Genomic DNA, 57,671 nt, shown 5'->3' with positions numbered 1-57,671 from the left:
ACTCAAAACGGGGAAATTAATTATTGCTTGTTTTGAAATGCTTCTGGCTGCCCAACAAAATGTAGCTGAACAGATAAAAACTGCGCTTTTGAGTTATGCACAGCATATTGGACTCGTTTTCCAAATGCAAGATGACTATCTGGATTGTTACGCTCCTTCGCAATTCCTAGGCAAAGGCCGCTCTTCTGATGTTGCTAATCAAAAAAATACTTTCGCAAACTTAATGAGTAAAGAGCGATTAGAATACGAAATTAAATTTAATTACCAAATCGCTCTTGATGCACTAAGTGTATTTGGGGATAAGGCATTGAACTTAATAGAGCTAACAAAACAATTGCAGGCAAGAAGTCAGATAACGACATTCAAATCCGTATCATAAAAGGGTGTACGTTGGTGCTGAGCACAGCGAAGCCCAACAAACCCTCACCGAGGCTTAACCAATTTTGAAAGGGGTACAAAAGTCTCGACTCCTGAATCGGTATTCCGCTGCTCCCCTTTCCAAGCATGGCCATAAACCACCTCATAACTCAGAGGAAACTTACCTGTAACCAGACGCATTAACGAATAATTCGTTTTAAATTCTTGCCAAGCCCTTTTACCAGTCAAACCTTGATTTCTCTGTGGATTAATATTTTTTACACCTTGCGCCTTGAGTGAACGAACTAATTGATCCAAGCTATCGTAATGAACAGACAAATTCTCCATGTCCACTACAGGCTCCACAAATCTCTCACTCAATAAGCAATCACCCACATCATGCATGTCCAGGAACTCATTGACATGAGCGTGTTCATTGACACCAGACCAAGCCTTCTTGAGTTCTATAAAAGTATCAGGTCCCAAGGTAGTAAACATAAAACAGCCATTAACTGTCATTACTCGATTGATTTCACGAAAAACAGCCTTTAAGGAACTCCCCCAGTGAACGGCTTGATTAGCAAAAACCAAATCAAATAAACCAGAGGGAAGAGGCATTTTAACCATGTCTGCAGCAAGTAATGACCATTTGCGTCGCCAACTCATCTTAGTCTTGGCTTTTTTCAACATCGGCAGGGAGAGATCCAAAGCAACCACTTGCGCTTTAGGGTAAGCATTTTTTAACGCTCTGGAAAAGCCGCCTGGCCCACATCCTAAATCAAGAATATACCGGGGATTTAGATTGATGTATTGCAAGCGTTCTAACAAACGATTACCAATCTCTTGCTGCACTTTAGCAGCGATTTCATAATCATCCACTGACTTACTAAAAGCCTTGCTTATTTCAAGATTAGTGGTCATGATCACTGCCAAGGAAAAGGAACATAGAATCCAACGATCGTGCTTAAAAAAATCAAGAGTATAACACAGAATTTGCGTCTGCCTTCAATATGCATCCTTTGTAATCAAATTTATAAAAGCAACTTGGCTCTATGTGAGGAGTGCATCAAACTTCTCAAGAAACTCGGCCCTAAATGCCCCTGCTGTGCCCACCCACTTCCGGATGACATAGGACTCTGCGGTTTGTGCATTCAACAAAAACCCCATTTTGACAAAGTCTATATTGACTATGAATATACTGAACCTTTACGAGGTCTATTGCATCAATTCAAATACACGAATGCTCTTTATCTTGCTGGTTTTTTCAGTCAATTGATGTTTAATTCGGTCAATAAGGCGACAATAATGCCACAATGCATAATTCCAGTGCCCATGCACCCAGAACGTTTAAAATCAAGAGGATTTAATCAAGCCGTTGTTCTAAGTAAGCTATTAGCGAAACGCCTCCGAATACCATACAATCTCAACTGTTGTAAAAAAATCAAAAACACCTCTGCGCAAGCAAGCCTAAGTCAAAAGGAGAGGCTGAAGAATTTGAAATCCGCATTTAGCGCTGCATCGCTAGAACATCAGCATGTCCTCATTGTGGATGATTTATTAACCACGGGTAGTACTGCGAATGAGATTGCTTTTCTCTTAAAGCAAAATGGGGTTCAGCGAGTTGATGTTTGCTGCCCTGCACGAGCTGTAAAAGACGGGTTTAACCATTCACTCTAATTTAGCAAGAACCAATCCGAGCCGCGACCGTAAGAGGGTGGAGCAGTTGGTGGTGTATACCAATACTACGTGCACTATCAAAAGTTCCGCTACCTTACGCCCGAGGAATCGACTCAAATTAGAGTGCCCCAACTAATCTCTACTCTAATGGTCAGTATGCGTAGATCCGGCGCCTCGCCGAATGGCGCTGCCTTAAGCATCGTCATTTGTGAAAGCGGATAGTTCCGTATCCGCTTGCTGACGCGCGCGGCTCGGTTCATTCCCTGCTGTGACTAGGATTTGATTCAGACAGCAAAGAAGAAACCGAGCCGCGCGCGTCAGCAAGCGGACTAATGCGGGCCGTATAGAAGAACCAAATGACATAGCTTTAGGCAGCGCCATTCGGCGAAGCACCCGACCTTGGGTATAAATGCCCCTTTTAAAAAATGAGTCGATTCCTAGGCTCTTACGGTCGTGGCTCGGACTGATCTTGAGCAACGGCCTCAGCTCAGATTGATATCGAGCTATTGAGGTGAATAGTTACAGACGGGCAAAATTTAGCCAGCAAAATATCGCTGCAAGTCATTCATTAATAATTGAACCAATAGTACACAAAATACAATGATCATCAATCGATGCAGTAATACTTCCCAAGCAATGGATATCGGTTTTTTGCGTATTTTTTCAATGACAGCAAATACAATATGTCCACCATCCAATCCAGGAAACGGAAACAAATTAACGAGAGCAACCGCTAAACTTAAAGTAGCAATAAAAAATAAGAAGACTACTGATCCTTGAGATAAGGACGTAACGGAAGCTGTGAATATCCCTAACGGTCCAAGCAACATTGAAAATGGAATAACGCCAGTCAATAACTGTTTAAAAACCATGATAAAAAAACAGATGAAATGCAAAATAGTCTTGTTGGTTTGGTGAATCGCTTCTTTTAAACTGGGACATTTTATCGTTATTTTGGGGGATTTTAAATCGGGCGATATCCCTAAACTAGTCAGCAAGTTCCCCCCTTTTACACCAAACTTCACTTGACTGAGATCAAGAATAAGATCTCTAGGTTGTAACGTGGTCTTCGCAACTTGAATTTTTACTTGTGGGTTCCCCCAATAAATAATCAATTGCATACCTACATCCTGCCAGGAAGAGATAGAGAAGCCCTCAATAGAAGTGAATCGATCACCCATCTCAATTCCTGCATGAGCAGCAACACTGTCTGACTTTACGGTCTGAATTTGAGGGATTTTACTCTCAATGCCTATGTAAAAAACGACGACGAAAGCAATCCACGCGGTAATCATATTTGCAAAAGCACCTGCACATAGAATTATCACTCGATTCCAGATGGGTTTTTTATCAAAACAGGAAGGAAAATCCTTAGGCTTCACTTCAGTAGCCCTGGAATTTAACAATTGAACATATCCACCGAACGGCCACATTCTCCAAGACCAATCACAGCCGCTACTTGTTTTCCACTGTATTAATGGCTTACCAAAACCAATTGAAATGCTGCTTATGCGCACATGAAAAATACGTGCTGCGAGAGCATGTCCTAATTCATGAATTCCTATGACTAGAATTAAAGTGAGTATTATGGCTAGAATTGCCATAACCATAACGAACTCCTCAGATGCAAATGGTGGATTATTTATTGGTATTATCAATCACTAATTGCAATAAGGGAATCCCTTTTTTTCCATCTAATTCGTATCCCTGACGATACACTTCAAATATTCGGTAGGCTTCGTTGGTTTCACTGTCCACTAGCTCCACTTCTTCCCCTTGTTTATCCAACAAGGTTACGGTTAAGTGTATTTCTGAATACCCTTCAATCTGATAGCGCTCTTTGAACAATTTGAGTACACGTTGAATGCTCTCAGCAGCTTCATCTCCACTGTGTTGACCTTGCAAGATAATGTCCATAGGCGCTCCTATTGGGATTTAAAACATGCTGCAATCAGCCTCTACTTACGTTGACGGCAAATGTTAAAAGTACTTTAATTATTGATTCGGTTGATTCCTTCTTCAATATTGAGATCTTGTAGGAGTCAATGGAGAAACCCAAAAGGGTTTTGAAAATACAAATAAACCATTCTATGAAGCCCTCCAAACGTCTCCTAAGTATCACAGGTCTTTCTGATTCACCCCTCGCGAATACAAGATCGATTCTCTATAAATAAATTATAGTTGCTGGTTCATTTTATGAGTAATGCTTGTCATTAATTTTTGATATTGAGGTACAGAAAAAAACAGGGCTTACGAAAAACCCCAAGATCGAGGCAAAAGAACTTTTTAATGAGGGAGTTTAGATGGACTAAATGACCGAATTAAAAAGTTCTTTTAACAAAGAGATTGGGTTTTTCGTAAGCCCTGAAAAACATAAGTATGATGCAGGCAAAGCATTAATCAATGGTTGTGATATTTCCAAATAATGAAAACAATGGTTACGGGACTATAGAACCTAGCCGGAACTGTAAGGGAGCTGAATCCGCTTGCTTGCGCGCGCGGCTAGGATTTGATTTGTGTCAACTGAACAGAGTGAGGGATAAATTCCAGAAAGATCAAGCTATTTCACTACAAATTTCAACTCTAATCGTTTACAATGGCCTTTAATAATGAACAATGAATCGATCTAACTCTATGGTATTTGTTGCTTGTGGTCTCAACCATAAAACAGCCCCTATCGACGTGCGTGAGAAAGTCGCTATACCAGAAGCGGTGCAAGACTCCCTTTTAACGAGTCTTATGGACTTGCCCCATGTCAATGAAGCTGCGATTTTGTCCACATGCAACCGAACAGAAATTTACTGTGATACCCAGGAACCTCAAGCCATTGCAAACTGGCTTGCCCAAGAGCACCAAGTGTCAGAACATCTTTTGTCACAATCGCTATATCTTTATGAAGGTCATGAGGGTGTAAAGCATACGTTACGGGTTGCTAGCGGCTTGGATTCCATGATGATAGGAGAACCACAAATACTTGGTCAAATGAAACAGGCATACCAACATGCCTGTCGTCTAGGTGCAGTAAAAACTGAACTAAGACCCGTCTTTGAATACGTATTCCGTGCTTCAAAACGCATCAGAACACGCAGTGGAATTGGCACTAATCCAGTCTCAATCGCTTATGCGGCCGTACAACTTATCGGGCAATTTTTTAGTGATTATCAATCTCTGCGCGTATTTCTGATAGGCTCAGGAGAAACTGCTTCGCTCGTAGCTAAATATTTGCATCAGCAAGGGGTTCGTGAGTTTATGGTGGCAAGTCGAACACTTGAAAACGCCCAACAACTCGCCGATGTCTTTAAAGGACAAACCCTTTCAATAGGTGATATACCCCAGTATCTTCCTTCGGCGGATGTGGTTATCTCAGCAACTGCCTGCCCATTGCCTTTCATTAATAAGAGTTTGGTGGAGCATGCTTTAAAACAACGCAATCAGTCACCTATGTTTTTATTGGATTTGGCGGTTCCGCGTGATATCGAAGAAAACGTTGGCGAAATACAAAATGTCCAGCTGTATAATGTTGACCATTTGCAAACCATGATTGAGAAAGGCATGGATGAAAGACGCAATGCTGCTTTACAAGCTGAACAATTAATTGATAGTGAATTAAATAATTACATACGCTGGCACCGCTCATTGCGCGCAAAAGAAACCATCTGCGATTTCAGGAGCCAGATGCAGCTTCTTGCACAAGCAGAAATTCGAAAAACCATGAACCAAATCGACAAGGGACACAACCTACATCAAGCTCTTATTGAATACAGCGAACGTCTGATCAATAAATTAACTCATGCCCCAACTGTTGGCTTAAGACAAATGGCATGGGATGGACAGGAAGAGTTGCTTGAAGTAGCTCAATACCTCTTTAACACTAGCCCAATTAAACTCAACCATGAAGAAATCTCTTGAATTAAAATTAGAACAAATGCATGAGCGCTATCAGGAAGTAGGTCGACTACTCTCCGAGCCGTCCGTTATCGCAGATCAGAATCAGTTTAAATCCTTGTCTAAAGAATACGCGCAATTAGAGCCTGTAGCCCAATGCTATGAAGAGTACCTTAACGCCAAAGAAAATCTGCGAAGCTTGGAGGAGCTTATCCAAGGTAATGACAAGGAATTAGCAAGCATGGCGCAAGAAGAGCTTCAGGACGCTCAAAAGCAAATTGAAGAATTGGATGAAACACTGCAGTGGCATCTAATTCCCAAAGATCCCGATGATGAACGCAATATCTATTTGGAAGTTAGAGCAGGTACTGGTGGCGATGAGGCAGCTATTTTTGCGGGTGACTTGTATCGCATGTACAGTAGATATGCTGAAAACCAAGGTTGGCAAATTGAATTAATCAGTGCAAGTCATGGTGAACATGGTGGTTATAAAGAAATTATTGCGAAGATAAGTGGTAATGCGGTGTATTCCCAATTGAAATTTGAGTCTGGGGCTCATAGAGTACAAAGAGTACCTGAGACTGAATCCCAAGGTCGAGTGCATACTTCCGCCTGTACAGTAGCGATCATGCCAGAGGTAGATGAAATTGACGAGATACAAATTAACCCTGATGATTTACGTGTAGATACTTATCGATCTTCAGGAGCCGGTGGACAGCATGTTAACAAAACTGATTCTGCAATCCGTATCACGCATATTCCAACTGGGGTTGTTGTAGAATGCCAGGATGAGCGTTCTCAACACAAAAACAGGGCCAAAGCAATGTCCCTGCTTAAAAGTCGATTATTAAATGCCGAACAAACCAAGCAAAAGCAAGAGCAAGCACAAACACGAAAATCACTTGTCGGTACAGGAGATCGCTCTGAGAGAATTCGTACCTATAATTTCCCCCAAGGTCGGTTGACTGATCATCGCATCAACTTAACCATTTATCAGTTGACTGATGTTATGGAAGGAAATTTATCCTTAGTGATTGACTCTCTGAAACGCGAATACCATGCTGAGCTTCTTGCTGAACTAGGACGACATGACTGATATACAACAGGCTCTGAAGCAAGCAACTGCTCGGTTAAATACAGTCCATGAAAGCGCACGCTTAGAATCTGAATTATTACTGGCTTATGTCTTAAAAAAAAAGCGTACCCATCTTTACACCTACCCTGAGCAAGAACTTAAACAAGAAGAGCTGGAATTATTCTTTAACTTGCTTGAAAAACGCTTGCTAGGCGAACCCATTGCTTACTTAATTCAAGAAAAGGAATTTTGGTCTCTACCCTTCAAAGTAACTCCTGACACGCTAATACCGAGGCCTGAAACAGAGCTATTGGTAGAACTAGCTCTCAAGCTTATACCCAACCGTGATAAAACCACTTTGCTCGACCTAGGAACAGGGAGTGGAGCTATCGCCATATCCATAGCGAAGGAAAGACCAAATTGGATCATCCACGCTTGCGACAGCAGCAAAAAAGCCCTTAACATCGCCATTGAAAATGCAAAGTCTCTAAGTGTAGAAAACATTCATTTTTTCCATTCAAATTGGTTTAGCGAGTTACCACAACTACAGTACCATGCGATCCTTTCGAATCCCCCATACATTGCTCAAGATGACGTGCATCTCAAACAAGGCGATGTACGATTTGAACCAATATGCGCTTTAGTGAGTGGCAAAGACGGCTTGAGTGATTTACAATACTTACTTAATGAGGGTTTAAACTATTTGCTTCCCAATGGGCTAATGTTAGTTGAGCATGGATTTGAACAAAAAGATAAATTAAGCGCTATACTTAACGGATTAGGATATTTAAACACTCATTGTTGGCAAGATCTTCAGGGACATGATAGGGTAAGTGGAGGTTGGTATCCTAGCTAAAAACAGATATACTACCAAGTTCTTTGCTTATGAACTTGAAGTTATGCATAAGTTTCTGGAAAGACGGAGACTAGAATGAAAGGACAAATACAAGATACAACCAATGAGAGATTACACAACGTGAAAAACGACGCATTAGGAAGCATGGGAATTGCACCTTATCAGGAAGCTGAGGGTGAAGAATATATGAATGAAAAGCAGCTGGCTCATATTGAAAAAATATTGCTGGCATGGCGTCAATCGCTAATGGAAGAGGTAGACAGAACTGTAACACACATGAAAGACGAAGCAGCTAACTTCCCAGATCCTTCTGACAGAGCAAGTCAAGAAGAAGAGTTTAGCATTGAATTACGCACAAGAGATCGTGAACGCAAACTGATTAAAAAAATCGAAGACGCATTAGAGCGACTAAGAAATGAAGATTTCGGCTATTGCGAAGCATGCGGAATTGAAATTGGTTTGAAACGTCTTGAAGCCAGACCTACTGCTACTTTATGCATTGACTGCAAAACCTTGTCAGAAATTAAAGAACGTCAAAATCAGGGATCATAGTACCCACATTTCTTTAAATAGATTTCAATAGGGTCAACTGGCCCTATTTGACTACAGTAAGTAATTAAGTTAAGCACCTCATGATGTATTCTGACTACCGTTATCAACTCAACTCACGAACAGAGGGTTTTAAAAAAAATTGGTTATTTCTTCCTGGTGGCCCTGGACTTGGATCAGACTATCTAATTGAGTTTTGCGATCAGCTCCAATTGCCTGGAAATAAAATTATCGCTGATTTCCCAAAGGATGGAAGAAACTGCGAGGGAAAACTCAATTTCTCATTTTGGGCCAAGGGATTAATTCAGTTACTGCAAACATTGCATAAACCAATTTTAGTAACCCATAGTTTCTCTGGAATGTTCGCTCTGAGTTTACCTGAGATTGAACCTTGTCTAAGTGGTTTGGTACTCATGAACACAACGAGCACAAACAGTTTTTTTCAACACGTTAATGCGATGAAGGACAAGCATAATTTGCCTGACTTAGTTCCTCCAGCTACTGAATACCATCTAAAACCTTCGAATGAAACCTATAAACTGTTTTGGGAAACCTATAAGTATTATTGCTTTACTCCAGAAGAAATGAATTTAGGGGAGAAAATGATGGATTCTTTTGCATTTAATAATGAATCCTATCATTATGCCATTGAAAATTTTTATCCTAATTATCACTGTAAATGGCACCCAAGCACCTTACCTACCCTGATCATTACCAGCGAAAAGGATTACATCTGCCCACCCCATATCTTTGAGCAAGACAAGCATTTTCAAGGAAAGAACGTTATGCATAAAATAATAAGGAATGCTGGGCATTGTCCATGGATTAAGTACCCAGATAAAGTGCAAGAGTGCTTTAATGAATTCTCTTCTCAGTTTTCGACCTGAGATCAAAATCGCATTAGCTTTGAGCCTTCAGTTGGTTTTCAACCACCTGTAGATGTCTCAACAAAGAACCCTTATTGCTTTCAAGGAATCTGCTAGCATTATTGACCATTCTCTGTTTAAACGCTTGATCGCTATGTAATTTAATCACAGCATCTCTAAATTGCTCTATTTTTTCAACCAGAAGAAATGCTTCAGCTGATTCAAGATCTCGACATATGGTTTTAAAATTATGCACTTGATTTCCACTAATGACTGGAACATTCATTGCAATTGGTTCTAGCACATTATGCCCCCCTACAGGTACAAGGCTCCCACCAACGAAGGCGATATCGCTAATTTGATAGAGACCTAAGAGCTCCCCCAAACAATCCAAAACGACTATTTCATTCTCAGGTGAAAGCGTGTTTAAATCACTACGTAACCCTGTTTTAAAACCCGCTTGTAAACAAAGCTGATAAACAGTCTGAAAGCGCTCAGGATGACGAGGAGCAATCAGTAATACCATATTGGGAATCGCCTCTTGTAAACGTTTCATTTGAGATAAAATCAATGACTCTTCATTATCATGAGTGCTTGCTGCAATCACTACTAGTCTATCACTACCCCAATGATTTTTAAGTTCAATAAACTTCTTGCTGTCTACTAAATGAAGTTGTAAATCAAACTTGATATTGCCTAACACATGAACTGAATCGGTGTTTGCACCCAGTGCTATAAATCGCTTGGCATCATCGTCACTTTGCGCCAGTATGCCAGAAAACTCTTGAAGAACAGGTTTAAATAAGCTCTTAAATGTCATATACCCTTTTAAGGAACGCTCTGAAAGCCGAGCATTGGCCAGAAGAACTGGAACCTTGGACACATGAGCCTGATGAATGATATTGGGCCAAAGTTCTGTTTCCATGATCACAAGCACCTTTGGCTGCATTTTTTTATAAAAACGCTTAACCACATCAGGTAAATCATAAGGGACATAAGTATGCAACACTTTATCGCCAAAACGAGTTTTTACTCTCTCTGAACCAGTTGGAGTCATCGTTGTAATGAGTACAGACCATTTCTTTGCTAACATCTCATCGATTAAAGGGGTTGCTGCAATTACTTCTCCTAAAGACACTGCATGCACCCAAACGTCGACAGGGCCATGACTCTTTAGACCTAGTGCAAAACGTTCATGAATTCGCTGCTTATAGGCTGGCAAAGCTCTGGATTTTCGCCATAAACGAAATAATAGATATGGGGACAATAAATACATTAAGACCGTGTAAATTATTCGCATAATTAGAAGACATGTAAAAAAATGAGATTATACCTGAAAATGCTATTATCAAGATACTTTAAAATGCTAGGATTTTGGCGATATGTTACACTTCTAATAGATGGCTTAATTTAAATATCTAACTTATGAACTTAAGAGACTTATTTATACTCACTACTTGGTGGGGAAAAATTCTGGGGGCATTTTTTGGCTACCTTTCTGCTGGTCCAGTCGGGGCGATGTTTGGTCTGTTGGTTGGAAATTTTTTTGATAGAGGACTAGTAAGCCTTTATAACAATCCTCATTGGATTTATCTTTCAGAAAAACGCAAAATAGTGCAAAAAGCTTTTTTTGAAACGACTTTTTTAGTCATGGGTTATGTGGCAAAGTCAGATGGGCGAGTGTCTGCTGAAGAAATTAAGATGGCGAAGCTGCTCATGACTGAAATGCGACTCTCTAAAGAACAAAAGGAACTTGCCAAACAATTATTTAGTGAAGGAAAGACCTCTCAATTTAACTTAACTAGCTCGCTAATCAAGCTTAAAACTTTATGCAGAGACAACCGAGAGCTATTAAAGCTATTTATAGATATTCAGTATCGTGCGGCTCAAATTGATGGTTTAAATCAACAAAAAATTAACGCGCTGAATAATATACTCTCTGATTTAGGTTTTGCCCCACTGAATAAACAATATCGATTTTATGAGGATTTTGGACGCTCTACCTATCAATACCAGCAGCAATCCAATCAACAAAGAAGTCATAATACTTCGTCAAACACGAATTCAAACACGGGTAGGAATAACAATTACAATTACAATCGTGAACCTCCTTTAAACGCTTTAGCTCAAGCCTATGCAATTCTTGAAGTCAATCAACAGGCTACCAAGCAAGAAGTGAGGAAAGCCTATCGACGCTTATTAAGTCAAAATCACCCTGATAAATTGATTGCTCAAGGGCTTCCTGATGAAATGATAAAACTAGCTAACGATAAAACCCATCAAATTGTAAAAGCCTATCAATTGATCTCAGAAAGCAAGGGTTGGTGATAGATATAGGATTCTGCTTCACTTTTTGCTTCAACATTGAGTTTTTTAGTTAGTCCTACTGGTTCAACGTAAGAAACTAAAATCGGAGGTGGTTGAGGAATAAATTCGGGAAGTTTTGCCATCCAACCATGAACGAATGCCAAAAGCAATTGCTGGCTGTACTGATAATCATGTTGGGCACCAGGCATTTCTATCATCAAATAATTAGGTGCTTTAATTTCAGCTTCCCTATTAGCTCTTTGTTGTAAAACGACGTCGTAGTCAAATTGGCCAGCAATATCAAACACTGGAAATCGTAAATGGATTGGCTTATCGAATTTGCTTTTCAAATCATAAGCCGATAAAAACACTATTCCATTGACTAATTTCGCTTGTGGTTTGTTAAAATAATCCAAAGTGACATTCAACTGATCGCCGTAATGAACAATGACAATTCGCTTGTTGTTTTCTTGTCTTAGCGCACTGATGGCATTAGGCAACTGATCAATCCAGGAAATCGATTTATCCTCTTTGCAGTTAAGTAAAGCGACTGACCAACCGTTCTGAGCTAATTGTTTTGCTAAGCTAGCAAGAAGAATAGACCAATGAGCCTGCTCCCCACCACGAATGATGATAACCCCCCCATAATTCAGTAGCTTAGAGGACCAAAACGGCAATGATAAGTCAGATTGATTGACTTTGATGTTCATCGTTTCTGCAAAAAGAGAAGAACTCATTAGATAAAATAAGATAAACAGTTTAAGTAATGAGTTCATGTATCCCTACGGTGTTGACTAATTAACTCTCTGAAAAATCAATTCCTGCAGCATCTAACAACACTTTTGCTTTGTCTGCCAAAATCTTATGTGCAAGAGCTGTTGGATGCACTAAATCAAAGAAAAGATACCCATCACAAGCATCGCCTCTATTCAAAGGTTTTGCACTGGCAACCATTTGTAAAATGGATGGCTGCTTTCTGTCATCAATCATTAAATCAGCACAAGTTCCAGTGGTGTTATTAAATCCATACTCTGATGCATGTTCCAATACTTCTGAAAACATGGAGCCCATGTCAAAGTAAAGCCACTCAACTCCAGGATTCGTTTGCTTCAAGTTCTCCATTGTTTTAGCCAATTCAGCGTTATGGTGACTGGAAAAATAAGTCATACTATCAATTGAGCCAAATTCTATAGCCGCTGGAGTTTTACCTAGATCAGGTAAATTAAGAACCAATATGTGTTTTGCACCCTTGTCAACTAGTCGTTGAATACTCTCTGTTATTCCCTTATTGACAAGGCTTAGGGTTTCTTCGACTTCCTCAGGAAGTCCTAAATAATTATTGGCACCTATCCATATTACGTAGAGGCTATCAGGATCTGACTTGTCTTGATGGGTTAAGAAATAGGCGTTCAATTGCCTTCTTAGGGTAAAAAAGACCTCATCATCTTCTACATTCATTGAAACACCAGCACCCCCAACAGCATAATCAAGAAGATGTTCCTCGGGGTTATTTGGAAAATAGGAAGAAATCAAGCGTTCAATCCATACGGGTCCATTGGTAAAGCGACCTTCAAAGTATGGAGGAGATTGAGGAAGTTGATGTTTCATGTATTCATACAAATTCCCATTATCAGACAAGCTGTCACCAAATACGACCATATTATGTAGAGGTGTAGCACCAACAATCCCTGCAAATATAAAAGCACCTAACGTTACCAATAGTTTCATGAATGCCCTTAAGTGATTAAGTTAATTTAAACTTTCCCTTATCGATTATATTATATCTGCTATATCTCGCCAAGAATTATCATTTACCCAGCTTATTCAAGATACATATTGATCTAAATATTAAACCCAATTATATTAGTCCTGCGGACAATTCCCTCGTTTGGGCCCTATAGCCTCGATTTTAGAATGGTCAAAAGACCTTGATTTTTGCGAGTATTCATGATGAAGAAATTAGAAAGAGAATTCTTAATTAACTCCTTAATGCATTTAGAAACAATCCTCTCAATTAACGATGAACTTAATTTTGCAATCAAACATATTGCATCAGGAAATCAGGATGATCCAAGGTATCAAATCAACTCTAAAATCACTGATGCTGATAAATGGCTAGATAGGGACAAGCTTAAATTTACTGCTGCTATATCTGAAGCAGTAGTTCGTACCTCAAAGTATTTATTTACTGATGTTGCAGAAGAAATAAAAGAACTCAATAGTGCTCAAACAATGTTATTCGACATATACGTGCCAAGACTCACAGCAAACACCGATGAAAGAGATAGATTAACCTCCGTGAGACAAAATGGTGAAACAATTAGAGCTGAGTTAATGAAAGAGTTAAGAGACGAGGTAAAAGAGGAAGTTCCCTACACCAGTACCTTTGATAATAAGTTTACTCTATTCTCCTTTGTTACCGCTTCAGTTTTGGTTATCGGTACTACTGTTATCCAAGCTTTGAGACAATAAGAAATAAATGAATGCCACGTGCTACACGTGGCGACTCTCTTTATTGATTGAATCGATTTGAAGAATGAATCTCCTCTAAAGCTTCTTGCATTTCCTCTTGAATAGCTTTTTTAAAACGACCAAGCGCTTTTTGGCTAAATTTACGGTCTTTATCTAATTTGCTAGTGGGATAATCATTGCCGTCTTGTTTACGATCTAAATGGACGTCTTCCTTCGGTTTAGACCAAAATGTTGAGCCATGAGTATTTTTGTTTTTTTGCACAATACACCTTCCTTTTTTTGCAAGTATTATAAAAAGAGAACAATGAAGTTAATTACACCTTATCTACTTAAGTGCCATAAAATAATCTATTAATCAATATTCGTCAATTCGCTTAATTAAAGATCACTAGCTGATTAGAGTTAAATTCAATTGACGCCCACAAACCCAAGCTTTCATCAAGTCCTTCATGACTTCTTTGGGCATGCCTTTCGGTAAGCGAACGGTTGAATGGTCTTCATGAATTTTAAGACCTGTGATGAAACGACTCTGTAAGCCTGCTTCATTGGCAATCGCACCTACAATATTTCCAGGTTTAACGCCATGAACTCTGCCAACATCCAAGCGAAACAAATCTTGATCATGTGCATCTGTAGGAAGCTTTTGCTTACTGTCGGTTGATTTTTTTCTGTCCTTTGAGAAGCTCTTTTTATCCTCTGAGAAGCGCATTCGTTTATCGGAATTTCGATCCTGCTTACGCTCTCGATTATCATCGTGACGTGATGAACGAGAAGAGGTTTTTGCTAAGTTTAACTCTTTTTTCCAAGGCGCATCTTTGTGCAATAACAAAGCTAGTGCAGCTGCAACGTCTACCCCAGAAACCTCATGCTCTTTAATATACTCTTCGACAATTCGCTTATAAGAAAAAAGATGTTCATGTTCCAAACGTGCACTGATGCTGTTCATAAATCGTTTCTGACGAGCCAATTGAATAGTGTGATCATTAGGAACTTGGATTTTTTCAATGCGTTGTCGAGTATGGCGCTCAATACTAGAAATTAAGCGAGACTCTTTAGGAGTAACAAACAGAACAGTTACTCCAGAACGCCCGGCCCTACCTGTTCGGCCAATTCGATGCACATAAGTTTCATTATCATGAGGCATGTCGTAATTGATGACATGGGTCACTCTCTCAACATCTAAGCCACGGGCAGCAACATCGGTTGCTACTAAGACATCAATTGCTCCTTGCTTAAATTGAGCAATAATTCTTTCCCGCAGGGATTGGGTAATGTCACCATGAATCGCCATTGCCCTTAAGCCTTGTTCTTGTAAAAAATTAGCGACTTCTTCTGTACTGCTCTTTGTGCGAACAAATACAATTACCCCTTGATAGTCTTCTACTTCTAATACACGAACCAATGCATCTAATTTTTGATGGCCTGCGGCAAACAAGAAACGTTGTTCAACGCTCTTCACAGTTGCTGTTTCCATGCGGATTTCAATAGAGGCGGGACTGTTCAAATAAGTGTTAGCAATTTCGCGAATTCGGTATGGCATGGTCGCTGAAAACAAGGCCATTTGCTTTTGCTCAGGCAATTTTTCCAAGATTGTTTCTACGTCTTCTATAAATCCCATGCGTAACATTTCGTCTGCTTCATCAAGAATGAAGGTACGTAGATTATTTAGTTGCAAGCTTCCTTTATCGATATGATCAAGTATCCTTCCAGGAGTTCCAACAACAATTTGTGCTCCACTGCGTAATTGCTTTAATTGGCGGCCATACTCTTGTCCACCACACAATACAGCGATGGTTACACCAGGCTGATAGCGACTAAGTAATTCAAATTGTTCAGCAACCTGAATTGCTAGCTCCCTAGTCGGCGCTAAAATTAAAGCTTGTGTACCTCTTAATTCAACTGACAAATTTTGTAAAATGGGCAAAGCAAAAGCAGCGGTTTTACCAGTACCAGTTTGAGCAAGAGCAATTGCATCTCTTCCCTGCAACATTAAGGGGATAGTTTGAGCTTGAATAGGGGAAGGGGTAGTAAACTTCATATCCTCTAGAGCTTTATTTAAAGCATCTGATAGGTGAAATGCTTCGAAGTTTGTTATAGATTGATTCATACATGTCCTGATATAGTAAAACGCAAATGCAATAGTGTAATACAAAAAATGCTCATTATAATAACAAAATAATCAGGTTTATGCACGATATTTCTAGAGAATGAGCTCGAATAATTATTCCTTATCCCGGAGGAGAGGATGTGGCATAGTGGCGATTAGTCTTGGAACGGACCCCAGTGGGGCCCGTTCCCGTTCTTTTCAAAGAAAGCAAAATTATGTCGATCCTAAAGCAGTAAGGAAGCGGGTAATTCCCCATCCCGTTCATACAATCAAAGCCAACTTCTCATTTAAAATCGAAAATGTTGCAGGCAATTGCCCTGCATTTTCGCCATCTGACTCAATCAGGATAGGTCCTGTTTCCAAAGGTTCTACGGTAACCATTTTGGCTTGAACGTAATGAACTTTGTCATCTAAGACATGACTACCAGAATAAATCTTATGTAGTTTTAAGATCGCTCTAACCTTAGATAGATTACTAAACAACACCACATCAAAAAGCCCATCATCAATTATTGCCATAGGCGCAACATGCATTCGTCCCCCAAAAAACTGCCCGCTACAAACCGCTAACAGCAGTAAAGAGGTCTCAAATGAGGGATTATCATCAATTTGAACTCGAACCTTTGCGGAACGATAAGTCAGTAAACCTAATATTGAGTGAGTTAAGTAATTGAGAGTACCGCCCAGTTTTTTTAACCACTTACTTGTTAATGTCCTTGATACAACGTATCCCGATAAACCACAACTGGCTATATTTATAAAATAACGGGGGGAGCACGCCTCTGAAGAAATTTTACCTATGTCACACGGTACTGATTGGTTATGACTCAAACGATCGAGGAACTCAGTAATTTTTTGCTGGGGAAATTGCCGAATAAAATCCCCCCCACAACCAGCATTAAAAAATGCAATCTTTAAATTGGGATTTTTAATTTTATCGTCCTGAATGATCCCATTCAGCACATGGTTTAAGGTACCATCACCCCCTATAATTAAAAGATAATCGGGGTTTCCTTCTAATAATCCAGCAGTCATTAACTCCAAGTCATTAACTCTGTTAGACATTCTATAGGTAACATTAGAAAATACAGCGTTAAGTCCTGGCTCTAAAACTCGCCAAACCTTTTTACCGCGCCCACCACCAGCTATAGGATTAATCACTACAGCGATACTGGTCATACTAAAGCTGCCAACCTGCATGCTTGATCAATTGCATGACGCGCATCCAGCTCTAACGCTTTAAATGAACCTCCGATCAAATGCACGGTTTTTCCAGCCGATTTCAAGGGTTCATACAGATCTTTCAATTCGTTTTGACCTGCGCAAATCACCACGGTATCCACTTCTAGAATCTGTGGCTTATCATCAAGCAAAATGTGTAAACCATGATCATCAATACGTTCATAGCTCACTCCTGAAATCATTTTAACCTTTTTATGCTTTAAGCTAGAACGATGTATCCATCCTGTTGTTTTGCCAAGACGTTTTCCCATCTTTTCTTTTTTTCGTTGCAACAAGTAGACTTCTCTGGGACTTGAGGTAACTTGTGGGGCTATTAGACCACCACGGTTATGTCCCGTTAAATCAATTCCCCATTCCTTATAGAATTGGTCTTTTGAAACAGTATGCTCATGGGTTAAAAACTCGGCCACATCAAATCCAATTCCTCCTGCTCCAATGATTGCTACCTTGTTACCGACTGGTTTCTTGCCATTAATGACATCGATGTAACTCACCACTTTCTCATGATCAATTCCGGGAATATCTGGATTACGTGGTTTGATTCCACTTGCTAGAATGATTTCATCAAAATCCTGCAATAGCTCAGAATTCGCTTCTGTATTTAAACGCACATCGACTTTAAACTTCTTTAATTGGTAATCAAAATAATTAAGCGTATGTTGAAAGTCCTCTTTTCCTGGAATTTTTTTTGCTAAATTAAACTGACCACCAATTTTATCGGACTTTTCAAAAAGAGTAACTTGATGGCCTCTTTCTGATGCAGTCACTGCAAAAGCTAAACCAGCAGGACCTGATCCTACTACCGCTAAAGACTTAGGCTGATGAGTCGTTTCATAAACCAACTCAGTTTCATTGCAAGCTCTTGGGTTCACCAAACAGGAGGCTGACTTATTAACGAAAATACGATCAAGACAAGCTTGATTACAAGCGATACAAACATTAATGGCCTTACTCTCCCCTATTCTAGCTTTTTCAACGAAATGTGAGTCCGCCAAGAAAGGTCTTGCCATGGATATCATGTCTGCAACACCCGACTCTAGAATTTCATTCGCCAATTCTGGGGTATTAATCCGGTTTGATGTGATCAGTGGGATACTTATCTCTGATTTCAATCGTTTTGTAATAGGTGTAAATGCCGCGGGCGGAACCATTGTGGCAATGGTTGGAATACGGGCTTCATGCCAACCTATTCCGGTATTGATAATAGTAGCACCAGCCTGTTCAATTTCTTTCGCTAAAGTCACTATTTCTTGCCAATTACTTCCTTCAGCAACCAAATCCAACATCGATAAGCGGTAAATAATAATAAAATCCTTACCTACTGCCTCTCTGACACTACGAACGACTTCAATTGGAAAACGTATCCGATTTGCATAACTTCCACCCCATTCGTCTTTACGGTGGTTGGTGTGTGTGACAATGAATTGATTGATCAAATAACCTTCACTGCCCATGATCTCAACCCCATCATAGCCCGCACGTTGCGCCAATCGAGCGCAGCGGGCAAAGTGTTTGATCGTTTTATGAATTCGACGCTTACTCATCTCCCAGGGTTTAAAAGGACTGATGGGAGATTTGATTTTACTAGGGGCAACAACAAAAGGATGGTAACCATATCGACCCGCGTGCAATATTTGCAAAGCAATTTTACCGCCAGCTTCATGGACTGTCTGAGTGACTAATTCATGCTTACGTTGCTCTTTATTGTTGGTAAGTTTTGCTGCAAAGGGAGCCAACCGGCCTGCGCGGTTTGGTGCAAAACCACCCGTTACAATTAACCCAGCGCCCCCGAGCGCTCTTTCTCGATAAAAGCTAGCTAAACGTTTTAAGCCATCTTTATCTTCTTCCAAGCCTGTGTGCATAGACCCCATTAGCAAGCGATTTTTAAGCTGAGTAAACCCTAAATCTAATGGTTGAAAAATGGATTTAAAGGGAGTGTTATCAATTCTCAATTCCATGAGGTCTCTCTTGTTAGAAACATAAATTCAAAGTATAAACCTTGGTTATTTTACAGCAACCATTTTTTGAAAATTACAGGGGTATTTTATTGGTTCTAGTTCCAGATATTATACGCTACCTCGCGTCGGCTCGGATTTTCCTCTTGGTGGAAAGACCCGGGGGAAATGGGACCTGAAACTAGGGGGTAAACTAGGGGGGAAGGGAAAACTAGGGGGGAAAAAACTAGGGGGGAAAAAACTAGGGGACGGACCCCAGTGGGGTCCGTCCCCATTCCTTGGTTGCCCATTCCTTGCTTCTTGGTATGAAAGAGGCACATTTATCACGTCGTCGATTAACAATAATCGTGCGTAGCTACTTCCAAACAAACTACAACACCTACTATGATAATGCCTGCCAATAACAACTTTCTTGGAATAAAACGATGAATAAATCTCTCTTTCTTCTACTCGCTAGCTCTCTTTGTTATGAAGCTGTTCACGCAACTGATCTTAAAGCCACAGTCTATACCACCGAAGCCAAGCCTACTGCTCTTGGTGAAGTTACTTTTAGTGAAACTCCCTATGGTTTATTAATCACTCCTAATCTAAAAGGCTTACCCACTGGACTGCATGGTTTTCACCTCCATCAACATCCTGACTGTGGTGATTCAGGAAATCACGCCGGAAGTCATTATGACCCAAGCAACACAAACAGCCACCAAGGACCTTATGGAAGTGGGCATTTAGGTGATTTACCGGTATTGTATGTTTCCCCAGAAGGTACTGCATCAACTCCAGTCTTAGCACCACGCTTAAAGCTAAATCAGCTGAGTAACTTAACGGTTATGATTCATGCTAATGGGGATAATTACAGTGACAATCCACCTTTAGGGGGAGGAGGAACACGTATTGCTTGTGGCGTTATTCAATAAAAACCCCGCTGCCTATCTTGCACTGAACAAGAGCAGCGGTTTTTGCTACAGGACTTAGGCACCTTGGGGTTTTTCCTAAGTCCTGTGCTCATTAAAATTGCGGCAAACATGACTTGCATAAATTACTGCACTGATTCTTCCTACGCGAGCTAAAGTCGAGGCTGAAAATCCATGTTCTTGTAACTGTCGTGTGTGAGAACTTATGCAAACACCACAGCCATTTATTGCTGAAACGGCTAAACATAAGACCTCAAAAGTCACTCGTTCAACACCTGGATTCATCATACCCTGCATTCTTAACCCCGCAGGAATATGCTCAATCTCTTGGTTTTCGGAAAGATGAACGTATCGATAATAAATGTTTGTCATTGCCATGAGGCTTGCCGCTAATTTAGCCGCATTAACTAACTCGTCATTTTCACATAAGTTCACTAACTCATTGATCAGTGCTTTATCGCTTAAAGAAAAGCTCACAGCCAATGCAGAACCCAAGATTTGATCTTTAGTTAAGCCTTCACTCTGCGACAAATCCAAAACTTTTGTTAAATTAAGCCGGATGTCTTTAGCAATATCCGGTATAGTCTGTACAATTTGTTCTAACATAAAAAATCCTCATTTTACTGATTAAACGTGAAGTGTTTCTTCACCTTTTTTCCAATTACATGGGCATAACTCATCCGTTTGCAAAGCATCCAGCACACGTAATACTTCGGATGGATTGCGACCTACACTTAAATCAGTGACCATCACAAAGCGTGTTATCCCATCAGGGTCAACGATAAAGGTTGCTCTCTGAGCGACTCCTTCATGTTCATCCAAAATTCCCAATTGCGAAACTAACTCTCGCTTCACATCCGCCAACATAGGAAATGGTAGGTCCTGAAGATCTTTATGCTGACTCCTCCAAGCCAAATGCACAAATTCACTATCGGTACTTCCTCCTAGTACTTGCGCATCACGATCAGCGAACTCTGCATTTAGACGTCCGAATTCAGCAATCTCAGTTGGGCAGACAAAAGTAAAATCTTTTGGCCAAAAAAAGACAACCAACCATTTTCCTTTATAGGTATCATTCGAAATGTCTTGGAAAGCAGTTTTAAGTTCGGTGCTTACGGTTGCTTTCACTTGAAATTTCGGAAATAAATGTCCAACGCTAATCATGTTTTTTCTCCTCTGTAGTAAGTAATTTTCTCACTATAAATTTAGAAGAATTCTCATCATAAATAAAATCAATAATTACTATTAAATCGATAGATAATTACTATTTATTATTTAATTTTACAAACAAGGTGAAAAATATTTGGCTTTTGTGCATTTATAAACTACGTTTAAAGAAGAGTATGTCAAGGAGAATCTGTATGGATGAACCGTTTTCCGCATTGCAACGATCCTTACAACCCATGTTTCAATTTGAGGCAATGCGCAACGGGAAGTACAGTTTTCCTGAAGTTCAACGACTACAATCAGCACTTATTGAATACAATCCACGCTCAAAGCAATCGTTTCTTGAACTGTTAAAAGCGATCAAAGAAGCGTTACCCTATATCGAAAAATGGCGAATTAATTTTAGTAAAATCATGTTAGAAATGGATTCATTGGCTAAAGTACATCACATGCCAGCAATTGATTGGAAACAATTGTTAACTCACCCTAAAGTGTCACATCGCTTCCAATTCAGCGCGCTGAACCATCCATCCCATGAAAAAGATTTAGCCTCATGGATTGGCCATAAAGCAGGAAAGCCATTTGCAGAATTAAGCAAACTAGAATTGACTAGAACCTTGTTAGAACATCACGAAAAACATGGATTCAGTAAAAAACTAGATCATCATTTAAAAAAGGAACCTGACTTCCTATTAAACCTTGTTAAGCACTCAGAAAGAAATTTTATTCGAATTTTAAATACACGTTTAATTTTCTTCTTAACGGACGAGCAATTAGCTAAAGCGATTGTCCATCATCTCCCTAGCTTAAGCCAACATCGCCATCAAACACTTGGACAACCCGACAAACTTATCCCATTGTTGAATGGAATTTTATCCAATGGGCGCTCGGTATCAACCCTTATGCGCAATACAAAAGCAAGAGAAATATTAGAAGACTCGGGCTTGGTACATCCAAGCCCGAGCCATAATCACGAGTCTATAAAACCCAGTATGTGATTCAGAAAATACTTATTAATCCAATAATCCAAGCGATTTAACGGTATCGCGCTCGCTGCGTAATTCATTCAAGGTAATATTGAATTTCTCTTTTCCAAACTCATTTAGAGTTAAAGTTTCGATGACTTTAAGCACTCCATTTTCTCTTCGGCATGGCATGGAAAAAATCAAACCTTCATCAACCCCGTATTGACCGCTTGAACGAATACACATAGAGAAGGTTTCTCCAGCAGGAGTGTCAGTCACTAAGTGGTTTACTCCAGTGATGATTGCATTGGCAGCTGATGCTGCAGAAGAAGACCCACGAGCTTTGATTACTGCTGCTCCACGTTGTTGTACTGTAGAAACAAACGTTTCTTGTAACCAAGTTTTATCCGTAATAACGTCTGCGGCAGAAACACCATTAATTTTTGCATTATAAAAATCAGGATATTGCGTTGAAGAATGATTACCCCATATGGTCATTTGAGTTACAGCAGTAATATCCACTCCTGCTTTTTTAGCAAGTTGAGTACGAGATCTTAATTCATCTAGGGTAGTCATCGCATGAAAACGATCATTCGGAAGATCCCTAGCATGATGCATAGCAATCAAGCAATTGGTATTGCAAGGATTTCCTACCACAAACACATTAACGTCATCACTTGCATAATCATTAATTGCTTGACCTTGCTTAATGAAAATTCCACCATTGATTTGCAATAAATCAGAGCGCTCCATACCTTGCTTGCGTGGAACAGATCCAACCAACAATGCCCAATTAACACCATCCATAGCTTGTTTTAAATCGGAGGTGCAAAGGATTCGCTTTAACAGAGGAAATGCGCAATCATCCAACTCCATCGCTACTCCTTCCAAAGATGGAAGAGCAGGCTCAAGTTCAAGTAAATTCAATTCAACTTCGGTATTTGGTCCAAACATTTGACCAGAAGCAATGCGAAACAATAAAGCATAACCTATTTGACCTGCTGCACCTGTTACGGCTACTCTTACTCGTTTCTTAGTCATAGTGTTTCCTCTTTTTCAAGCATTATTAATTATTCTGAATTATCCGATTTATCACTTTCTTTGTGACAAAAGTGCTGTCATGATACTATTGCAAGCCCAAACAAGCTAGTTTAAACATTGCAATGATTCCTTTATCGCTGTACATTCACGTTCCTTGGTGCATAAAAAAATGCCCTTATTGTGACTTTAACTCCCATAAGAGCCCCGATTCTTTACCAGAAAAAGACTATATAACTGCTCTCATTAGCGATTTAGAAACAGATATTGCTCGTTATTCCAGTCGCGAAATTGTCTCCCTATTTATAGGTGGAGGCACACCAAGCCTATTGTCGGCCGAAGCCTATTCCACATTAATAAGTGCCTTAAAACAATTGCTCAAATTTGCTCCTAACATAGAAATCACTATGGAGGCCAATCCAGGAACGGTCGAGCAAAACCGCTTTACCGATTATAGAGCATTGGGAATCAATCGATTGTCTCTAGGTATTCAGAGTTTTAATCCCAAGCATCTCAAATCCTTAGGTCGCATCCATGACGATAAACAAGCTCATACAGCCATTCATGCAGCAAGAAATGCTGGATTTGAGAATATAAACTTAGATCTCATGCACAGTTTACCAAACCAAACGCTGCAACAGGGACTCGATGATCTCAAAACTGCGATTTCCTATCAACCTGAACACTTATCGTGGTACCAACTAACTATAGAACCAAACACCGTTTTTTACAAAACTCAACCGCAGCTACCGTCTGAAGATGATGATTTTCAACTTGAAGTAGAGGGTCTTGCTCTCCTAGAGCAAGCTCATTTTACACGCTATGAAATTTCTGCATTCTCAAAACCAAACCAACAAGCGAAACATAATCTAAACTACTGGTTATTTGGTGATTATTTCGGGATTGGAGCAGGCGCCCATGGAAAGTTGACTAATCATCAATGCGTTGTAAGAACCAGAAAACATCGTCAACCCAAAGATTATATGAGTCATGACAAGCCTTTTTTAGCCGCCGAAGAAATTATCGAACCCAATGAATTGGTCTTTGAGTACATGTTAAATACAACTCGTTTAGAACAGGCAATCCCCCATCAGTTATTCTGCGAAACGACACATTTAAATATGGATAAGCTTTTGCCTAAGCTGCAAAAGGCAGAGGACAAAGGTCTTATTCAACTCACAGATACCAGTTGGCAGGTCACAAAGTTCGGAAGACAATTCACGAATGATTTACAAGCACTGTTCTTACCATCCATGGAATAGCACTCTGACTAAACGAGAGTGGAATGAGGACAGGGACGGAATGGCACGGAATGGGGACTGGCACCACGGAATGGGGACGGACCCCACTGGGGTCCGTCCCCGAGCTATTTACCTTTACCGAGCTATTTACCCCTGATTCCCCCCCTAATTTACCCCCTGTTTACGCTTGTTTATGATACAAAGCATTGCTTGTGAAATAGGAATGCATAATAATAACTATTATTTCCGAAAAAGGAGCAATCGGTGGCACTTTCTATACTTATCGTGGTAATCGCTTATTTAATGGGTTCAATCAATAGTGCTATCATCGTGTGCCGATTGTTGGGTTTGCCTGACCCAAGAGAAGAAGGCTCTAAAAATCCTGGAGCAACGAATGTCCTCCGCATTGGAGGAAAGCAGACTGCAGCTATAGTAATGGGATTTGACGTACTGAAGGGCATTCTGCCTGTCGTTTTAGCTAAGTATTTAGATCTAGGCTCTACGGCAACGGCATTTACTGCTTTAGCAGCAGTTTTAGGTCATATGTACCCTGTTTTTTTCCAGTTTAGAGGTGGGAAAGGGGTTGCCACTGCCATAGGTGCATTGCTTGCCTTTCATTTCATAATTGGAGTCATGGTTATCGCGACTTGGCTTTTGGTCGCCAATTTTTTCCGCTATTCTTCATTAGCCTCTATCTGTGCAATAGTCCTTGCTCCTTTTTATTCAATGATACTCATTGGGGAGCTAAACTCATTCCCTCCTATCTTTTTTATTGCCCTTTTTGTACTGTACAAGCATAAAGACAACATCACCCGTTTAATTGACGGAACTGAACCTAAGATCAAGTTTAAACACACGGTGATTGAAGAAATCATGGAATCTGAACCCGCTGAAGATATTTCTCCACATGAAGTTCCAGAATCCGAAATGGCTCAATCTGCTGAAAAAGCTAAACCTAAGAAAGCTCCGGCTACCAAAGCCACGACTGAGAAAAAAGAAAGTAAACCTAAAGCAGCTAAAACCACTAAAGCGAAAGTAGAAAAAACGGCAGAACCCGCCAAAAAACCAAAAGCCACAAAGCCTAAAGCTGCTACCAAAACCACTAAAAAGAAAGAATAGCCATACTTAATTTTGATAGGTTAGGAATTTTGTTGTGGCTGGTTGATGATAAGCAACAGCCACTAACTCGTCGTCATAGGCCATCGTGGATTAACAATAACGCCTTCACCTGAATCTTTCTCTCCCCTCATCATTCTCAAGCACCCAGCATAAGCCACCATAGCACCATTATCCGTGCAGTATTCAGGGGCAGGAAAATACACTTCGCCCTGAATTTGCTGAATCCATGCGGACAATGCGCTGCGTAACGAGCGGTTGGCGCCAACGCCCCCCGCTACAACTAAGCGCTTACACGAAGTAGCTTGTATCGCCCTTTTGCATTTTATGATCAAGGTTTCAACAACTGCTTCTTGAAAGGCTTTAGCAATTTGTGCCTTGTCCTCTGCTGTTTTATTACATTGACTCCAAACATTGAGTGCAAAAGTTTTCAGTCCACTGAAGCTAAAATCCAAACCTGGTCTGTCAGTCATTGGGCGTGGAAAACGATAAGGTGTTTCAGCACATTCATCAGCCATTTTGGCTAATGTTGCTCCCCCTGGGTAAGGAATTCCCATCAATTTCGCCGTTTTATCAAAAGCTTCACCAACTGCATCATCCAAAGTGTCAGCCAACAATTGGTACTCCCCTAAAGCGGTCACTTCAATCAGTTGGCAATGGCCACCAGAAACCAGTAAAGCAATGAATGGAAACTCTAAATGAGGTGTTTCTAATTTAGCCGCTAAAATATGAGCCTCTAGGTGATGAATAGCCAGAGCTGGAATATCCAAGCCAAAGGCTAAACTTTTGGCAAAACAAGCACCAACCAATAATGCCCCAATTAAACCTGGACCGGCTGTATAAGCTACCCCGTCAAGGTCACTCTTTGTTAATTGAGCATCTTTTAAAGCTTTATCCAGCAAGGGAATCATGTAATTGACATGATCTCTAGAGGCCAACTCTGGTACCACTCCCCCATGCACGCTGTGGGTTTTCGTTTGCGAATGCAAGGCATGAGCAAGCAATCCTTTTTCAGAATCATAAATAGCTAAACCTGTCTCATCACAAGAAGACTCAATACCTAAAACGATCATTCAATGACTCAAACACTTTATACATAAACAGAGCATTATAAACTAGATTACTAGGAAATTTGACTTTGTTTGATCGAAATTTTGCTAAATTAATAAGAAACCGAAACATTCATCTTGACGAATCAACAATCTAGCACTAGAATTGCCCACCTAATAAGATTAAATAACTTGAGGACTATTTTAATGCCTACAGTTCGTGTAAAAGAAGGCGAAAATCCAGAATATGCGTTAAGACGCTTTAAGCGTTCTTGCGAAAAGGCAGGTATTTTAACCGAATTACGCCGACGTGAATTTTATGAAAAGCCGACTGCTGAGCGCAAACGTAAGCAAGCTGCGGCAGTTAAGCGACACTTAAAGAAAATTTCTCGTGATGTTACTTCTCGTCGTGGAACAAGTCACCGCCGTAAGAAAAGCAACGCGTAATCAATTAGAAGCATGCTTGCGTATAAGCTTACGCAAGCTTCAAAGCCTTATCGAATTGAGTGTAATAGCTTCCTATAAAGTATTACTTGAAACTGTTCCCTGAAACAGTTTAAGTTATAAACTGCAGTAAATCCGATGATGTATCAAGGTCACATTCCATGTGGCCTTTTGTTTTATAAGGAATTCAATAATGACTATTAAAGAACAACTCAATAATGATGTTAAAGACGCAATGCGCGCAAAAGACAAAGAACTTCTGTCTGCTCTACGATTGATTACTGCAGCTGTAAAACAAATTGAAGTTGATGAACGTATCGATGTGAATGACGAACGCATGATGGTCATTCTTGATAAAATGTCTAAGCAACGCAAAGAATCCATTGCTCAATTTGAAAAAGCAAACCGAGAAGATTTAATTGCTCAAGAACAATTTGAACTAGGTATTATTGCAAAATACCTACCTGAGCCATTATCCCAAGCCGAAGTAGAATCACTCATTAGCCAAGCGATCGCTGATACTGGCGCTAAAGTCATGGCAGATATGGGCAAAGTAATGGGTATTCTTAAATCCAAGCTCCAAGGTAGAGCTGATATGGGGCAGGTTAGCGCCTTGATCAAGGCTAAATTGGGCTAAGAATTAGCATGTCTGGCTTGATCCCACAGCCATTCATTGATGAACTCCTGAATCGAACGGATTTAGTCGAGCTGATCGATGGCTACATCCCTTTAAAAAAGAGAGGGGCCAGCTATTTAGCATGCTGCCCTTTTCACAATGAAAAATCCCCTTCCTTCAATGTGGTTGCAAAAAAGCAATTTTATCATTGTTTTGGATGTGGAGCCTCGGGAAATGCCATCAGCTTTGTCATGAACTATCTAAACCAGGGTTTTACAGATGCCATTGATACCCTAGCAACCCGTTTGGGCTTGACAGTCCCAAAGGATGGAAAAACGGAGAAGAACAAAGGCTCCTCCAACTTATACCAATTGCTAAATGAGGTCAGTCAATTTTATCAAAAACAATTAAAGCACAATGGGCACGCTGCTGTCGAATACCTTCAGGGTAGAGGATTGAGTGGAGAAATAGCCAAGCTCTATCAACTAGGATTCGCACCGGACGGTTGGCATACTCTTGAAAAAGAGTTTCCAAAACAACGACAAGATTTGCTAGCAACTGGTATGTTGATTAAGAGCGATGAAGGTAAAATATACGACCGTTATCGACAGCGCATAATGTTCCCAATCCTTGATAGAAACGGAAAAATGATAGGCTTTGGTGGACGAGTACTCGATGCACAGCAAAAACCAAAATACCTTAATTCTCCTGAAACTGCGCTGTTTCAAAAAGGCCGTGAGTTATATGGCTTATATCAAGTCATTTCACAGCAAAAAACTCCAGATTACATCATTGTTGTTGAAGGATATATGGATGTCATAGCCCTAGCACAACATGGAATAACTAGTGTGGTAGCTACACTAGGAACCGCTACTAGCAGCTACCATATACAACTTCTAGCGAAATACACCAAACACATTATCTTTTGCTTCGATGGCGATGCGGCTGGAAAGCAAGCAGCTTGGCGTGCTTTAGAAAGTAGCTTGCCTCACCTGCATTCTGGTTTAGATGCTGGTTTCATGTTTTTACCCAGCGAACATGATCCCGATAGCTTAATTCGGCAGCAAGGAAAAGAGAATTTTTTAAGCCTACTCAAGAATTGTACCCCACTACATCGTTTTTTCTTTAATACCCTCAGCGAAGATATAAACCTAACAAGCCCAGCCGGTAAAACTCAATTAATTCACTTGGTAAAACCTTATTTACAAAAAATGGCAGAGGGTACCTATAAGCAATTGATCATTGATGATTTAGCACGTCTAACCCACATTGAAAATCATCGTTTAGAACAACTTATTTATGAAAAATCTGAAGTTAAAGTTGAAAAGCCCTCGGCAATAGTTCGATCTCCAATACGCGTAGCCATTGCCTTATTGCTGCAAAATCCAGAAATTTACAGCAAAACAAAAGAGTTTATAAACAGCTCTCTTCTTGATAGCAATGAACATCATGTATTGGTCAGTGTATTAACTCAATTGGAAACCAATCCAAATGCAACAACTGCAACCCTGATCGAATCTTGGCGCAACAGCAGTTATTTTGAATCCATTACTAAATTAGCTGCTTGGGATCATCAAGTTCCTGAACAGGAATTAATGAAGGAATTTCTCGATATTTTATCCTTTTTACAAAAGCAGAATCAGGATCAATCTATACGTCAATTGATCGATAAATCAAGAACAACCGGATTAAGCAATGATGAGCGAATGCTTTTACAGCGCTTACTTAAGGAACGACATGTACAAACCGAAAATCAAAAATAAAAAACTTGAAATACTGGCATGTTGCTTTTACCCAGTTTATAATCTAAAACTTTCTGTAAATTTTAATTGTTCCATAAGAAGTGCCTATGACCATGAATGAACAAGAACAGCAAAGCTCGCAAATAACGAAAGTCATCAGCTTAGGAAAAGAGCAAGGTTATTTGACTTACAGCCAAATTAACGACCTTCTACCTAATATTGTTGATACTGAACATTTCGATGTCATTATCAGCATGCTTGAAGGCATGAATATCAAGGTTTTCGAAGTCCCTCCAGGAGAGGACGAGATAGCACTTCTGTTAAATACCGAAGAAGTTCCAGACATCGAAGAAGCTGCGATGGTTCTTGCTTCAGTTGACAAGGAAACGGGTAGAACAACTGATCCGGTGCGTATGTACATGCGTGAAATGGGTACAGTGGAATTGCTTACTCGCGAAGGTGAAATTCGCATTGCTAAACGCATTGAAGAAGGAATTTACCAGGTTCTTAAGTCATTGGCGCACTATCCTGAAACGGTACAACTCGTTCTTGATGATTACGATAGATTTATCGCTGAAGAAATACGTCTGAATGAAATCATCAGTGGCTTCTCTGACGTCGACGAAGAAATTGCTCCACCAACTAGCATTGGCTCAATGCTTGATGAAGAGCAGCAAGAATCTGCCCTTCTTGATGTGGATGAAGAAGACGAAGAAGGTGGTGGTGATGGCGATGGCCTTCCGGACGTTGATGATGGGCCAAACCCTGAACAAGCTAAAGAATATTTTGACGAATTACGCAATACCTTTACCATCGCTATAAAAGCGCTCAAAGAGCATGGTCGTACAAATAAAAAGACCGTTGAACTTTTAGACACGATGTCAGAATCGTTTTTAAAGCTCAAATTAACGTCCAGACAAGTGGATAAACTAACACGCCACTTCCGTCAGTTGCGGAACCACATCAGAGAGTTTGAGCGGAGCATCATGAAGCTTTGCATAGAAAAAGCTCGTATTCCACGAAAATTATTCATAGACACGTTCCCAGGACAAGAAACAGATCTTGCATGGCTTGATACAATCATTAGCAAACAAGCTAAAAAGCTGGATCTGCCAAGAATCGAAGAGTATCGAGAAGAAATTCTGCGATTACAATCTAGATTAGCGTCATTTGAAGAAGAATACGGATTAACCATTAGCGAAATCAAAGACATTAACCGTAAAATGTCCATTGGAGAAGCAAAAGCTAGACGAGCCAAGAAAGAAATGGTTGAAGCCAACTTACGTCTCGTTATCTCCATTGCAAAAAAATACACCAACCGTGGCTTGCAATTCCTTGACCTCATTCAAGAAGGCAATATCGGTTTGATGAAGGCAGTAGACAAATTCGAATACCGCCGTGGCTACAAATTCTCCACTTATGCCACTTGGTGGATTCGGCAAGCAATCACCCGATCTATTGCAGATCAGGCACGCACCATTCGTATTCCAGTGCACATGATTGAAACCATCAATAAGCTAAACAGAATTTCTAGACAAATTCTGCAAGAAACAGGTCGAGAAGCTACACCTGAAGAATTGGCAGAAAAAATGGAACTGAGCGAAGAAAAAATTCGCAAAGTTCTCAAAATTGCCAAAGAGCCTATCTCTATGGAAACACCCGTTGGTGACGATGACGACTCTCATTTAGGGGATTTCATCGAAGACAACAACATCGAATCTCCGATAGACATGGCAACAGCGGAAGGATTAAGAGAAGCCACCCTAGAAATTCTCGAAACCCTAACGCCAAGAGAAGCCAAAGTTCTTCGCATGCGTTTTGGTATCGAAATGAACACCGATCACACTCTAGAAGAGGTAGGTAAGCAATTCGACGTAACCAGGGAAAGAATTCGACAAATCGAAGCAAAAGCCCTAAGAAAACTACGCCATCCATCCCGCTCAGAAAAACTAAGAAGCTTCTTAGAAGGTGACGAAGGCTAATTAAAAATAATACAATGTAGGTTGGCGCAGAGCAAAGCGAAGCCCAACAAACAGGAGCAAAGCGACCACATTTTAAAAAATGCGGAAATCTCCACTACCAACCTACAAAACTAAACTAAAGATTTACAAAAAAAACTAGAACATTAATCAAATTAAGTTTAAAATGACCACCTCTCCGGGCCCATAGCTCAGTTGGTCAGAGCAGCGGACTCATAATCCGTTGGTCCTAGGTTCAAGTCCTAGTGGGCCCACCAATTTATACCTTTAAAATCAATAACTTACGTTGATCACCTGTTTTAACGCAAAAGTCCTTGCGTGACTTTTGCGTGACCTAGATCACGCACTTACAAACCTACGTGACTTTCCCTTAGAGTATTTTGACATGCAGGTCTACTCTTTAGGTTTCTCAATAACGTTAATATCACTCCGCTTTTACGATTCTCACAAACCTTATTCGCAGCTTGATATAAACTTTGCAACTCAGCTGAGGAATAGTGAGTTGTAATCCTACCTGAACGATGCCCAAGTAAATCTTGCCTATCTTCAAAACTTACCCCTGAAGCTCTTAACCGTCTACCAAAAGTATGCTTTAAATCATGCACTCTTACTTCAGGCAATTTCGCCTTGTCCCTAGCCTGTCGCCAACCAGTCGATAACATACGACTTAGTGGTCGACCTTTAAAACTAAAAACATGAGTAGGATGTTTACCTCTCTCCCCTTCTATAACTTCCCGAACTGTTTCATTACAAACAATCAGCCGTTCCTCACCGTTTTTGACCAGTTCACCTGGTACAATAAAAACGATGATGTGTGGCAATTCTGGAATTTGTATTTCCCAATCCCAGCGCAGTTCACATATTTCGCGATCCCGACACCCTGTATTTACGGCAAACAAAGCCATATTTTTCAGATGTTCGGGTAACTGCTGAAACAGCTTGTGCTGTTCATCCCAACTTAATGGATAAGGCTTCCTTAAATCTGGCTCAGGCAAAAGTTTTATCTTTGGCGCTGAAATTAGCCAGGTTAAGCCAAACTCGTCCATCCATTCACTGGCCGCTAAATTTAATATACGCCTAACAATTTTCAAACCATGATTGATAGTTCGCATACTCACATTATCCTTTCTTCGACCTTCAATAAAGGATTGCAAGCTACCGATATGAATTGCTTCAATAGGCAAATCGCCAATGTATTTAACCACTTCTCGCAAACGACCAGCATCATCACTGATACTGCGTTTGTGTTGGTTTTCCATCAGAAATTTAGTAGCGGCTTCTTTGAATGTTCTTTTTGGGCGAACACCGTAGACTGTTGCTAATCTTATCTCTTCGAGACGCCTTGCGAGATACTTTTCCGCCTCTTCGAGGTTGTCAGTACCAGTGCTTTCACAAAGTCGTCGTCCGAAGACCTTTTTGTCAATACACCAGACGCTGCCACGCTTTTGCAGTCCTGGTGTTCTTTTTCGTCCCATAATTCCAAACTCCTACTTTTTACTGCCGCGGGACGACCACTACACTGTATATAATCGTCTACCCAAGCGTCTAAATCAAGTCGATCAAATGCAATACCTTGTGTTCCCATTGGAATCTCAACCAGGCTTGGTCTGACATCTTTATTAAATCGATGTCGATCCATACCTACATAGGACGGAGCGTCTCTTAAACGAATTAATCGGGGAATTAGGTGAATATTGTTCATGACTTCTAAACTCCTGTAAATCACACATAATAAATACTCGTTTCGAGCATTTATTAGAGCATATCGAGCATATCACTGCAAATTTTTTTTGGGCTATACCTTAAAAATTTATTCGTACAATGGCAATCAAAGTTTAATATAAGGTGATATTAGTAGTACGCCTGATGCAGCCATTTGCCAGATAGTTTTCCTTTGGGCGCCTAAAAACTTTGCATCCACTTCAATATTTAATGTGTTCATATGCAACTCCATTTAAATCCCTGATGCACATATTGATTATTTGTATTGAGTTCAAGAATTAAATGATAAAGCCTTAGAAGATCCCTTTCGCAATGTGGATTTGTTGGCATTAACTCATCGAAATAAATAGAATGTAATTGTCTTATTGAGCAGTTTAATAAAGCAGCTATATCTATTAGAGTATAGTTAGTTGACTCTAATAGATACTTAATGATGTGCCTACAGATTTGTAGCCTAAAATTATTTTCCACAACGAAAACTCCTTTTCAACTTTTCTGTAGATAGCTACAGAAAATAATTTAAAAATATTTTTTATCTCAATCGGTTTTGACAAGAGTGATGGGATTAAAGCATAATGCCCTTGTCATTTACATCACTAAAATATTTGGACAAATCGCATTTCAGTTCAAAATAACAATAAATTAACCAATAATGATACGAATATGGAATTTTGTAGGAATTTTACTAAAGTATGTTGGGATGAAATTAAAGAAGAAGTAAAAAGATCTAATCCTGAGTTTTTTTTCTTAGTTGATGAAATAGCGCCCGGAAATGATTTCCCACTTTATCTTTTTAATTTTGGATATGGTGATTTAATTGGTGATTCTGAAACCTTTTATATTCCGCACCAAGGAAAGCTTAAATCCCTTAATAATTTTTCATCTATAGAGTCAATTACGAAAGACCTTATTTATGGATTTCATAGTTGTCCATTAGGTCTTGTCTTAGATAAATGCTTTGAATGGTACTTAAGAGGTAATGCAGAAAATGAAACGTATCCTGTTTACATTGATAAAAAAGGAGCTTTTTTTAATATTGGACATGTAACCCAGGTAAAACCACTTAAACGATATTTACCTAATAGCATACTTTCTGTAAAAGCTGGGGCACAAACGACTCTTGTAACACAAAACATTGGATGCAAAAGAAGCCATAATCGTCTTATTCGTTCTGGAATTGACTGCACCATCCCCAATTCATATCATGATCACAGTGATCTCTTTAAGCGAATTTACCAGTCTTGCCCATCTGAAAGTAAATGGAGGGCCTCAATTGTTTACTTCTCTGAAAAATGGATAGAAAATATAGTTAATAATCCTGATTGGATACATATTAATAAGTATTTCTTTAAATATTATCTAAATTCTTATGCTTACACCTACTATGGAGACTATTATCAACATATTTTTAGGGTTGCTTTTGATAAGTCGAATTTAGAGCGCGATTTTTTTATTCAAGATACTGCTAAATATATCTTTGAAATTCTAATAGGTGAAAAGTATGGGTTTTCTTTTAGTAACACGGATGAGTTCTTGCCTGCATCATGGGTTTCCTATGTTTTAAAAGATATTTATAAACTAAAAACAGAACCATCTATATTAATACCTAAAAAACATGTTGAAAAAAATCCAGTATATTTTTCGCTTCAACATCCTATTTTCAGACCATATCAAGGTTTATCCAGAAAAAAAGCGACTTTAATGTCTGAGCTTGAAAATATAAAAATCGCTGCAACTAAATATAAAGAATTATTTTCCTCTACTCATGAAGAGTGGGCCAATACAATTCTTGAAGAAAAGGCCAAAAAATCTCAATTTCATTATTACCATGGGTTTGAGAGTAAAAAGGATTGGCTATCGGACATTCATCATTTGTTCAAAAATGACGCTGGGATGCAGAATTTAAATAATGGGAATTTCTGTCAAGATGCACCATTTTTTAAAGGATGCATCTCAATAAACAGCCTCTAACCGCCGTTCTCTTTTAGAATTAAATACTAAGAAAGCACTCATGAAACAAAGCAAAGAAGATATTGTCCAAGCACTTTGGGCATTGAAATAATACATCGCTATACCTGATATGAGAGGACCAATCATCATGCCTAACGCATATGCACTACGCCACGCCCCTATTCCTAAGCCACTGTGATTAGAACTTCCATATTGATGACATAATGCAACAGAATATGCCATAAATAACATTTCACCAAGAGTAAAAACTAATAGCGAACAAAACATTCCTAGTATAGTAGTAGACAAACCCATAGAAAAGGTTGATGCTCCTAATAAAATACAGCCTATACAAGCAACTGCATGTTTATTGAAACCCTCAATTCGTTTTGATAATTTTACTTGAAATAATGCAATTAAAATTGGATCAGTTGCGAAAAAAAATCCAATAACTAAAGAACTTCCAATTGTTTCGTTTAAGTGAATCCCTAGTACTGTTTTTTGTATCCCATAAGTCAAACCGATGCAAAATACTGAAAATAACATTGGAATGAGCGAGCTATAGATTGTCTCAATCTCTTCCTTATTACTGGTTGTTGCAACTACATCATCATTGCTGATTTCTAATTTTATAAAAATAACGGTTGAAAATACTATTAAAGTAACGCCAACCAAAATCATTGCTAATTTAAAATGATTTTGCGCTAAAAGCATTATTAATACCATTGCCACAATACCACCAGTATTTTCTAGTGCATTTTTGTAAGATTGAGCAATCGTTAAACTGTGATTTGTCTTTCTTGAAATCTGCAAAAAAGATGAGTTACTGCAAGTGATAAACAAGTTGATTCCAAATCCCATTAAAAATACAAAGGCAACAGATAAATGAAAGGAACTTACTTTTGCTAAAATAACAAACGCTACTCCTATGAGTAAGAAACTTGTGCCTATGATATCCTTTGCTTGTGCTTTGCCCGTAACGTATCCACCACATATACTGCCCAAAATGGCTCCAATCCCCATTGCAAAGCCTAAAAAACCAATATTTAATTTATTAAAATTAGTGCTTACACTAAAAAAATACGCAATATGATAAGATAGGCCGCCTCCAATAGCTTCTATAAAAGAAAGAGCTAATAACAATTTACAAGCGACTGGTAAATCCCTAAAAGAAAAGCCTACCTTAGAAGAGCTGACTGTTGAGCTCATTGTACTCCCTCACCTTAAATAAATATTAGATACATCCACTTAACCTATGCCATTTGATTTAATAACCTTAATGCATCAGAACTCGGCACTCGAAGATTTTCATCGGGAGGAATATACAAAGTAGATAATGTTGTTAACTCTTGCCTATCAAGTTGCTCTAACTCAAACTCAGTTATCTTTGGATAAGTACCAGGATAAAGAGCAGCTTCGTAAATAATAGCCTTTTTTCCATTTTTATAGAGCTTAGTTAATTTATTTTTAATAAAATTGATGGCTTCCAAATTGACTGTATTCGTTGGTAACCCCAAATTTCCAACCATACAAATCTGGTAAACCACTACATGAGAAGAAGTATCTACTGATCTATCGTACAAAAGATATTCCGTAGCATCAAATGACTGTATACCTCCAGATGCAGGGTCAAATCTAAGATCGGCATATAAACAGTCTTGAGCTGAAATACCGGGACACACTACTGTTTTAATGTTATTACTAAGCCCAGAGAAAGCAAGCAATCCAGGAGTGGCAAATACACATGGATGGCCATATATAACAACACATAGAGAGTCTACATCTTCGATCTCTCTATAAATAAATTGTGCCACATTTTTATAAGCATTTTCTCTTGAGTTAGAGTTAAAGTAGATTGCATCCAATGACTCTGATAATTTCGCTAATTTATGAATATAACGCTCTAGCAAGGGTTCATTAACTAAATACAATACCTTGTCACAAGTACATATATATCCTTTTGCTTCCTCTGTAATATGAGCGATTGTTTTAATTCCAGTACCAACTAACGCTAAAACTTTCACTTAACTCCCTATTAGGTCAGTGTAAAAACATGTGTCATATCGGGATACGGGATCACATGTGTCATATCCGAAAAGTTCCTTTTATTTGTGGTTAACTTCCTGATCTTATGGGTATCTGAGTTTTTATATGATTCAATCAAGCTTTTATTTAAAATACAATCCTCTAAAATCACTGTATCAAGGAGAGGATTTTTCACCAATGACTCCACTGCATCCAATAATTCCATAGTCCCTCCAAAATTTGGTAATCAAAATTTTGTACTATTTATTTTATAAAAAATTTAGATCAATAGATTATCAAAAATCAACCATTATCAAGGATTCTTTTATTGCAAATAAAATATCTGTACATACAACATCATTACGAACTGATTAGCATTATTCCATAAATGTGTGTTTTTTTGAACACAAATTATTTTACACTTTTTTAGTGCATGTCTTCTCTGACACCTGGGTTCAAAGCCAAGTTCTGTTCACGTAATGGTCTAAGGGTTTTGACAACCCAGTTAACAGATACGGCACATTATCTATCTAAAAAAATATACCTTTCCCTCACAAGTTATTGTGTGACAAAAAACCAACTCGATTTATAATGATAATCGATCCCTCCTAACCGATTCATAAAAAATCATGGCTATATTCCTATTAACAGAACGGCTTATTTTGACAACACCCAAATTAGAAGACCTTGATGAAGTATTCGAACTTCAATCAGATCCAGAAGTGATGCGTTATATAGGCGACGGTGTTCGGACAAAAGCTATGGTTGCAACTTTTTTGAATATGGCTATTGAACATTATGCCAAACATGGGTTTAGTTTTTTTTCAGTACGTGAAAAAGATACTAATCATTTTATCGGTCAGGCCGGCTTGATTTATCTTGGCTACGATGACAACCAACCCCAAATAGAGGTAGGTTACCGTTTACACTCAAGATATTGGGGAAAAGGCTAAGCTACTGAACTGACTACCGCCTTAATTAAATGGGGTTTTGATAATCTGAATATACCAACTCTAATGGCTGTGGTTGAACCTAATAATGTTGCTTCTTATAAGGTTCTTCTAAAGGCTGGTATGATTAATACTGGAACAACAACCTATTGGAACCGAGAAGTAACCTGTTTTGAAATCAAAAATTATAAATTAAAATGAGTTACACAATATATTGAATAAAACTCAACTTCATAAATCCTGGTGGGTATACATGCTTAAATGTGAAAACAATAGCTACTACACAGGATATACCGATAATCTTGAAAGGCGCTTTCAAGCACATATTTCTGGAAAAGGTGCCAAATACACAAAGAGCTTCAAACCACTCTCGATAGCCCAAAGTTGGGAGGTGCTGGGCGACAAATCCACTGCTATGCAGATAGAACGCCTCATCAAAAAACTTTCAAAAAAGGAAAAAGAACATTTGATTTTAAACCCTGATATTTTATATCAAATGCTCGCCCTTCCCCCTACGACACATAAATGATCAATTAAGGTACATAGCAATAGCAACTTAGACTTGTGTACTGTATAAAATGGCGACTCCTTCTTGACTAGCTCATCAGGATGAAAAACGGGGGTTTTGTTAACTCATATGCTTGACCTTTAATGCTACAGAAGATCAATTTTATTGAAGTTAAGAAATACAGTTATTAATTCTAAGTAAAAGAGATGTTCTATTTGTGAATAACTTAAGTTTGTTGGGAGGAAGCTCTCTTCAGTATATTTGGTGCATATTCTGATACATATAGAATCAATGATAACGGGCCATATAAGTATGAAATTGACCTCCATCCAGTATCCTTGAGCCGCTCAGAAATTTTTTTATCATAAATGATTCCTTGTGGCCTTTGTTTTGCATTAGCTAGATCAACTTCAATATGAAATAGAAGATCTAATTTTTCACGTATTTCAAGCGGATACTGCGGTTTGTCTCGCCTCTTTCTGTTTGCCAATTCAAAAGAATTTTGAATGATCTTCTCACTTAAATATTCTGGTTCAAGATACTCACCTTCAAAACCAGGATTAGCATTAATTAATTCATCTCGAGTTTTTGCATTAGTAATACGGTTCTTGAATTTCTGGTCTTCATCTTTAATTTTATAATCTTCTGGGTAAAGGATTTTTTTTAACTGAAAGCTGCAATCTTTAAAAGAAATATCTGTTTTACTACCTTGATGCTCTTTTATAATTTCTTCTTCATTAAAGTTGATGCTATGTATTTTTAAAAACTCTCGTACAATCCATATTTCTTCATCGGAAAGATCATGTTTTAAGCGAGCATTTAGTCCTTCAATATATTTTTTTTTGAAGTTTTCTAATTCATCATCCATGGGTAATATCCAGCAATTAATTTGATTGAAGTATAGCTAATTTAAAACATTATCTCTGATCTAATTAGTAAACATATTATTTGTTGAGCGAGTGCCCTTCCCCCGTCATGCTCTATAACTTAATTATGCTATATTTTAATATGTATTAATAATTTATGGATAATTATGTCAATATTAAATGGATTTTATAAAAGTAAATATGCAAACTGCTCTGAATACAAAAACGCCCCTTGTTATAGGTCTTTAATATCTATCGCTTTCTTTGAATACTATTTGCATTGTTTAATGCTAGAGGAAGTTAGAAAAGAAATTAATAAGTTTACCTCATCAGCACGTGAAGCAGAGAAATACATTCTAACATATGATTTTGATGAGGACGATCCAACTTTTTTAATGGAATTCTACCCTCTAGAGTTCGTTGAGGGATGGGGTGCTATATATGTAGATCATACTCATACCTGTTATCCACTAATACTTTATCCCCAAGCCCATAAAATTAAAACATCAACAAGGATAGAGGGCTTTTTACATGCTGTCGAATCCATTCATGGTGAAGTGGATAATTTACTGAATCTATTTTTAAAATATGAAATAATTAGACATTTAGAAGACGATGCGCAGATAAAATCAAACTGGTCAAATTACCATAAGGATTTACACACATTTATCCATAATCAATATTCTTAGAAGAGACTTTGTATAGCCTTTATTAAGTATGTGCGTTTTCGAAACTTTGATGAATCAATGCTTTAGTGTATGCCCTAACTCTTGAAAAAACTGAATGACATAATCACATATTTGCGAATACAACCTACTATTAAATTGCAATTCATTTCCATTCACTAAAGAAGCAAAGCCGTTTTGCACTAAACTCTCCCTTTCAATAGTACTTAATGAGCAATCTGAATGAGAAACTTTATTTCTTAATATAGATAAGCACTTAAAATATTTTCGCCAAATTTTTTTTCTATCTTCTGCCATAGAACTGATATTTTTTAAAGAGGCTTCTAAGTAATCGTCGAAAGATGGTTTTTTAGGAGCTAGTGATTCAATTAACTTGATTTGCTTATTTGTTAATTTACCGTCCAGTTCTTTTAAAAGAGAATTAATCTTTTTTTTACTTTTGATTTCTATAATTTTGCAGCTTTCGGCAAGTGCTCTTTCTACTGAGGTTTGTATGCTCGATAAAAAAGATCGATGAACTGCCTGCATAAGACTAACCCAATTATTATCGTCATTAAAGCTGATCCTACGATTGCCGCCATCCAAACTATTAGCCGGAGCAGTGAGAAGTCCAATAGTATTGTCAACAATTGTACCTATATACTGAAAACAATTATCCGATGGCGCAGCAGTTTTTTTTGATATTATAATTAACTCTTCCAAAGTTGTTAAAATATGTTGTAAGTGTGAGTTCCTATTTATCTCATTAGTGGCTTTCATATTAAATGAGCATCCTTAATTATTCCCTTTAACTTATCACTGATTAATATACTTATACAATGTAGTTTTCCCTACACCCACCATCTTACAAATAGATTGAATTGAATGTCTTTTATTAGCATAGAGTGTTTTTACTAGCTCTTTTTGTTCATCATTCAGCTTTTCTGGTCTGCCATCTTGCCTACCTCTAGCCCTTGCCGCTTCGAGCCCAGCAAGTGTTCGCTCCTTAATTAAATTTCGTTCAAACTCCGAAAGTGCGCCAAAGACATGAAACATAAACGTTCCAGAAGTGGTTTCCATGTTAATAGATTCAGTAATACTATGAAATCCTATCCCTTTTTCTTCAAGCTTACTGACATAAGAAATAAGATCGTTTTGTGGAAGACCTTTTCATTGTATATATTATGATTTTTATAATAACAAGATGGCTTGAGTCTTAATGTAGCTTTGGTTTTTCCTCATCAATCAAAAGTAAGTCTACACTCTCAAAGCCCTAACCAAACTAAACCCACATCCAATAATCTGAGCCTGAAGTTCACCATAACCTACACGAATATCAGCCCAATCCTCATTAAGCGCGATTAACTCAAACTGCTGTGTCTCTTTAGATGCTGATAACTGCTTATATTTGCGAACAATAACCTCCTGCTCTCCCTCAAGCAAAGCCACTACCAAATCACCAGGCTTAGGGCTGGTATCAGGATCTACTATGATGACATCATTAATCCGAAACTCAGGCATCATGCTTTCATCTTTGATCTGCAACGCAAAAGCGTTCTTTCCAATGCTATCGCTGACAGCTGTGCTAACAGGAATAAACTCAACCTTGGTATCAACATCTTCTTTGATTTTTTGGATGACGGCTACTGGGTCAACTGCTTGTTTGAAATCCAAGATAGGAACCAATGCCCCCATGCCAGGGGACCTAGTCATCTTGCCTTCACGATTATCGGTTAAGCACATCAAATAAGAGGCTGAAACTTCTAGTGCATCAGCCAGCAATTTAATTTCTGTTGGGCCGGGGGTACGGTCCCCTCTTTCATAATTATTAATACGTGAAGTTTTCAATTCACTGGTCAACTCAGCCAATGCCTTTCTCGTCAAGCCTTTGGCTTTACGTTCATTCATGATTCTTTGGCCGATTTTCTCTTTGATGTTCATACCCATTCCACGGTTTTTGGATAATAAATTAATCCTTTTATCTCTTGACAATTGCTCTTTATGTGTTATTTTGGATCTATTAATTACTCGAAACGAGTAATATAACTCAATAAGAGCCATTTTAAGCCTTAAGTTCTCAAAATGGTAACACAAGTTTCTGTAGGCGCTAAGAGTTTTAGTTAAGGAATAACGGATTATTTATGTACTTTACAGTGAATAACAAGGAATTGGATGCACTCTGTGGGCTTTCATATCTCCAGCAAATTACTTACTTAAGTGGGATTCGTCCATACATGGATCGCAATACCTTCATGGTTGGGATTAAGCGCCGCATAAGCTATCAATCACTTGCTGAGTCACTTTATATTGAACCTCATCCTGGTATTCAAGAATCAGGCTGTCCTAGCCGCCAGCAAATTCGTAGAGCCATTAAAGGACTTGAGCGATCTGGACTTATCGCCATTCAGTCTTGTGATATGAATCTGATTTTAAAATGCCTTTTAGCGGATATCCGTTATTGTGTCCAAAATAAACCCGACACAAACCCAACACAGCAAGCCGACACACAACCGAACACAAAACCCCTTCTAACTACAAGATTTAACGAGCGTGCAGGGACAAAAGCCGACACAGATGAAACCCCACAAGCCGACACACCTTATATAAAAGATAATAATTATATTTATTTATTACGCAACTTTGATCTTTTCTGGGAAATGTACCCCGAGAAAAAATCACGTGAGCGTGCTTTTGAAATCTTCAAGCAAATCAATCCCGATACGCTTCAGTTGCAAACCATGCTGAAAGCCCTTCAACAACAAATCAAGATTTACCAAGCAAAGCAAGCACATGGCGAATGGGCACCTGCTTGGAAATTTCCAGCCAACTGGTTGTCGCAACAATGCTGGGAAGATGAAATCAAACTCGAGTTAAAGCAGGAGAAAAGAAATGAAAAGTGCCGCACAAATACTGATGCAAACCACGATCCCTTCTGGATCCCAGAAGCAGGAGAATCAACAAGTACAGATGAAGATGAATACCAGCAAGACAACGTCATCAACTTCCAACGTTACCGACAATAGCAAAAAACGCATCGATAACCTGTTTAGTCGATTTGCTGTTTTTTATGGAAATTTGTGGCGTAGCCAGTTCAAGAACGAAGGCTTCCTAGAGTTTTGCAAGAAAGAGTGGTTGGTGGGTCTAAGCCCTTTTGATGATGACACTTTAAATCAAGCTATTTTGGCGTGCAGGGATTTTCAAAAAATGCCGCCTAGCCTTCCTCAAATGATTAGTTTTTGTCGAGATATCAAAAGAAAAACCTCATTTTATGTTGCAGATACAGATCATCAACCTGCAAGCCCGAAAGTGGTCGAAGCGCATATCAAGCAATGCAAAGCCTTTTTAATTTAATAACAGAAGGAGAAACATTATGTTGGTTTTAACAAGAAAACTTGGGCAATCGATTGTGATTGGTGATGATATTTACTGCACTGTAGTAGGAGTGAAAGGAGGCCAGGTTCGATTGGGATTTGATGCCCCTAAATCATTATCTATTCACCGAGAAGAAATTCAAAGACGAATCAATAGCGCTCAACAAAATGACTCATGGTTCGATGAACAAATAGCCAGTAAAGAAAACATCGTTGACCGTCTTATCCGCACATTCAAACTCGGACTAAAAGTTGCTGAACGGCATCGATAGGGAGATAAGCATCATGAGAAAGTTATGTTTTAAAAAGATGGCACTAACTCTTTCACTGGCTTCACTACCAAACCTAATTCATGCAAGCCCCGCATCAAAAGAGTACGTGGACAAGCAAATTCATGATTCTCTTGAAGTGGTTCAAGTTCAACTGCATCAACAAAACACAAAAATCGAGGCAGAACTTAAAGAACTAACACACCACATTGGTGAAACATATCAAGGTGGTTTAGTAGTTTGGGTTGATGAGTCTGGGCAGCATGGCCTTATTGCTGCCAAAGGCTCTGCCACATATTCAGCAGTTCAATGGAGAAATGGTGAAAGCGGTGAAAAAACAACGAATGCAAGAGCCAATGGTGTCTTTGCAGGTCTTTCTAATACGCAACTCATTATTTCAGAACAAACGATTGACGATCAAGAAGGGCAATTTGCAGCTCTAGTTGCCCATCAATTTGCAGTTCAGGACGATGGCATGGCGCCTTGTGACAAAACACATATCTGTTATGGCAATTGGTATTTGCCCTCTTTAACTGAATTACAGCTGATACAACAAAACGCATATTTCCAAGGGATTTCGGGACGCTTTTGGAGCTCTAGCGAAGAAAGTATCTCTAGTGCTTATTTGTTGGACTTTAGCAGTGGCAAGGCAATAAGCATGGACAAAGCGACCGAAGCGCTTGTTCTTCCCATCCATTCCTTTTAATGCATAAGGAGTCTTCATGAATATTAAAAAAATGATTGGACTATTATTTTGTGTTCCCGCCGTTTCTTCATTTGCGGCCAATGATACAGAAATGTGGGCAAAGATTCAGTATGCCTATACGTTAATTGATATTGCCAACACGAATATCCAAAGCCTCTTTCAAGAAATAGCCCTTTTAAAAGCGAATCAAAACGCACATCACATCGGTGAAGCCTATCACGGCGGTGTGATTTTTTGGGTAGATGAATCCAAACAACATGGTCTTATCACCAGCAAAATTGATGTAACCGAAGAAGGCATTCAATGGCGCAATGGGGCTTCTGGAAATAAAATAACCAATGCAAAAGGCGATGGGATAGGTGCTGGAGAAACAAATACCCGCCTCATTATTGCAAGCCAAACGATGGATAATCAAAAAGGCCAATTTGCAGCTCTTTCTGCCTCGCAATTTCAAATTCAAACCGATGGCATCACCCCATGCAAAACCCCAATTACCCAGGAAACGATTTGCTATGGCAGCTGGTATTTACCTTCGGCCTATGAGCTTCAGTTAATGCACACCCATTTACGCCAAAAAAATCTTGTGGCTTTTACCCCTGATTATTATTGGACTTCAACAGAAGCAAGCACCTCAAATGCATGGCTTATTAATTTTTCAACCGGGGAATTAACTGCCAGCAATAAATCCAACACGATGGGCCGCGTTCGAGCCATCTCGCGTTTTTAGTCGAAAGGATACGTCATGAAGAGTCATTATGTGTTTTTAAGTGTCGCACTTTTAGCCTCACAACCAGCAGCCAGTAACTGCTTTGATTGCTCGAACACGCGCGTTAGCATTTCAGGAAGTACAGGTGTTGCTTTTTACAATGATGCCTACGCTCGTGATGGTCAAAGCATATTGGGACGTTTGAGTTTAGAGCTGCAACGAGAGTTTTCCGAATCTTTAAGTTTGGGATTAGAAGTCGGGATGCAAAACGGCAACACCATGCGATTAGACATTCCCAAACCCGTGCTGAACACATTGGGTGGAGAACCTGTAAGCGTGGTTGTGAAACCCCTACTGGATGCGCTAGCAACACTAAAAATCACCCCTTTTGATAACCCTGGCTTATTTGGATTTGTTAAAGGAGGCATCGCATTCAGGCAATTACAAGTCGATAGAAATGAAGTCAATGACCTAGTGCGACTAAACCCTGAACTTCAAGCAGGTCTTGGCTATGGCCTCAGTGACAATGGGGCTTTTTTTGTTGGCTATCAACATGTCTTTGGGAAGAACCCTAACTACCAGGTTAATCCATTAACTGAAACCGGACACATTGAGAATTTGCCATCGCAACATTCAATCCTCCTAGGCTTTTCCATCTTATTTTAAAAAAGGACAACAAGAAACATGATGATAGAACCAGAAGACGCAGCCATCACGGTAAAAGATCGGGCCAAAGAAAAACTACGGCGTGATTTAGGTCCGTTAATTGAGAATGCTTTAAATGACCCTAAAACGGTTGAGATTATGCTTAATGCCGATGGCAGATTGTGGCAAGAACGCTTAGGCGAGACCATGCACTGCATCGGAAACATCGTTGAAACGCGGGCTGAATCCATCATCAAAACCGTGGCCGGATTTCATGGTAAAGAAGTAACACGTTTTAATCCCATTCTTGAAGGGGAGCTACCCATCGATGGCTCACGCTTTGCCGGGCAATTACCACCTATCGTATCTAAACCCACCTTTGCTATTCGTAAAAAAGCCATATCGGTTTTTAGTTTAGAAGATTATGTGCAAGCCCAAATTATGACTGAGGCACAATCTACTGTGATTAAAAACGCCGTGGTTAAGCATCGAAACATCCTAGTAATTGGTGGCACGGGCTCAGGCAAAACAACTTTGGTAAACGCCATTATCCATGAAATGGTGAGTCACGCCCCTTCAGAACGTGTCTTTATCATCGAAGACACCGGTGAAATCCAATGCAGTGCTCAAAACTTCGTTCAATACCACACCACCATCGATGTCAGCATGACTCAACTTTTAAAAACAACCCTTAGGATGCGACCCGACCGCATTTTAGTTGGCGAGGTTCGTGGCAGTGAGGCCCTTGATTTACTCGATGCCTGGAATACAGGTCATGAGGGAGGTGCTGCCACATTGCATGCCAATAACTGTCTTGCAGGCCTTCAACGGTTGAAATCATTAATAAGCCGAAATCCTGCAGCACCTGCTGATATTGAACCATTAATTGGTGAAGCAGTGCATTGTGTGGTGCATATCGCACGAACCCCAACCGGTCGAAAAGTTGAAAACATCCTATCCATTAAGGGCTATGAAAACGGACAGTACAACATCGAAACACTCATATAAGGAGAATAGCTATGACTCAAACGTTACGCATTAATGAAAAACACCTTTGGATGATGGGGGTTGTCATTTTATTACTACTCTTAATGACAGAACCAGCAAGCGCCTCAAGTGCTGGAGGAGGCCTCCCCTTCGACTCATGGCTTACCAAAATACAAAAATCCATTACCGGTCCCTTTGCTTTTTCTGCAGCAATCATAGGGCTAGTCGCCGCAGGTGCCACCCTTATTTTTGGTGGGGACATGAATGGTTTTATGAGAACGCTCGTCTTTTTTGTATTGGTCCTATCATTTTTAGTCGCGGCACAAAATACCATGACCGCCATTACAGGAAAAGGGGCCGAAATCTCTAAACCTATGGAGTTATCACGATGAGTCTTCGCACCGTTCCAATAAGAAGTTGTGGCAACCGCGCAAGCCTCTTTATGGGAGGGGATCGCGAGCTTGTTATGTTTTCAGGTTTGCTATCCGCCATTTTAGTCTTTGCAGCGCAAGACTGGTTAGCTGCTACTATGGGCGCGGCCCTTTGGTTTTTATCACTCAAAGGGCTTCGGCTTATGGCAAAATCAGACCCTCAGATGAGGGCAGTCTATCTTAGACAAAGAAGCTATCAATCTTACTACCCTGCACGCTCCACTCCATTTAGGAATAATACAAGGGGATACCTATGATTGCTTTCATAACGCTTTTAATCAGCATCGCAGGACTTCTTTTTTTGAGTCTCTTGTTTGCAAGCCTTCGCATGAAAAGCCGCGAACTCCATACCAAAAAACATCGAGGCAAAACTTCAGGATTGGTTGATTTATTAAATTTTGCCGCCGTAGTTGACGATGGAGTAATCATCGGTAAAAACGGCTCTTTTATGGCAGCCTGGATTTATCAAGGGGAAGACATTGCAAATAGTACCGATGAGGCTCGTGAGATGATTTCCTTTCGTATCAATCAAGCGCTCTCCTCTATGGGAAGTGGATGGATGATTCATGTCGATTGCATAAGACATCAAGCACCTGGGTACAGCAAGCAAGAGGATTCACACTTTCCTGATGCGGTATCACGCGCCATTGATGACGAACGAAGACAGCTCTTTGAGCGCATAGGCACTTTGTATGAAGGGTATTTTGTGATTACTTTAACCTGGTATCCACCGGTTTTGGTACAAAAGCGTTTTGTTGAATTGATGTTTGACGATTCAAGTGAGCACTTGAGCCAAAAAGCAAAAACTCAGCAATTAATCGATGCCTTCAAACAATCCTGCCGAAACTTTGAATCCCGTATGAGTGCAGCATTTCATTTAGAGCGACTGGGTTCAGAAACTCGCATTATTGATGACAAGCCCATCATCCAAGATAACTTTTTAAAGCACATTCAATACTGTGTTACAGGGGTTAATCATCCCATTAATTTGCCGAAAAACCCGATTTATCTCGATGCATTAATTGGTGGCCAGGAATTAACAATGGGTATCACGCCTAAATTGGGTCGACAGTTCATTCAATGTGTTGCCATTGAAGGGTTTCCCATGGAGTCTTATCCTGGCATTTTAACCCTGTTAACTCAGCTTCCTGTTAGCTATCGCTGGAACTCGCGCTTTATCTTTATGGATACCCATGAAGCAGTTGCCCACTTCACCAAGTTCCGTAAAAAATGGAAACAAAAAGTCAGGGGATTTTTTGACCAAATTTTTAATACACGCTCAGGTATTGTGGATGAAGACGCGCTTAATATGGTGAACGATGCCCAAGCGGCCATTGCTGAAACGAACTCTGGCATGGTCGCGCAAGGCTACTACACTTCTGTCGTTGTGTTAATGGATGAAGAAAGGGCTGCCGTTGAGCACGCCGCACTATTTATAGAAAAAAACATCAATGCCCTAGGCTTTACCGCTCGAACTGAAACCATTAACACCATGGATGCCTTTATGGGTAGCCTGCCAGGACATGGCGTTGAAAACATCAGACGCCCTTTAATCAACACCATGAATTTGGCAGACCTTATACCCACATCAAGCATTTGGACTGGGGAAGACAAAGCACCTTGCCCATTGTTTCCACCTCATTCACCGCCGTTGATGCATTGCGTGACCAGTGGTAATGCGCCCTTTCGCTTAAATCTTCATGTCCGAGACTTAGGTCATGGCATTATGTTTGGCCCGACCCGCTCTGGAAAATCTACTCATCTTGGTTTATTGGCATTATCTTGGCGACGTTATAAAGACGCTCGAATTTATTCTTTTGATAAAGGCATGTCCATGTATCCAACGTGCAAGGCAACTGGTGGTGAGCATTTTACTATTGCCGATAAAGAAAGCCGTCTTGCTTTTGCACCCTTACAGTTTTTAGAGACGAAGGCCGATAGAGCTTGGGCTATGGAGTGGATTGATACGATTCTTGCCTTAAATGGTTTAAACACAACACCTGCCCAACGAAATGAAATCGGCCATGCCATTATGAGCATGCATCAAAGTGGCTCTAAAACCTTATCTGAATTTGTGATAACCATTCAAGATGAGCCCATTCGTGAGACGCTCAAGCAATATACGATTGATGGCTTGATGGGACACCTCTTGGATGCAGAGCGTGATGGCCTTGGTTTATCGTCTTTCATGACCTTTGAAATTGAGCACTTAATGGGTTTAGGTGAAAAATTCGCACTCCCCGTGTTGCTCTATTTGTTTCGCCGCATTGAAACCTCGTTAGATGGCCGTTCAACGCTTATTTTACTTGATGAAGCCTGGCTAATGCTCGCTCACCCCGTCTTTAAAAACAAGATTGCAGAATGGCTTGATTCCATGGCGAAAAAAAACTGCGTGGTGTTTATGGCAACCCAACATTTATCGCATGCTGCTAATTCTGGCATTTTAGACATTATTGTTGAGTCTACTGCTACCAAAATCTTCTTACCCAATCTCTATGCACGCGATCCAGAAACTCGCGCCATCTATGAGCGCATGGGATTAAATCCACGTCAGATTGACATTATAGCGAATGCCCAACCTAAGCGTGACTATTACTTTGTGAGTGAAAAAGGCCAACGACTGTATCAATTGGCACTAGGGCCTTATGCCTTAGCCTTTGTAGGTGCAACCGATCCCGACTCTATCACGCAGATGAAACAGCTTGAATCTCAATATGGCAAAGCCTGGGTGTCTTACTGGCTTTCAGAACAAGGAATTACCACAGAAGAACACGGAGAAGCGGCATGAAAAAAAATCTTACCTCGAACCCCTACCTAAACGCCCGTCGCGCCTGGAATGCTCATACGGCGGGACTTATGAAATCCCTTCAAGTATGGCAATTAGTCGGATTAGGTAGTCTTTTGGTCGCTTTAGCTTGCGTTGGCGGACTAATAACGATTGGCAGTCAATCCAAGTTTATTCCTTTGGTGTTTCAACAAGATGCCAATGGCAATACCTTGTCTGTCACGCGAGCTGATAATGTGATTCAGGCCAGTATTGATGATTACAGAGCTGCAGCGGCACATTTTATCGAAAACATTCGCATGGTAAGTCTTGATGTCGAATTACAAAAAAAAGCGGTGTTTCAAGTTTATTCCTATTTGAACGCCAATGATGCAGCCTTAACCAAAGTTCAAGAGTTTTATAGTGACAAACAACAATCCAACCCCTTTGAAAGAGCCACACATGAAATCGTAAGCATTGAAATTCGCTCGGTACTTCAAGAGTCTTCCGAGACCTGGCAAGTCGATTGGGTTGAGACGATTAGAAACCGTGACGGCACGCTTAAAGAAAAGCCTCGCATGATGAAGGCAATGATTACCATGTATCAGGACAATGAACTTAATGACATCTCCAGTGAATCGATTTTGAAAAACCCTCATTTAATTTATGTGCGTGATTTTAACTGGTCGTATGAATTAAAGCATGGAGAAAACGCATGAAAAAAATAATGCTCCTGTTAGGGTTTACCATCTCATTCACAACGTTTGCCCTGGATAATGAATCGCTAGCAACTCGATATTTTTCGCAAGAATCACCAAGGCTTGCTATTCAAGAACAGCAAGCCATCGACATTGCGGAGCGTTTGCAAAAAGGAAAGCACACAAGCAAGCCCTATGCATCCACTGATGGCTCAGTCAGTTATGTTTTTGGATCAGGACAAATTAGAATCGTATGCGCACCCTTACAAGTCTGTGATATTGCCTTACAACCCGGGGAACTATTTAACGACATGAATGTGGGCGACCCTCGCTTTATTGTTGAGCCATCCATCACAGGTGAAGGCTCCCTACAACAAATTCATATCATTATTAAACCTAAAGATGTTGGACTTGATACCTCTATGGTGGTGACCACCAACAGACGCACCTATCACTTTAGATTAAAGTCTGACCGAACGGAGTTTATGCCTTATGTATCGTTTACCTATCCAAATGATGCCAAAGCCAAAAGGCAGGTGCTTAAGCAAAAACGAACCATAAAACTCCAACCAGAACCCCATGAATATTTAGAAAACCTTAACTTTAACTACCAAATTAGAGGTCGTGCACGATTTAAACCGGTTCGGGTTTATAACAATGGGGTTAAAACCATCATCGAGATGCCAAGATCCATGGTACATAGTGAGGCTCCTGCCTTATTGGTTTTAAGAAGCCGTGGAGTATTTCATAAATCAGAAACCGTCATGGTGAACTATCGTCTGCAAGGATGTCGCTACATTGTCGATGGTGTTTTTGATAAGGCAATTCTTGTGATTGGAAGCGGCTCATCCCAAGAAAAGGTAACGGTTACCAGGTGCAAAAGCCTTTGGTCTCATAAGGAGTAACGCAGATGAATCAAAATAATGATTATTTATCACCCGAAAGCTCGCCACAAAAGCTTAAAACTGCCGGTGTTAAACGAGTAAATAACGTGCCGCTGATTATTGCCATAGGTATTTTGACGCTGTTTGTTTTGATGATAGCGCTCGTTGCCAATAAAAGAGCGAATGCACAAAACCAGGCACCAGAAATAGCACCCATGAAAAGCCTAAAAAAGAACACAATGCTTCTAGCCAATGATGTGGTGGGGAGCCATAAAACCGCTGTAATCCCAATAAAAAGTGAAATGATTGCGCTCAATGCAACAGCACCATTATCACTTCCTGAACCACCTCTTAAAGAAGAACCCTTCACCCCTGAAGTATCTGAAGCTGAAATCGAGCGCATTCGCCAAGAAAAAACGCAAGAATTCGAAGAGGCGGTTAAAGCTAAAACATCCGTTATGGTAGATAACGCACGCTTGAACAGTAAGGACGTGATGAATGCTAGCATCAGCAACAACAGTGATGCATCCATGAACTTTAAAGAGCAGCTTACACTCCTACAAACTCAGCACGGCAATCCTACGCCACAAAACTTAGGCGGCGAAGAAAATGAGATGCGCTGGCATTTAAACTCAAGACTTGAAAATCCCAATAGCCGTTATGAATTAAGAGCAGGTGCCGTCATACCTGGGGTTATGATTAGCGGCATTTCATCAGAACTCCCAGGACAAATTATCGGTCAGGTTTCACAAAACGTGTATGACACGGCAACGGGTAAATACCTACTCATTCCTCAGGGAACCAAACTCTTTGGTATCTATTCCAGCGACGTAAGCTTTGGCCAGAACTCAGTACTCGTGGCCTGGCAGCGCCTGGTGTTTCCTGATGGCAAAGCATTGGATATTGGCTCCATGCCTGGTGCGGATAGTGCCGGATATGGAGGATTTCGCGACCAGGTCCAAAACCACTATGCACGAATTTATGGCTCAGCATTGTTGATGTCTGGCATCGTGGCAGGCATTACCTACAGCCAGAATACGAATCAAACCAATCAGTTTGGATATGGCCCACCCACAGCAGGTAGTGTTATGAGTCAAGCATTGGGACAACAATTAGGCGAAGTAACATCACAGCTTGTTGCGAAAAATCTAAATGTCGCTCCCACCATTCGGGTTCGCCCAGGGTATCGCTTCAACATTATGGTCGTGAAAGATCTGACCTTTAAACGTCCATATCAACAGTTTGCATATGAATAAAAGGGGAATGTTATGAAATGTAAAGCAACACTCGTTTTTTTATGGAGCCTTCAGACTTTTGCTAATGGTGCACCAGTATTTGATGCTGCAAATTGGATACAAAATGGGAAGATGATTGCAAACCAAGTAAGTGAGTATAAAACGCAAGTCGACCAATACAAAAACCAACTACAGCAATATCAAAACATGTTAGATAACACCAAGTCCCTAACCTCTTATCAATGGGATGATGCCAATTCTGTGATTAATAATCTGCTGGAATCCACCGACACCCTGGACTACTACAAACAAGAAACAGGTAGCCTTCAAGGGTATCTGGATAAATTTCAAAACCAGGAGTATTACCAGAATAACACTTGCTTTAATGGTAATGGTCAATGCTCCGCTGAGGAGCTCAAAAAGATTAATCAAAGTAAGCTTGCCACGTCCGTTGCCCAAAAGCGTACTAATGACGCCATGCTCAAAGGCATTGATAAGCAGCAACAAAGCCTAAAAGCTGATTCAGCAAAACTGCGCACTTTACAATCACAAGCACAAACAGCTACCGGTCAAAAGCAAGCCTTACAAGCTGCTTCTCAACTTGCAAGCAATCAATCACATCAATTGCTACAAATTAGAGGTCTGCTATTAGCACAACAAAATGCCCAAGCGGTTAGAGATGCAGCGATTACCAACAAGGAGGCCATTCAAGAAGCAGGTGATGAGCATTTTAGAATGGGGACCTTTCACAAAAGTTCTGGTAAAACATGGTAGCTCATAACAACAAGGAGAAAACATGAGACGTTTAAGTTTATTTATTATAGTACTTACAGGTGTGCTTTCAGGTTGCGATAATGCTGAAACAAAAGCCAAGCATTTAGCATCTTTAACTTGCAATAGCCCACGTGATAATCGCACCCAAGAAGAGTTACAAGCTATAGGGGACGCCTGCTTTAGAAGCGGCAGTTATTCCAAAAGCTCAGGAAAAGAGTGGTAGCCCTATGAATAAAAAGACAACCACTACCTTCATCTTATTATGTTTGCTTGCTTTTTCGACGTGCTCTTATGCGACGAACTCAGGTATCGATAGCAAAGATTTGTTGGATAACATTTTGTTTCGATTTTCAAACACATCAGCCATGTGGAGCAAAACCATTTTAAGTTATGCCAGATACCTTTTTTGGTCTCTGGCCTTAATCAGTATGGTTTGGACATATGGCCTTATGGCATTACGCAGGGCCGACATTCAGGAGTTTTTAGCCGAAACGGTGCGGTTTTTGGTGGTTGTCGGTTTTTTCTATTGGATTTTAGATAATGGTCCTGAGATTGCAACATCTATTATTGATTCCATGCGACAACTTGCAGCGCGTGCATCGGGCATCAATAAGCAAGTCTCCCCTTCTGCTATTGTGGATGTGGGATTTGATATCGTCTCGCATGCCATAGACAGCTCCTCAATTTGGTCGCCTGCGGCAACCACAGTGGGATTAATCGTGGCTGGTGTAATTCTAATCGTATTGGCGTTAGTCAGCATTAACATGCTCATTATCTTAATTACTGCCTGGATATTAACCTATGGCGGCATCATTTTATTAGGCTTTGGCGGTGGGCGTTGGACCCAAGATATTGCGATTAACTATTACAAAACGGTATTAGGTATTGCATTACAAGCATTTGCCATGATTTTAATTATTGGCATTGGTAAGTCCTTTGTCGACCAATACTATGCGGCCATGTCAAACAACATCATGTTAAAAGAGATGTTTGTCATGCTGGTTGTGGCCGTGGTGTTGCTAGTTCTTATTAATAAAATCCCACCAGCCTTGGCTTCTATTGTTTCAGGCGGGGGCTCTGGTGGCGGTGGTAGTATTGGTCTTGGTGGTGCACTAGGAGCAGCAGGAATAGCTGGTGCTGCCATGACAGGTGCAGCAGGCACCGCACTTGCCCATAGTGGTGGTGGATTATCCGCACTTAATGCGGCCTTTAAAGCAGCCAGTCAATCAACCAACTCTGGCGATACAAGTGCACTCTCAGGAATGGATAAAGGATTTAAAACAGGTGGGTTAGCCGAAGCCATGGGAACAGCGGCCAAATTTGCAGGTTCTTTTGGTTCTCATTTAGCATCAGGTACTATGGATGTAGCTCGTGAAAAAGCAAACTCGATTAAAGAGGCAATTGCTGAAAAAATTGCTGGCACAACGGGTGGGAAAATTGCTGAGGCAATTCAGAACAAGGTAGATTCACCTGCTTCTGAGTCGCAAGAATCCAACGCACAAAATATTCTGTCTATGGGTACTCCTGGAGGTAGCTTTAGTTCAGGAATTGATACATCAGATGAGGTCAGTCAGTTTGTGAACCAAAGGGCATCGGGAGAGAGCCAATGAGCCAAAACAAACTGAATAAAGCCATAGGCCCTCAAGTCAGAGAAAAAAATCATGGCAAGGCAAATAAAACGCATATCTGGTTAGTGATTTGTTCTTTTTTAATCAGTATGCAAATTGGAACACAGTTTTTTGCGCATCAATTTCACTATGCTGATGTACTAGGGGCTTCATTCGCCCATGTTTATATGCCTTGGCAGATTTTTATTTGGGCTTTTAAATATCAATCCTATTATCCAGATTCATTTAATGCTGCCTTTGGTCTAATTGTCATGATTGGCTGTCTCTTTTTAATGATGATCGTGTTGGCTTCCAAATATTTTAAAAAGAACAATGTGAGTGATTACCTCCATGGTTCAGCCAGATGGGCTAATTGGGAAGATTTAAACAGTGCAAGCCTCGTAGGCCTTGATGAAGGAGTTTATGTTGGCGCATTCGAAGATGACAAAGGAGAGATTCATTATTTGCGCCACAATGGGCCTGAGCATGTTTTAACCTATGCGCCAACACGATCAGGGAAAGGAGTTGGTCTAGTGATCCCTACCCTTTTATCCTGGAAGCAATCCTGCGTCATTACCGATTTAAAAGGTGAACTTTGGGCATGTACTTCCGGATGGCGGCAGAAACATGCTAACAACAAAGTCATTCGATTTGAGCCGGCAACGTTAAAAGAAAGTGCACGCTGGAACCCACTAAATGAAATCAGAGTAGGTACCGAATCAGAGGTCGGTGACGTGCAAAATTTGGCAACACTTGTAGTTGATCCTGATGGTAAAGGATTGGAGACGCACTGGCAAAAAACCTCTCAAGCTCTTTTGGTTGGTTTTATTCTGCATACGATTTATAAACTGAACAACCAGGGAGAACCAGCCACATTTCCCAACATTGACCGCATGCTGGTTGATCCCAATATTAATATTGCCGACCTGCTCATTGAAATGACGCAATACCCACATATTGAGGGCAAAACCCATCCTGTTATTTCAGCCTCCGCGCGTGACATGATAGACCGACCCATTGATGAAGCAGGCTCTGTATTATCTACTTTAAAATCTTATTTGGCGTTATACCGAGATCCAGTAGTAGCACATAACGTCTCTTCCTCTGATTTTTGTATTCGAGATTTGATGAACCATGAAAATCCTGTGAGTCTCTATATTGTTACCAAGCCTTGCGACAAGGCTAGGCTTCAACCTCTGGTTAGAGTCATGATTAATATGATAGTGAGACTATTAGCTGATAAAATGGAATTTGAGCGTGTATCCGATGACAAAGGATTATCGTATGTGAGTGCTAAAAAAACGTATAAACATCGACTGCTTTGCATGATTGATGAATTTCCAAGCCTTGGAAAACTCGATATTTTACAAGAGTCATTAGCTTTTGTTGCTGGTTATGGTTTAAAATTTTACCTAATTTGTCAGGACATTAATCAGCTTAAAAGCCGTGAACGTGGCTATGGCCCTGATGAGACCATTACTTCTAATTGCCACATCCAAAATGCTTATCCACCCAATAGAGTTGAAACAGCAGAGCATCTTTCCAAGCTGACAGGCCAAACAACTATTGTTAAAGAACACATCACCGCCAGCGGTAAACGCTTTTCTACGTTCTTAAATCAAATATCAAAAACTATTCAGGAAATATCGAGACCTCTTTTAACCGTTGATGAGTGCCTACGTATGCCAGGGCCTAAAAAAGATTCTAATGGCTTGATTGTTGAAGCAGGCGACATGGTTGTTTATGCAGCGGGCTTCCCTGCTATTTATGGTAAACAACCGCTTTATTTTAAAGATCCAGTCTTCATGGCTAGAGCATCTGTAGAGGCACCTATTCACTCAGATATTTTACGTGTTCGTTTAAGTGAGGATGAGGTGATCAGGCTGTGAAAAAACCGTCCATCATAATCGCTATTTTTCTAATAAGTACTATTGCTGCAGGCTCATTGTTTCATTCTATGGGCTTTAGGATAAATCTTACTGAATCCATTCCTGTAGGCCTATTTTGCATCACCGGGACAGAGCCGCTAAAAAATACTTATGTGATATTTTGTCCAGATGATAGGCAAACTTTCAGATTAGCCAAGAACAGAGGCTATATAGACCAAGGTCTTTATTGTAATGGATATGGCTATTTAATGAAAAAAGTGGTGGCTGTATCTGGCGATATCCTCTCTGTGACAAATGAAGGGGTTTTTGTGAATCAAATGCTAATTCCCTATTCAAAACCAAAATTACAGGATGGAATGAATCGCACTTTACCTCAATGGCAGGTAATGAATTATCAACTTCA

At 39.9% G+C, this 57,671-nt stretch carries 59 protein-coding genes, 1 tRNA gene and 1 pseudogene (1 of these 61 cut by a window edge); 40 read left to right on the top strand and 21 right to left on the bottom strand.

Annotated elements, in window-relative coordinates:
- Positions 1-379 carry the final stretch of a polyprenyl synthetase family protein gene (locus Lwal_RS05925; protein WP_058479908.1) on the top strand. It extends 536 nt beyond the left edge of the window, so only the last 379 of its 915 coding nucleotides appear in the window; the start codon falls outside the window, past its left edge; its stop codon occupies positions 377-379.
- 44 nt (positions 380-423) lie between these two features.
- Here Lwal_RS05925 and bioC read toward each other — a convergent pair whose 3' ends face one another.
- Positions 424-1,278 carry a malonyl-ACP O-methyltransferase BioC gene (gene bioC / locus Lwal_RS05920; RefSeq protein ID WP_058479907.1) on the bottom strand — a complete coding sequence of 285 codons (855 nt, stop codon included), beginning with the start codon at positions 1,276-1,278 and terminating at the stop codon, positions 424-426.
- Between the two features lie 39 nt (positions 1,279-1,317).
- On the opposite strand from bioC, the gene Lwal_RS05915 reads away from it, so the two are divergent.
- On the top strand, positions 1,318-2,034 hold the full coding sequence (locus Lwal_RS05915; protein ID WP_083500045.1) for a ComF family protein: 717 nt from the start codon (positions 1,318-1,320) through the stop codon (positions 2,032-2,034).
- A gap of 536 nt (positions 2,035-2,570) precedes the next feature.
- Here Lwal_RS05915 and Lwal_RS05910 read toward each other — a convergent pair.
- Positions 2,571-3,644 (bottom strand): M50 family metallopeptidase, encoded by a 1,074-nt coding sequence (locus tag Lwal_RS05910; RefSeq protein WP_058479906.1) that lies wholly within the window; start codon positions 3,642-3,644, stop codon positions 2,571-2,573.
- A gap of 28 nt (positions 3,645-3,672) precedes the next feature.
- Positions 3,673-3,951: a hypothetical protein gene (locus Lwal_RS05905; RefSeq protein WP_058479905.1), complete on the bottom strand. Its 279-nt coding sequence runs from the start codon at positions 3,949-3,951 to the stop codon at positions 3,673-3,675.
- Positions 3,952-4,668: 717 nt separating this feature from the next.
- On the opposite strand from Lwal_RS05905, the gene hemA reads away from it, so the two are divergent.
- The 5 genes from hemA to Lwal_RS05880 all read left to right on the top strand — a co-directional run bounded on the left by hemA (position 4,669) and on the right by Lwal_RS05880 (position 9,286).
- On the top strand, positions 4,669-5,943 hold the full coding sequence (gene hemA / locus Lwal_RS05900) for a glutamyl-tRNA reductase (RefSeq protein WP_058479904.1): 1,275 nt from the start codon (positions 4,669-4,671) through the stop codon (positions 5,941-5,943).
- On the top strand, positions 5,927-7,015 hold the full coding sequence (prfA, locus tag Lwal_RS05895) for a peptide chain release factor 1 (RefSeq protein WP_058479903.1): 1,089 nt from the start codon (positions 5,927-5,929) through the stop codon (positions 7,013-7,015). Before hemA ends, prfA begins: the two co-directional genes overlap by 17 nt.
- Positions 7,008-7,850 carry a peptide chain release factor N(5)-glutamine methyltransferase gene (gene prmC, locus Lwal_RS05890; protein ID WP_058479902.1) on the top strand — a complete coding sequence of 281 codons (843 nt, stop codon included), beginning with the start codon at positions 7,008-7,010 and terminating at the stop codon, positions 7,848-7,850. The genes prfA and prmC overlap by 8 nt, the downstream gene beginning before the upstream one ends.
- Positions 7,851-7,925: 75 nt before the next feature.
- A complete protein-coding gene (gene dksA / locus Lwal_RS05885; RefSeq protein WP_058479901.1) occupies positions 7,926-8,402 on the top strand; it encodes an RNA polymerase-binding protein DksA in 477 nt (158 codons plus the stop codon).
- Positions 8,403-8,482: 80 nt separating this feature from the next.
- A complete protein-coding gene (locus Lwal_RS05880) occupies positions 8,483-9,286 on the top strand; it encodes an alpha/beta fold hydrolase (RefSeq protein ID WP_058479900.1) in 804 nt (267 codons plus the stop codon).
- Between the two features lie 13 nt (positions 9,287-9,299).
- On the opposite strand, the gene waaA is transcribed toward Lwal_RS05880, so the two are convergent.
- The gene (waaA, locus tag Lwal_RS05875) at positions 9,300-10,565 is read right to left on the bottom strand and encodes a lipid IV(A) 3-deoxy-D-manno-octulosonic acid transferase (protein WP_058479899.1); all 1,266 of its coding nucleotides are present in this window, start codon (positions 10,563-10,565) and stop codon (positions 9,300-9,302) included.
- Between the two features lie 125 nt (positions 10,566-10,690).
- Between waaA and djlA the strand changes: the two genes are divergently transcribed.
- A complete protein-coding gene (gene djlA, locus Lwal_RS05870) occupies positions 10,691-11,593 on the top strand; it encodes a co-chaperone DjlA (RefSeq protein ID WP_058479898.1) in 903 nt (300 codons plus the stop codon).
- On the opposite strand, the gene Lwal_RS05865 is transcribed toward djlA, so the two are convergent.
- Positions 11,563-12,348, bottom strand: coding sequence for an alpha/beta hydrolase (locus tag Lwal_RS05865; RefSeq protein ID WP_058479897.1), 786 nt, complete (start codon positions 12,346-12,348; stop codon positions 11,563-11,565). The genes djlA and Lwal_RS05865 overlap by 31 nt on opposite strands.
- Before the next feature lie 22 nt (positions 12,349-12,370).
- On the bottom strand, positions 12,371-13,300 hold the full coding sequence (gene plaA, locus Lwal_RS05860; RefSeq protein ID WP_058479896.1) for a GDSL family lysophospholipase PlaA: 930 nt from the start codon (positions 13,298-13,300) through the stop codon (positions 12,371-12,373).
- A gap of 219 nt (positions 13,301-13,519) precedes the next feature.
- Here plaA and Lwal_RS05855 point away from each other — a divergent pair, with 219 nt between their 5' ends.
- Complete coding sequence (locus Lwal_RS05855; protein WP_231950963.1) at positions 13,520-14,044, top strand: hypothetical protein; 525 nt, start codon at positions 13,520-13,522, stop codon at positions 14,042-14,044.
- Positions 14,045-14,084: 40 nt separating this feature from the next.
- Here Lwal_RS05855 and Lwal_RS05850 read toward each other — a convergent pair whose 3' ends face one another.
- The 4 genes from Lwal_RS05850 to Lwal_RS05835 all read right to left on the bottom strand — a co-directional run bounded on the left by Lwal_RS05850 (position 14,085) and on the right by Lwal_RS05835 (position 19,351).
- On the bottom strand, positions 14,085-14,306 hold the full coding sequence (locus tag Lwal_RS05850) for a hypothetical protein (RefSeq protein WP_058479894.1): 222 nt from the start codon (positions 14,304-14,306) through the stop codon (positions 14,085-14,087).
- A gap of 126 nt (positions 14,307-14,432) precedes the next feature.
- Positions 14,433-16,151: a DEAD/DEAH box helicase gene (locus Lwal_RS05845; RefSeq protein WP_058479893.1), complete on the bottom strand. Its 1,719-nt coding sequence runs from the start codon at positions 16,149-16,151 to the stop codon at positions 14,433-14,435.
- Positions 16,152-16,412: 261 nt separating this feature from the next.
- On the bottom strand, positions 16,413-17,330 hold the full coding sequence (locus tag Lwal_RS05840; protein ID WP_058479953.1) for a diacylglycerol/lipid kinase family protein: 918 nt from the start codon (positions 17,328-17,330) through the stop codon (positions 16,413-16,415).
- On the bottom strand, positions 17,327-19,351 hold the full coding sequence (locus tag Lwal_RS05835; RefSeq protein ID WP_058479892.1) for an oxidoreductase: 2,025 nt from the start codon (positions 19,349-19,351) through the stop codon (positions 17,327-17,329). The genes Lwal_RS05840 and Lwal_RS05835 overlap by 4 nt, the downstream gene beginning before the upstream one ends.
- 422 nt (positions 19,352-19,773) lie before the next feature.
- On the opposite strand from Lwal_RS05835, the gene Lwal_RS05830 reads away from it, so the two are divergent.
- On the top strand, positions 19,774-20,262 hold the full coding sequence (locus Lwal_RS05830) for a superoxide dismutase family protein (RefSeq protein ID WP_058479891.1): 489 nt from the start codon (positions 19,774-19,776) through the stop codon (positions 20,260-20,262).
- Positions 20,263-20,337: 75 nt separating this feature from the next.
- Here the strand turns inward: Lwal_RS05830 and Lwal_RS05825 are convergent, their stop codons facing one another.
- Together Lwal_RS05825 and Lwal_RS05820 are read right to left on the bottom strand one after the other, a co-directional pair.
- Positions 20,338-20,865 carry a carboxymuconolactone decarboxylase family protein gene (locus tag Lwal_RS05825; protein ID WP_058479890.1) on the bottom strand — a complete coding sequence of 176 codons (528 nt, stop codon included), beginning with the start codon at positions 20,863-20,865 and terminating at the stop codon, positions 20,338-20,340.
- A 21-nt stretch (positions 20,866-20,886) separates the two neighbouring features.
- Entirely contained in the window at positions 20,887-21,423 is a 537-nt protein-coding gene (locus Lwal_RS05820) for a peroxiredoxin (RefSeq protein WP_058479889.1), read from the bottom strand.
- Between the two features lie 197 nt (positions 21,424-21,620).
- Between Lwal_RS05820 and Lwal_RS05815 the strand changes: the two genes are divergently transcribed.
- The gene (locus Lwal_RS05815) at positions 21,621-22,424 is read left to right on the top strand and encodes a hypothetical protein (protein ID WP_058479888.1); all 804 of its coding nucleotides are present in this window, start codon (positions 21,621-21,623) and stop codon (positions 22,422-22,424) included.
- 15 nt (positions 22,425-22,439) lie between these two features.
- Here the strand turns inward: Lwal_RS05815 and Lwal_RS05810 are convergent, their stop codons facing one another.
- Entirely contained in the window at positions 22,440-23,432 is a 993-nt protein-coding gene (locus tag Lwal_RS05810) for a malate dehydrogenase (protein WP_058479887.1), read from the bottom strand.
- A 122-nt stretch (positions 23,433-23,554) separates the two neighbouring features.
- Between Lwal_RS05810 and hemW the strand changes: the two genes are divergently transcribed.
- Together hemW and plsY are read left to right on the top strand one after the other, a co-directional pair.
- The gene (gene hemW, locus Lwal_RS05805; RefSeq protein ID WP_058479886.1) at positions 23,555-24,691 is read left to right on the top strand and encodes a radical SAM family heme chaperone HemW; all 1,137 of its coding nucleotides are present in this window, start codon (positions 23,555-23,557) and stop codon (positions 24,689-24,691) included.
- Between the two features lie 282 nt (positions 24,692-24,973).
- Positions 24,974-25,789, top strand: coding sequence for a glycerol-3-phosphate 1-O-acyltransferase PlsY (plsY, locus tag Lwal_RS05800; RefSeq protein WP_058479952.1), 816 nt, complete (start codon positions 24,974-24,976; stop codon positions 25,787-25,789).
- Between the two features lie 62 nt (positions 25,790-25,851).
- On the opposite strand, the gene tsaD is transcribed toward plsY, so the two are convergent.
- Positions 25,852-26,859: a tRNA (adenosine(37)-N6)-threonylcarbamoyltransferase complex transferase subunit TsaD gene (gene tsaD / locus Lwal_RS05795; RefSeq protein ID WP_058479885.1), complete on the bottom strand. Its 1,008-nt coding sequence runs from the start codon at positions 26,857-26,859 to the stop codon at positions 25,852-25,854.
- Positions 26,860-27,042: 183 nt separating this feature from the next.
- Here tsaD and rpsU point away from each other — a divergent pair, with 183 nt between their 5' ends.
- The 5 genes from rpsU (at position 27,043) to Lwal_RS05770 (ending at position 31,873) form a co-directional block, all read left to right on the top strand.
- Positions 27,043-27,282: a 30S ribosomal protein S21 gene (rpsU, locus tag Lwal_RS05790; RefSeq protein ID WP_058479884.1), complete on the top strand. Its 240-nt coding sequence runs from the start codon at positions 27,043-27,045 to the stop codon at positions 27,280-27,282.
- Between the two features lie 190 nt (positions 27,283-27,472).
- Complete coding sequence (locus Lwal_RS05785; RefSeq protein WP_058479883.1) at positions 27,473-27,916, top strand: GatB/YqeY domain-containing protein; 444 nt, start codon at positions 27,473-27,475, stop codon at positions 27,914-27,916.
- 8 nt (positions 27,917-27,924) lie between these two features.
- Positions 27,925-29,658, top strand: a complete 1,734-nt coding sequence (gene dnaG, locus Lwal_RS05780; RefSeq protein ID WP_058479882.1) for a DNA primase — start codon at positions 27,925-27,927, stop codon at positions 29,656-29,658.
- 86 nt (positions 29,659-29,744) lie between these two features.
- On the top strand, positions 29,745-31,619 hold the full coding sequence (gene rpoD / locus Lwal_RS05775; protein WP_058479881.1) for an RNA polymerase sigma factor RpoD: 1,875 nt from the start codon (positions 29,745-29,747) through the stop codon (positions 31,617-31,619).
- 177 nt (positions 31,620-31,796) lie between these two features.
- Positions 31,797-31,873 (top strand) — tRNA-Ile (locus Lwal_RS05770).
- Positions 31,874-31,963: 90 nt separating this feature from the next.
- On the opposite strand, the gene Lwal_RS05765 is transcribed toward Lwal_RS05770, so the two are convergent.
- A complete protein-coding gene (locus Lwal_RS05765; protein ID WP_028377809.1) occupies positions 31,964-33,091 on the bottom strand; it encodes a tyrosine-type recombinase/integrase in 1,128 nt (375 codons plus the stop codon).
- Between the two features lie 910 nt (positions 33,092-34,001).
- Here Lwal_RS05765 and Lwal_RS05760 point away from each other — a divergent pair.
- Complete coding sequence (locus Lwal_RS05760) at positions 34,002-35,309, top strand: hypothetical protein (RefSeq protein WP_028377808.1); 1,308 nt, start codon at positions 34,002-34,004, stop codon at positions 35,307-35,309.
- Here the strand turns inward: Lwal_RS05760 and Lwal_RS05755 are convergent.
- The gene (locus Lwal_RS05755; protein ID WP_058479880.1) at positions 35,292-36,497 is read right to left on the bottom strand and encodes an MFS transporter; all 1,206 of its coding nucleotides are present in this window, start codon (positions 36,495-36,497) and stop codon (positions 35,292-35,294) included. The genes Lwal_RS05760 and Lwal_RS05755 overlap by 18 nt on opposite strands.
- A gap of 44 nt (positions 36,498-36,541) precedes the next feature.
- A complete protein-coding gene (locus Lwal_RS05750; RefSeq protein WP_058479879.1) occupies positions 36,542-37,312 on the bottom strand; it encodes an SAM-dependent methyltransferase in 771 nt (256 codons plus the stop codon).
- Between the two features lie 630 nt (positions 37,313-37,942).
- On the opposite strand from Lwal_RS05750, the pseudogene Lwal_RS16995 reads away from it, so the two are divergent.
- Positions 37,943-38,464, top strand: a pseudogene (locus Lwal_RS16995) (GNAT family N-acetyltransferase).
- A gap of 52 nt (positions 38,465-38,516) precedes the next feature.
- A complete protein-coding gene (locus tag Lwal_RS05735) occupies positions 38,517-38,792 on the top strand; it encodes a GIY-YIG nuclease family protein (RefSeq protein WP_028378543.1) in 276 nt (91 codons plus the stop codon).
- A gap of 205 nt (positions 38,793-38,997) precedes the next feature.
- On the opposite strand, the gene Lwal_RS05730 is transcribed toward Lwal_RS05735, so the two are convergent.
- The gene (locus Lwal_RS05730) at positions 38,998-39,639 is read right to left on the bottom strand and encodes a PDDEXK family nuclease (protein ID WP_028378544.1); all 642 of its coding nucleotides are present in this window, start codon (positions 39,637-39,639) and stop codon (positions 38,998-39,000) included.
- 165 nt (positions 39,640-39,804) lie between these two features.
- Between Lwal_RS05730 and Lwal_RS05725 the strand changes: the two genes are divergently transcribed.
- Positions 39,805-40,326, top strand: coding sequence for a hypothetical protein (locus tag Lwal_RS05725; protein ID WP_019234698.1), 522 nt, complete (start codon positions 39,805-39,807; stop codon positions 40,324-40,326).
- Between the two features lie 54 nt (positions 40,327-40,380).
- Here the strand turns inward: Lwal_RS05725 and Lwal_RS05720 are convergent, their stop codons facing one another.
- From Lwal_RS05720 to Lwal_RS05710, 3 genes are all read right to left on the bottom strand, one after another.
- Entirely contained in the window at positions 40,381-41,082 is a 702-nt protein-coding gene (locus tag Lwal_RS05720; protein ID WP_019234697.1) for a hypothetical protein, read from the bottom strand.
- A 36-nt stretch (positions 41,083-41,118) separates the two neighbouring features.
- Complete coding sequence (locus Lwal_RS05715; RefSeq protein WP_202972556.1) at positions 41,119-41,448, bottom strand: recombinase family protein; 330 nt, start codon at positions 41,446-41,448, stop codon at positions 41,119-41,121.
- Positions 41,449-41,559: 111 nt separating this feature from the next.
- Complete coding sequence (locus Lwal_RS05710) at positions 41,560-42,243, bottom strand: helix-turn-helix domain-containing protein (RefSeq protein WP_032832002.1); 684 nt, start codon at positions 42,241-42,243, stop codon at positions 41,560-41,562.
- A gap of 200 nt (positions 42,244-42,443) precedes the next feature.
- On the opposite strand from Lwal_RS05710, the gene Lwal_RS05705 reads away from it, so the two are divergent.
- From Lwal_RS05705 to traF, 18 genes are all read left to right on the top strand, one after another.
- Complete coding sequence (locus tag Lwal_RS05705) at positions 42,444-43,325, top strand: hypothetical protein (protein ID WP_028378546.1); 882 nt, start codon at positions 42,444-42,446, stop codon at positions 43,323-43,325.
- A 19-nt stretch (positions 43,326-43,344) separates the two neighbouring features.
- Positions 43,345-43,653 (top strand): hypothetical protein, encoded by a 309-nt coding sequence (locus Lwal_RS05700; protein WP_028378547.1) that lies wholly within the window; start codon positions 43,345-43,347, stop codon positions 43,651-43,653.
- Between the two features lie 19 nt (positions 43,654-43,672).
- Positions 43,673-43,945 (top strand): carbon storage regulator CsrA, encoded by a 273-nt coding sequence (csrA, locus tag Lwal_RS05695; RefSeq protein ID WP_028378548.1) that lies wholly within the window; start codon positions 43,673-43,675, stop codon positions 43,943-43,945.
- Between the two features lie 13 nt (positions 43,946-43,958).
- A complete protein-coding gene (locus Lwal_RS05690) occupies positions 43,959-44,648 on the top strand; it encodes a hypothetical protein (protein ID WP_032831999.1) in 690 nt (229 codons plus the stop codon).
- Positions 44,649-44,664: 16 nt separating this feature from the next.
- Positions 44,665-45,375, top strand: coding sequence for an Lcl C-terminal domain-containing protein (locus tag Lwal_RS05685; protein ID WP_028378550.1), 711 nt, complete (start codon positions 44,665-44,667; stop codon positions 45,373-45,375).
- 15 nt (positions 45,376-45,390) lie between these two features.
- Complete coding sequence (locus Lwal_RS05680) at positions 45,391-46,020, top strand: hypothetical protein (protein ID WP_028378551.1); 630 nt, start codon at positions 45,391-45,393, stop codon at positions 46,018-46,020.
- A gap of 18 nt (positions 46,021-46,038) precedes the next feature.
- Positions 46,039-47,007, top strand: coding sequence for a P-type conjugative transfer ATPase TrbB (gene trbB / locus Lwal_RS05675; protein ID WP_019234688.1), 969 nt, complete (start codon positions 46,039-46,041; stop codon positions 47,005-47,007).
- 11 nt (positions 47,008-47,018) lie between these two features.
- Positions 47,019-47,378, top strand: a complete 360-nt coding sequence (locus Lwal_RS05670) for a TrbC/VirB2 family protein (protein ID WP_019234687.1) — start codon at positions 47,019-47,021, stop codon at positions 47,376-47,378.
- Positions 47,375-47,674 carry a conjugal transfer protein TrbD gene (locus tag Lwal_RS05665; RefSeq protein WP_028378553.1) on the top strand — a complete coding sequence of 100 codons (300 nt, stop codon included), beginning with the start codon at positions 47,375-47,377 and terminating at the stop codon, positions 47,672-47,674. The genes Lwal_RS05670 and Lwal_RS05665 overlap by 4 nt, the downstream gene beginning before the upstream one ends.
- A complete protein-coding gene (locus tag Lwal_RS05660) occupies positions 47,671-50,205 on the top strand; it encodes a VirB4 family type IV secretion/conjugal transfer ATPase (RefSeq protein ID WP_028378554.1) in 2,535 nt (844 codons plus the stop codon). Before Lwal_RS05665 ends, Lwal_RS05660 begins: the two co-directional genes overlap by 4 nt.
- Entirely contained in the window at positions 50,202-50,900 is a 699-nt protein-coding gene (locus Lwal_RS05655; protein ID WP_028378555.1) for a conjugal transfer protein TrbF, read from the top strand. Before Lwal_RS05660 ends, Lwal_RS05655 begins: the two co-directional genes overlap by 4 nt.
- Positions 50,897-51,784: a P-type conjugative transfer protein TrbG gene (gene trbG / locus Lwal_RS05650; RefSeq protein WP_028378556.1), complete on the top strand. Its 888-nt coding sequence runs from the start codon at positions 50,897-50,899 to the stop codon at positions 51,782-51,784. Before Lwal_RS05655 ends, trbG begins: the two co-directional genes overlap by 4 nt.
- A gap of 5 nt (positions 51,785-51,789) precedes the next feature.
- Entirely contained in the window at positions 51,790-53,019 is a 1,230-nt protein-coding gene (locus Lwal_RS05645; RefSeq protein WP_028378557.1) for a TrbI/VirB10 family protein, read from the top strand.
- A gap of 12 nt (positions 53,020-53,031) precedes the next feature.
- Positions 53,032-53,772: a P-type conjugative transfer protein TrbJ gene (gene trbJ, locus Lwal_RS05640; protein ID WP_028378558.1), complete on the top strand. Its 741-nt coding sequence runs from the start codon at positions 53,032-53,034 to the stop codon at positions 53,770-53,772.
- Positions 53,773-53,794: 22 nt separating this feature from the next.
- On the top strand, positions 53,795-53,995 hold the full coding sequence (locus tag Lwal_RS05635) for a hypothetical protein (RefSeq protein WP_028378559.1): 201 nt from the start codon (positions 53,795-53,797) through the stop codon (positions 53,993-53,995).
- A gap of 4 nt (positions 53,996-53,999) precedes the next feature.
- A complete protein-coding gene (gene trbL, locus Lwal_RS05630; RefSeq protein ID WP_028378560.1) occupies positions 54,000-55,382 on the top strand; it encodes a P-type conjugative transfer protein TrbL in 1,383 nt (460 codons plus the stop codon).
- Positions 55,379-57,268, top strand: coding sequence for a type IV secretory system conjugative DNA transfer family protein (locus tag Lwal_RS05625; RefSeq protein ID WP_028378561.1), 1,890 nt, complete (start codon positions 55,379-55,381; stop codon positions 57,266-57,268). The genes trbL and Lwal_RS05625 overlap by 4 nt, the downstream gene beginning before the upstream one ends.
- Positions 57,265-57,671, top strand: a 407-nt coding sequence (traF, locus tag Lwal_RS05620; protein WP_238584281.1) for a conjugative transfer signal peptidase TraF, incomplete at its 3' end; no start/stop codon positions are given. The genes Lwal_RS05625 and traF, both read left to right, overlap by 4 nt.

The sequence above is a fragment of the Legionella waltersii genome (assembly GCF_001468085.1).
GTDB lineage: Bacteria > Pseudomonadota > Gammaproteobacteria > Legionellales > Legionellaceae > Legionella > Legionella waltersii.
The sequence above is the reverse complement of the archived record's forward strand: the minus strand, read 5'-3'. Positions and strand labels throughout refer to the sequence as shown.

What these genes read in the sequence shown, in the direction of transcription:
- prmC (WP_058479902.1), top strand. Translation starts at nt 7,008, where the DNA reads ATGACTGATATACAACAGGCTCTGAAGCAAGCAACTGCTCGGTTAAAT.
- Lwal_RS05705 (WP_028378546.1), top strand. Translation starts at nt 42,444, where the DNA reads ATGTACTTTACAGTGAATAACAAGGAATTGGATGCACTCTGTGGGCTT.
- Lwal_RS05840 (WP_058479953.1), bottom strand. Translation starts at nt 17,330, where the DNA reads ATGACCAGTATCGCTGTAGTGATTAATCCTATAGCTGGTGGTGGGCGC.
- djlA (WP_058479898.1), top strand. Translation starts at nt 10,691, where the DNA reads ATGAACTTAAGAGACTTATTTATACTCACTACTTGGTGGGGAAAAATT.
- Lwal_RS05760 (WP_028377808.1), top strand. Translation starts at nt 34,002, where the DNA reads ATGGAATTTTGTAGGAATTTTACTAAAGTATGTTGGGATGAAATTAAA.
- dksA (WP_058479901.1), top strand. Translation starts at nt 7,926, where the DNA reads ATGAAAGGACAAATACAAGATACAACCAATGAGAGATTACACAACGTG.
- dnaG (WP_058479882.1), top strand. Translation starts at nt 27,925, where the DNA reads ATGTCTGGCTTGATCCCACAGCCATTCATTGATGAACTCCTGAATCGA.
- Lwal_RS05660 (WP_028378554.1), top strand. Translation starts at nt 47,671, where the DNA reads ATGATTGCTTTCATAACGCTTTTAATCAGCATCGCAGGACTTCTTTTT.
- Lwal_RS05835 (WP_058479892.1), bottom strand. Translation starts at nt 19,351, where the DNA reads ATGGAATTGAGAATTGATAACACTCCCTTTAAATCCATTTTTCAACCA.
- Lwal_RS05815 (WP_058479888.1), top strand. Translation starts at nt 21,621, where the DNA reads ATGGATGAACCGTTTTCCGCATTGCAACGATCCTTACAACCCATGTTT.
- plsY (WP_058479952.1), top strand. Translation starts at nt 24,974, where the DNA reads ATGGGTTCAATCAATAGTGCTATCATCGTGTGCCGATTGTTGGGTTTG.
- Lwal_RS05785 (WP_058479883.1), top strand. Translation starts at nt 27,473, where the DNA reads ATGACTATTAAAGAACAACTCAATAATGATGTTAAAGACGCAATGCGC.
- waaA (WP_058479899.1), bottom strand. Translation starts at nt 10,565, where the DNA reads ATGCGAATAATTTACACGGTCTTAATGTATTTATTGTCCCCATATCTA.
- Lwal_RS05730 (WP_028378544.1), bottom strand. Translation starts at nt 39,639, where the DNA reads ATGGATGATGAATTAGAAAACTTCAAAAAAAAATATATTGAAGGACTA.
- rpoD (WP_058479881.1), top strand. Translation starts at nt 29,745, where the DNA reads ATGACCATGAATGAACAAGAACAGCAAAGCTCGCAAATAACGAAAGTC.
- Lwal_RS05710 (WP_032832002.1), bottom strand. Translation starts at nt 42,243, where the DNA reads ATGAACATCAAAGAGAAAATCGGCCAAAGAATCATGAATGAACGTAAA.
- Lwal_RS05690 (WP_032831999.1), top strand. Translation starts at nt 43,959, where the DNA reads ATGAGAAAGTTATGTTTTAAAAAGATGGCACTAACTCTTTCACTGGCT.
- hemW (WP_058479886.1), top strand. Translation starts at nt 23,555, where the DNA reads ATGATTCCTTTATCGCTGTACATTCACGTTCCTTGGTGCATAAAAAAA.
- Lwal_RS05655 (WP_028378555.1), top strand. Translation starts at nt 50,202, where the DNA reads ATGAAAAAAAATCTTACCTCGAACCCCTACCTAAACGCCCGTCGCGCC.
- Lwal_RS05665 (WP_028378553.1), top strand. Translation starts at nt 47,375, where the DNA reads ATGAGTCTTCGCACCGTTCCAATAAGAAGTTGTGGCAACCGCGCAAGC.
- prfA (WP_058479903.1), top strand. Translation starts at nt 5,927, where the DNA reads ATGAAGAAATCTCTTGAATTAAAATTAGAACAAATGCATGAGCGCTAT.
- Lwal_RS05670 (WP_019234687.1), top strand. Translation starts at nt 47,019, where the DNA reads ATGACTCAAACGTTACGCATTAATGAAAAACACCTTTGGATGATGGGG.
- Lwal_RS05855 (WP_231950963.1), top strand. Translation starts at nt 13,520, where the DNA reads ATGATGAAGAAATTAGAAAGAGAATTCTTAATTAACTCCTTAATGCAT.
- Lwal_RS05685 (WP_028378550.1), top strand. Translation starts at nt 44,665, where the DNA reads ATGAATATTAAAAAAATGATTGGACTATTATTTTGTGTTCCCGCCGTT.
- plaA (WP_058479896.1), bottom strand. Translation starts at nt 13,300, where the DNA reads ATGAAACTATTGGTAACGTTAGGTGCTTTTATATTTGCAGGGATTGTT.
- hemA (WP_058479904.1), top strand. Translation starts at nt 4,669, where the DNA reads ATGGTATTTGTTGCTTGTGGTCTCAACCATAAAACAGCCCCTATCGAC.
- Lwal_RS05680 (WP_028378551.1), top strand. Translation starts at nt 45,391, where the DNA reads ATGAAGAGTCATTATGTGTTTTTAAGTGTCGCACTTTTAGCCTCACAA.
- rpsU (WP_058479884.1), top strand. Translation starts at nt 27,043, where the DNA reads ATGCCTACAGTTCGTGTAAAAGAAGGCGAAAATCCAGAATATGCGTTA.
- Lwal_RS05820 (WP_058479889.1), bottom strand. Translation starts at nt 21,423, where the DNA reads ATGATTAGCGTTGGACATTTATTTCCGAAATTTCAAGTGAAAGCAACC.
- Lwal_RS05845 (WP_058479893.1), bottom strand. Translation starts at nt 16,151, where the DNA reads ATGAATCAATCTATAACAAACTTCGAAGCATTTCACCTATCAGATGCT.
- Lwal_RS05735 (WP_028378543.1), top strand. Translation starts at nt 38,517, where the DNA reads ATGCTTAAATGTGAAAACAATAGCTACTACACAGGATATACCGATAAT.
- Lwal_RS05625 (WP_028378561.1), top strand. Translation starts at nt 55,379, where the DNA reads ATGAGCCAAAACAAACTGAATAAAGCCATAGGCCCTCAAGTCAGAGAA.
- Lwal_RS05725 (WP_019234698.1), top strand. Translation starts at nt 39,805, where the DNA reads ATGTCAATATTAAATGGATTTTATAAAAGTAAATATGCAAACTGCTCT.
- Lwal_RS05825 (WP_058479890.1), bottom strand. Translation starts at nt 20,865, where the DNA reads ATGTTAGAACAAATTGTACAGACTATACCGGATATTGCTAAAGACATC.
- tsaD (WP_058479885.1), bottom strand. Translation starts at nt 26,859, where the DNA reads ATGATCGTTTTAGGTATTGAGTCTTCTTGTGATGAGACAGGTTTAGCT.
- Lwal_RS05645 (WP_028378557.1), top strand. Translation starts at nt 51,790, where the DNA reads ATGAATCAAAATAATGATTATTTATCACCCGAAAGCTCGCCACAAAAG.
- trbB (WP_019234688.1), top strand. Translation starts at nt 46,039, where the DNA reads ATGATGATAGAACCAGAAGACGCAGCCATCACGGTAAAAGATCGGGCC.
- Lwal_RS05765 (WP_028377809.1), bottom strand. Translation starts at nt 33,091, where the DNA reads ATGGGACGAAAAAGAACACCAGGACTGCAAAAGCGTGGCAGCGTCTGG.
- Lwal_RS05880 (WP_058479900.1), top strand. Translation starts at nt 8,483, where the DNA reads ATGATGTATTCTGACTACCGTTATCAACTCAACTCACGAACAGAGGGT.
- Lwal_RS05910 (WP_058479906.1), bottom strand. Translation starts at nt 3,644, where the DNA reads ATGGTTATGGCAATTCTAGCCATAATACTCACTTTAATTCTAGTCATA.
- Lwal_RS05830 (WP_058479891.1), top strand. Translation starts at nt 19,774, where the DNA reads ATGAATAAATCTCTCTTTCTTCTACTCGCTAGCTCTCTTTGTTATGAA.
- trbJ (WP_028378558.1), top strand. Translation starts at nt 53,032, where the DNA reads ATGAAATGTAAAGCAACACTCGTTTTTTTATGGAGCCTTCAGACTTTT.
- Lwal_RS05635 (WP_028378559.1), top strand. Translation starts at nt 53,795, where the DNA reads ATGAGACGTTTAAGTTTATTTATTATAGTACTTACAGGTGTGCTTTCA.
- trbL (WP_028378560.1), top strand. Translation starts at nt 54,000, where the DNA reads ATGAATAAAAAGACAACCACTACCTTCATCTTATTATGTTTGCTTGCT.
- csrA (WP_028378548.1), top strand. Translation starts at nt 43,673, where the DNA reads ATGTTGGTTTTAACAAGAAAACTTGGGCAATCGATTGTGATTGGTGAT.
- Lwal_RS05755 (WP_058479880.1), bottom strand. Translation starts at nt 36,497, where the DNA reads ATGAGCTCAACAGTCAGCTCTTCTAAGGTAGGCTTTTCTTTTAGGGAT.
- Lwal_RS05720 (WP_019234697.1), bottom strand. Translation starts at nt 41,082, where the DNA reads ATGAAAGCCACTAATGAGATAAATAGGAACTCACACTTACAACATATT.
- Lwal_RS05865 (WP_058479897.1), bottom strand. Translation starts at nt 12,348, where the DNA reads ATGAACTCATTACTTAAACTGTTTATCTTATTTTATCTAATGAGTTCT.
- Lwal_RS05905 (WP_058479905.1), bottom strand. Translation starts at nt 3,951, where the DNA reads ATGGACATTATCTTGCAAGGTCAACACAGTGGAGATGAAGCTGCTGAG.
- Lwal_RS05810 (WP_058479887.1), bottom strand. Translation starts at nt 23,432, where the DNA reads ATGACTAAGAAACGAGTAAGAGTAGCCGTAACAGGTGCAGCAGGTCAA.
- trbG (WP_028378556.1), top strand. Translation starts at nt 50,897, where the DNA reads ATGAAAAAAATAATGCTCCTGTTAGGGTTTACCATCTCATTCACAACG.
- bioC (WP_058479907.1), bottom strand. Translation starts at nt 1,278, where the DNA reads ATGACCACTAATCTTGAAATAAGCAAGGCTTTTAGTAAGTCAGTGGAT.